The sequence below is a fragment of the Acutalibacter caecimuris genome (genome assembly GCF_034335085.1).
GTDB classification, from domain to species: Bacteria; Bacillota; Clostridia; order Oscillospirales; family Acutalibacteraceae; genus Acutalibacter; species Acutalibacter caecimuris.
Genome location: NZ_JAWXXJ010000005.1, coordinates 57,672 through 115,342 on the forward strand (window position 1 = coordinate 57,672; position 57,671 = coordinate 115,342).

Genomic DNA, 57,671 nt, shown 5'->3' on the forward strand with positions numbered 1-57,671 from the left:
CCGACGTGTTCTGGGGGCTGCTGAGCGACGCGCAGATTTTGCAGAACGAGGACCAGTTGGTTAAGCTGGAGGGGATGCTGGACACCTTTGCCCCCAACTGCATGAAAACCTACAGCGAACTGGGCATTGACTGGCGGACCATCGCCACCACCCCCAGCAACCACATCTACGGTATGCTGGGCCGGTATGAGTCTTTGTACGAGAACACCGGTGACGGCATCCAGATCATCAACAAGAAGTGGCTGGACGCGGTGGGCAAGGAAGTGCCCACCACCCTGGACGAGTACTATGAAGTGCTGAAGGCCTTTAAAGAGGGCGACCCCAACGGCAACGGCCAGGCGGATGAGATCCCCTACTGCTTTGCGGAGGATATGTGGTGCGCTTCCATCACCAATGACATTGGCATTTGGGGCATTGGCAACGGCTACGGCGACACCAACTCCAACTTCCATATCCGCGACGGCAAGGTGAGCCCCACGGTGAATACCCCCGAATACCGGGAGTACCTGGAGTTCTTCCACAAGCTGTATGCAGAGGGCCTGATTGACGCGGAAGGTTTCTCTCAGAACACCGAGGTGTTCTCCAACAAGATCAAGAACAACCAGGTAGGTACCTACTATAGCTGGACTGCTTTGGAGTACCTCTCCAGCGAGCAGGAGAAGGATTGGGTCGTGCTGCCCACCCTGTCTGCCAAAGAGGGCGTACAGCCGGTTGCCAACGGCGAAGTGGACCGGTCTACCATCCAGAAGAACAAGTGGGTTATTACCACCCAGTGCGAGCACCCCGAAGCCGCCCTGCGGCTGTGGGACTACCTGGCCCGCGACGCGGAGAGCAAGATGACCGTTGCCATAGGCGAGAAGGGCACCCTGTGGGACGAGTACGAGGATGGCAGCGGCTACTACTTTGTAGTGCCTGAGAACACCAGCCCCGAATACACCTTTGAGCACATGAAGTACACCCTGGGCACCGTAAATGACCCCCCGCTGATGACCAAGGCCGAGACCCCCAAGAACGACGGGGATATCTCCCCTGCTGCGGCGCTGCGCGACAAGATGGTTGCCGAGGTTGACAAGGACTTTGTGCCCAAGAGCGGCCAGTTGCCCCAGGCCTATGTGAGCCCTGATGCGATCGACGAGCGTTCCTTTATTGAAACAGATCTGAAAGCCTATATCAAGCAGTTCCGTTCGCAGGCCATTATGGACGGCTTTGATGACGCTACCTGGGATGCTTACTGCAAGCGTTTGGACGATTTGCAGTATGGCGCCTGGTTGCAGTGGTACCAGGACTTTATGGATGGCAAACTGTAAAGAATAAGGCTTTACAATCATAGCTATCAACCGCCGCCCGGAGGGTCAGGAACCTGCCCTTCGGGCGGCGTTCCTTGATAGCGTGGCATCGGCAAAAAATATACGCCGAGAAAGGAAAAGTACCTATGAAAACCCCTTTTAACCGCATTTTGTATGGCGGTGACTACAACCCCAACCAGTGGCCCAGGGAGGTTTGGGAGGAGGATATGCGGCTGTTTAAGCAGGCGGGTATCAACTCTGCTACGGTGAATGTGTTCTCCTGGGCGAAATTGCAGCCTGCTGAGGAGCGCTATGATTTCTCTGAGCTGGACGACATCATTGCCATGCTCAGCCGGGAGGATATAGACATTGTGCTGGCGACCTCTACCGGGGCTATGCCTGCCTGGCTGGTGAAAAAGCACCCGGAAGTTACCAGGGTGGACTTTGAGGGCCGGCGGCATAAGTTCGGCCAGCGGCACAACCACTGCCCCAACAGCCTGGTATACCAGAAGTTTGCCGGGCAGTTGGCCGGTGAACTGGCGAAACGCTACGGCAAAAACCCCCATGTGGTCTGCTGGCACATCAACAACGAATACAACACCGGGTGCTATTGCGAAAACTGCGAGAAGGCTTTCCGGGTGTGGCTGCGGAAAAAGTATGGCAGCCTGGACGCCTTGAACGCCGCCTGGAACACGGAATTTTGGGGGCACACCTTCTACGACTGGGAGGAGATTGTGGCGCCCAATAACCTGGCCGACGGCATGGGCTCTGGCTGGACCCGGAAAACGGCTTTTGCGGGCATCTCCATTGACTATGACCGGTTCCTCTCGGACAGCCTGCTGGAAAATTATAAGCTGGAGCGGGACGCTATACGGGCGTACGACCCGGACACGCCCATTACCACCAACCTGATGGGTACCTACAAGGGGCTGGACTACTTTAAGTGGGCCAAGGAGATGGATGTGGTTTCCTGGGACAATTACCCGGCCTACAATACCCCGTGGAGTTCTACCGCCATGCGCCACGACCTGATGCGCGGGTTGAAGAATCAGCCGTTTATGCTGATGGAGCAGACCCCCAGCCAGCAGAACTGGCAGCCGTATAACTCGCTGAAACGGCCCGGCCAGATGCGGGCCCAAAGCTACCAGACCATCGCCCACGGCGGGGATACCATCCAGTTTTTCCAGTTGCGGCGGTCAAAGGGCGCCTGCGAGAAGTTCCACGGGGCGGTGATCAGCCACGCGGGCAGCGGGGATACCAGGGTGTTTAAGGAGTGCGCCCAACTGGGCGCGGAATTGCAGGCCCTGGGCACCGAACTGCTGGGCGCGGACAGCCCGGCAGAGGTGGGCATCCTGTTTGACTGGGACAACTATTGGGCGCTGGAATATACCAGCGGACCCAATGTGGACCTGAAGTATGTGGACCAGATTCACCAGTATTACCGGTACTTCTACGAGCGGCATATACCGGTGGATATGGTGCCGGTGGACGGGGACTTCAGCAAGTATAAGGCCATTGTGGCCCCGGTACTATACATGGTGAAGGAGGGCATGGCCCAGGCCCTGGAGCAGTATGTGGAAAACGGCGGCACGCTGGTATCGGGCTTTATGAGCGGCATTGTGGACCAGAGCGACAATGTGCACCTGGGCGGGTACCCGGGGCCGCTGCGCAGGATGTGCGGGCTGTGGGCCGAGGAGATAGACGCCCTGGCCCCGGAACAGACCAATACCATGCTGTTCCCGGACGGCAGCCAGTGCAAGTGCAGCCTGGTGTGCGACTTGATCCGCCTGGAGGGCGCGGAGCCTTTGGCCAGCTATGGCGAGGACTTTTACGCCGGTATGCCTGCCGCTACAAAGAACCGGTTTGGCAAGGGGGCGGTATACTATGTGGGCACCCAGCCTGACGGGTCGGGGCTGGCAAAGCTGCTGAACGGTTTTGTGGCCGACGCGGGGGTATGCTCGATTATGGAGGAGAATACCAGCCTGGAGGTGACCCGCCGGGTGAAAGAGGGGAAGGAATTCTGGTTCCTGATGAACTTTACGGGGGAGGATCAGCCTTTGCCGGAGAGTTTCCAGGGGGAGAAGGATATCCTGACCGGGGAAGTGGCCCCGGCGGTACTGAAACCCTATGATACTTTGCTGATCAAGCGCTAAAAGAACAAAAAGAGGCTGGCTGCCATTTGGCAGCCAGCCTCTTTTATGCGGAAAAACGTGGGAAGTAAGGGGGATGGGGGCGCTAATAGCGGCAGTCGAAGTGGAGGAAACGGGCTTTGCTGCCGGCGGCACCCTGGGCGAATACCCCGAAGAAACACCCGGTAAAGGTGCCGGCCATGACCTCGGTGGAGAGGAGCTGGCTGCGGCCGTGGCCCAGCTCGATGGGCCCGCTGCCCTGGGGGCTGACAGAGAAGGTGTAACCCTGTTTGGTGCTGCTGATTTGCAGGCGCACGGCGCCGTCGCCGGGCAGGGTGACGGGCGGGGTTTCTGTGACCATGTCGCAGACGCGCTTGCGCAGCAGGACCTGCCGCTGCCCGTTTTGGGTGGTTATGAGCAGGTCGTAGTGCTGCTCGTTGGTGTGGAACACGGTAAGGCCGGACTGGGCGCCTTCCTGGGGGGAGGGCTCCAGCAGGGCGGTAACCTGGGCGTCAAACTGGCGCTGGCGTACCCCGGCAAAGGTGGGTGAGCCCAGGCTGTCCAGGTCATCGCTACAGGCGGCCAGCACCAGGCCCTGTTCAAACCGGTAGTTTTCCGGGCGGGGATTGCGCAGATGGGCCCAATCAGCCGGGAACCGGGACATTTGGGTGAAAGCGGCCGCCACGGAGAAGGGGTTTTGGGGGACAAAGCCGTCTGCGCCGGGGACAGCGCCGGGGGTATCTTGGGTGCACATTTGGGCGGTTATGGGCTTGCCGCCATTGACCACCGGCCAGCCGTCTACCCACTGGACCGGGGCCAGCATGGTTTCCCGGCCGATATGGTGTAGCTGGCCCTGGGTGGGCCGTACGGCGTGGAACAGCAGCCACCAGTTGCCCTGGCTGTCCTCTACCAGGTCGGCGTGGCCGGTGCCCTGGATGTCCACATAGCCGGGGCCGCACATCTCTTCGTAGCCGGGCATCAGGTTGCGGTGGGTGAGGATGGGGTTGTGGGGGCAGCTTTCGAAGGGGCCCCACACGTTATCGGACCGGGCGATGGTTTCCATATGGCCGTACTCGGTGCCGCCCTCGGCGATCATCAGGTAGTACAGGCCGTTGACCTTATACATATGGGGCCCCTCCGGGCACTTGCCACCGGTGCCGTACCAAATGGGCCGGGTTTCGCTCAGGCGCTTGCCGGTGTCGGGGTCCAGCTCAAACTGGCCGATGCACTGGCCGTCCGCGGCGTTGTGGGTGCCCACGTAGTAGCAGCGGCCGTCGTCATCCCAGAAGAGGGAGGGGTCGATACCCATCTGATCCAGCAGGATGGGGTCGCTCCAGGGGCCGTGGATATCGCCGGTATGGACGATGAAATTTTGGAGGGGCTGGCCTACGTTGGTGGTGATCATGTAAAAACGCCCGTTATGGTGCCGGATGGTTGGCGCGAATATCCCGCCGGAGGTGCGGCAGCCGGTAAGGGGTAGCTGGCCCTGCCGGGTGAGTACATGGCCGATTTGCTGCCAGTTGACCAGGTTGGCGCTGTGGTAGAGGGGAACCCCGGGGAAGAACTCGAAACTGCTGTTGACCAGGTAGTAGTCTGCCCCGACCCGGCAGACGCTGGGGTCCGGGTAAAAGCCGGGAATGACCGGGTTGTGATATTTCATAGCGGCGCCTCCTGTTGTGGGAGAGTTTTGTCAAATTATACCATATGGGTGGGGGGTTGTCAAGGGCGGGGCGGGGAGTGGGGATCAACCAATGGTTTAGTATTTGCAAAAACGGCGTGGTTGTATTCAACCGGCGTTTTTGGTATAATTCAACCATCAAGAGAAATGAGGTGGTGGAATGACCGGCTTATTGCAGGAAAATATTGCCGCCCTGCGCAGGGAACGGGGGCTTACCCAGGAACAACTGGGGCGGATGTTGGGGGTTTCTGCCCAGGCGGTGAGCAAGTGGGAGAAGGGCGGCGCGCCGGACGTGGAACTGCTGCCCCTGCTGGCCGAAAAGCTGGGCGTGACCATTGACGGGCTGTTTGGCCTGGATGGGGCCAAACAGCTGGACGCGGGGGAGGCGCTGGGCCGGTGGCTGCGGTCCCTGCCGGAGAGGGAGCGGATGGGGCGGCTTTGCCGCCTGGTGTGGGATCAGATAAGCTGCTTTTTGCCTAAGGGCCTGGACGTACCCAAAATGGAATACCCGAAAAGTTGCCGCACCACTGTGGAGGGCAAGGAGCAGATTATGTATACGGAGATACGCGGGGGCGGCGGGCTGCTGGTGGACGTGCACGCCGAGGATATGGCCTTTGTGACCTTGTGGCCGGAGCCGCCCCAGGGCTATGCGGCCTTCTTTGCGCCGATGGACAAGTATCGCAAGCTTTTTGCGGTGCTGGCAAAGCCCTGCTGCCTGGAACTGCTGGACAGCTTGTATTGGCGTAAATCCTATTATTTTGTCCCGCCGGTGATTGCCCGGCAGTCCGGGCTGCCGCTGGAAACAGTGACCGCGCTGCTGGAGGAACTGGAGGGGCTGGAGATTTTGTGGTCTATGAAACTGGAACTGGAAGAGGGCGAGGTAAAAGCCTATAAGCTGGCCGAGCCCCTGACTTTGGTGCCCTTTTTGCTCTCGGCCCAGGGGTTTATGGAAACCAGTTGCAACTATATGTACTTTTATGATGACGAGGACCCGTTGCTGCGGGGCGGGAAATGGAAGAAACAGGAGGATGGGGAACAATGAAAAAGCGGAGTAAAAAGAATACGGCCACTTTGACGTATTATCTTAGAAAATTCCATAGGCCGGTGATTTTGGCGGTTTTGCCGCTGCTGGCTATTTGCGGGGCACAGGCCGGGGCTTCGCTGGTGACGGCGCAGGTGTTCCAGCGGGTGTTTGAGGGGGATCTGGCCGGTATGGGCCGGTGGATGATGGTGCTGGCAGGGGTATGGCTTGGCGTAATGGGGTTTAGCGTTTTGTGGGAGTTGTTGCAGGCCCGGACGATCCGCCGGCTGAACAATGCCCTGCGGGAGGACATGGCCGCCACGCTGGCCGGTATGGGCCATCAGGCGTACCATAGCACAGCTACGGGGGAGTACCTCTCCCGGTTCACCAACGATGTGAACCAGATTGAGAACCTGGCTTGGAAACCCTTCTTTCAGTTGGTGGAGATGGGGGCTACGGCGCTGTTCAGCGTGCTGGTGTTGCTGGCCATCCACTGGTCGCTGGTACTGGCGGCACTGGTGACGACGGTGGTGATGCTGTTTGTGCCCCAGCTTTTCAACAAGCGGATGGAGCGCCTGGGGGAGGCGTGCGCCCAGGCCCAGGCCGCTGCCACTGGCAGCCTGAAAGACCTGCTTGCGGGCTGGGACGTGCTGCGTTCCTTTGGGCGGGAGAAACGCTTTTTTGACTGCGCCGGCCAGGCCAGTGAGCAGATTGAGAAACCGCGGTTCCGGCTGGCCTACAGGAAAGGGCTGGTTGGGGCCGGGGTGGGCTGCGTCAACGTGGTTTGCCAGCTACTGGTTACGGGGCTGGTGGGGCTGCTGGCCATTTGGGGCTATACCCAGGCGGGCTCTCTGGCGGCGGGTGGCAACCTTTGCGGGATGCTCTCGAATGCGCTGGGGAGTATTGCGGGGCTGCTGCTGTCCTTCTCCTCGGCCAGGCCGTTTTTTGAGAAGATCACCGTGGGCGGCAGTGGGGGCCGGGACGGGGAGGAAAGGGGCCTTGCGCCTATCAGCCAGGGGATTTCTGTAGAGGGGCTGGCTTTTCAGTATCAGGAAAGGCCGGTGCTGCGGGATGTTGACCTTGCTTTTCAAAAGGGCGGCAAGTATGCCCTGACCGGGCCCTCGGGCTGCGGAAAATCTACCCTGCTCAAGCTGCTGATGGGCTGGTTGCCGGGGTATACGGGGCGCATCTGCTGGGACGGCCGGGACATACGGGACTGCACCCCGGAACAGTTGCAGCGGCAGATGGGGTATATTGAGCAGAATGTATTCCTATTTAACGGGACGGTACGGGACAATATTACGCTGGGGGAGGCTTTTACGGAAGAGCAGCTACAAAAGGCCCTGCGGGACAGTGCCCTGGCGGGCGACCTTGCCGCCATGCCGGAGGGGCTGGATACGCCGGTGGGGGAGGAGGGGCAGAACCTTTCCGGCGGGCAGAGGCAGCGGGTGGCCATTGCCAGGGCGTTGATCCATGAGCGCTCCATCCTGCTGGTGGACGAGGGCACCAGCGCGCTGGATCAGGACAATGCGGACATGGTAGAAGAGAGCCTGCTGGCAAACCCGGACCTGACGCTGATTTTGGTAAGCCACCACCTGACGGACCGGCGGAAGGAGCAGTTTACCAGGGTGTATGAACTGCCCGGCCTGTAGGCGCCGGTCAGCGGCTAGGCGGGAACCGTACCGTGACAGTGGTGCCCGCCTCCGGGCTGCTGTGTAGGGTGATCTCCCCGTGGTGGATGATGACAGCGTGCTTGACGATGGAGAGCCCCAGGCCGGTGCCCCCGGCCTCTTTGGAACGGCTTTTATCGACCCGGTAGAAACGCTCAAAGATCCGCTCCTGCTGGTCCGGGGGGATGCCGATGCCTGTATCGCTGACCGTGAGGAGGGCGTTGCCCTCTTCGACGGCGGTGCGGACACGGACGCTGCCGCCGGGGTGGTTGTACTTAATGGCGTTATCGCAGAGGTTGTAGACGATGCTGTGCAGCAGTTGCGGGACGCCCCGCAGGGGGGCCGGCTGCCCTTCCAGGTGCAGGGAGATACCGGCGGCTTTGGCTGTGGGCTCCAGGCTGTGCAGGGCCTGGGCGGCGGTATCGTGGAGGTCCAGGGCCTCCCAGCGCATATCCTTGGCGCCTTCGTCCAGATGGGCTAGGTTGAGGACGTCCTCGACCAGGCGGACCATGCGCTGGGCCTCCCCGTAGATTTTACCGGCGAAGGGGGCGATGTCTGCCGGGCCGGCCATGCCGGTTTGCAGCAACTCGGCGTAGCCGGAAATGGCGTGCAGGGGCGTTTTTAACTCGTGGGAAACATTGGCGGTAAACTCCCGGCGAAGCTGCTCGGCTTTGTCCAACGCCGCCTGCTTTTGCTGCAAGGCGGCCGCCTGCCCTTTTAGCTGCTGCTGCTGGCTGCCAATGCGCCCCAGCAGGGGGGATAACTCCGGGTAGCCGCGGTTTTCGGTGGGGTGGTCCAGATCCAGCCGGTTTAGGGGGCTGACGATGCTTTTGGACAGGCGGTGGGCCAGGATGACGGACAGGGCCACGTCCACAACGCAGATGGCCGCCACCGGCTGGAGCATCCCAAGCATCAGCGTGAGCAGGGAACTTTGGGCGATGGAGAGGCGCAGGACTGTCCCGTCCGGCAGCAGCCGGGCGCTGTAAAGGTACCGCTGGGTCAGGGTGGCGGAGGTGCGGGTGCTGGCACCGTAGCCACCGGAGAGAGCGTCCATGACCTCTTGCCGGGCCAGATGGTTTTCCATCTCCCCGGGGCTGGTGACGCTGTCGTACAGCACGCTGCCGTCCGCGGCGATCCAGGTGATGCGGTATTGGCCGGCGGTGAGGCTTTCCAGGTACTGGCGGCCTCCGGCCTCTACGCCACGGGCGGCCAACTCGGTTTGGATTTTCAGTTGGTTCTGTTGCAGGGCGGAAAAGTAATCGTACAGCACAGAGAGGAAGAGCAGTGCGCTGGCCGTAAACACGCCCAAAGCCACCAAAAGGATGGTGCGGAAGATGCGTTTTGTCATAAGCGGCCTCCTATCCGGTAGCCCACGCCCCGTACGGTTTCGATCAGGTCGCCACAGGGGCCCAGCTTGGCCCGCAGGGTGCCGATGTGGACGTCGACCGTGCGGGTTTCGCCCACGTAACCGGCGCCCCATATTTGGGTAAGTAGCTGGCCGCGGGTGAAAACCTGGCCGGGGCTGGCCAAAAAGGTGTAAAGCAACTGGTATTCTTTCAGGGTGAGCTGTACCGGCAGACCCTCGGCTAGGACCGTGTGGGTACGGGGGTTGAGCTCGATGCTGCCGGCACACAGGGGGGCGGCCTCCCGCGGGGCTGCCCGGCGCAGCACGGCCCGGACCCGGGAAACCATCTCCATCATACCAAAGGGCTTGGCCAGGTAATCGTCCGCGCCCAGATCCAGGCCGATCACCTTGTCGTATTCCGTGCCCTTGGCGGTGGTCATAATGACCGGCAGGGACTGGGTGGCCGCGCCGGCCCGCAGCCGCTTTAAGATGGAAACGCCGTCTTCACCGGGGAGCATAATGTCCAAAAGGACCAGTTCCGGCGACTGTAGCCGGAGCGCGGCCCAAAAGGCCGGGGCATCCGGGAAACCAACGGCCTGGAAACCTGCCGCTTGCAGGGTATAGAGCATCAGGTCGCGGATGCTGCCGTCATCTTCTACACAATAGATCATTTGCCTGTATCCTCCTGATTTTGGCGGGCGGTTGGCCCGTAGGGTGGCTGGGAACCATTATACACGAAGGGGCGGGCCTGCGCTATACCGGTACGGCATATTTTTTCAGGTAGGCGGCATATTTTTCGCCAAAGGCCGGGCTGCTGTCCCGGAACTCCCGCAGGGAAGCGTGGAGGTTCATGGTTTGGGCGGACATATCCATGACGCAGCCGGCAATGTTGGAGCAGTGGCCGGCGGTGCGGCCCAGGTCGGTTAGGATATCGGACCACACAAAGCCCGCGCCGATGGAACAGGCGCCCTCCTGCATACGCAGGATATGGCTGGTGCGCAGTTCTTCTTGCAGGATATCAATAACCTGCTCCAGGGGCTCTACGCATACGGCGGCGTTTTGGTCGTTGGAAAGGAAGGCGGACAGGGTGTGGTCCAGGATTTCGCCAGTGGCGGCGGCGATGACTTCGAACTGGGCCTGGGCCTCCGGCGTGAAGGAGATGCCCTTGCCCCGGAGCTCTTCGGCGGAGAGCAGCAGGCCAACACTGTGGTCGGCGATGCGCTCGAAGTCGCCGATGATCTTCAAAAGCCTGGTGGCCTCCATGCTGTCGGCCGCGCTGATACGCTGGGCACTCAGGTGCACCAGATAGGTGCCGAGGATATCTTCATAGTGGTCGGTAAGGGCCTCCTTTTCCCGGACGGAATCTGCTAGGGCGGGGGAGTAGGCAGCAAAGGCGGACAGGCCCTCTTTGAGGGCGGAAACGGCGGCGCCGGCCAGCGCGGCGGCCACCTCACGGCCCTGCTCCAGCGCGATGGAGGGGGTGGCGAAAAGGCGCTCGTCCAACTCTGCTTTGCCCCCGGCATCCCTGCCGTCGGGGATCAGGCGGATGACCAGCCGCTCCAGCAGGCCGGAAAGGGGGAGCATCAGCAGGGTGCACAGCAGGTTGAAGATGGAGTGGGCCACGGCGATGCCAAACAGGGAGGCAGGGGCCTCCAGGAACGCGGGGGCCAGAAGGGCCCTGGCCAGGGAGAACACAGCCAGCCATACGGCCGTGCCGATGACATTGAAGGCCAGGTGTACCAGGGCCGCCCGCTTGGCGTTTTTATTGGCCCCCACGGAGGAGAGGATGGCTGTGACGCAGGTGCCGATGTTTTGCCCCATGATGATGGGGACAGCCGCCCCGTACGTGACCTGGCCGGTGGCGGCCAGCGCCTGTAAGATACCCACGGAAGCGGAACTGGACTGGATGATGGCCGTGAGAACCGCGCCGGCCAGCACCCCTAAGACCGGGTTTTCGAACAGGAGGAACAGGGACTGGAAACCGGGCGAGCGGCTGAGCCCGGAAACTGCGCCGGACATGGTTTCCATGCCGAACATCAGCGTGGCAAAGCCCAGCAGGATGGCGCCGGTGTCCTTTTTGCGGGGGCTTTTGCAGAACATATAGCACACAACGCCGATGAGGGCCAGGATGGGGGTGAAGGAGGAGGGCTTTAGCAGCCGCACCCAGAAGGCGTCGCTTTCGATACCGGCGAGGCTTAAGACCCAGGCGGTTACGGTGGTGCCAATGTTAGCCCCCATGATTACGTGGATGGCCTGCCGCAGGGCCATCAGCCCGGAGTTGACAAAGCCTACCACCATGACCGTGGTGGCCGAGGAACTTTGTATGACCGCCGTAACCCCCAGCCCTGTAAGCAGCCCGGCGGCCTTGCCTGTGGTAAGTTTGCCCAGGATATCCCGGAGCCGGTTGCCGGCCCGGCGTTCCAGCGCCTGTCCCATTACGCTCATGCCGAACAGGAACAGGGACAGCCCGCCCAGCATTTCCAAACCGTTAAATATGTCCATGATCTTGCTCCTTTCCATTGCTATGGTGCCCGCATAATGAAAGGATAACAATGGCAGTTCAAATCTGCTATCAAAATCATGTAAAATCTATGTAAAGTTGCGGCAGGGGCTGTGGATGGCCCCTTGCCAAAACAGGCGCGGGGCCTTTTGGCCCTGCGCCTGTTTGTTATATGGCGGTCAAGCGGCGGGGTCCATCTTTTTGGCTTTGTGGATCCATTTGCCGCTTTTCAGCCGGAATACCAGCCATACGGATTTGATGATAAAGTCGATGCGCAGGGCGATGAGCACCCAGGCCGCGGGCAGGTGCAGCACCAGCCCGGCCAGCGCCCCCAGCGGCACCGAGGCCACCCACTGGAAGATAATGTCCGCCACCATAAGGAACTTGGTGTCGCCGCCGCCCCGGAGAATGCCCTTGGACAGGGCGCTTTGTACGGCCTGGAAGAATACGATGACAGCGCTGGCCTCCATCATGCGGATGGTGATATCCACCGTGGAGGGGGCGATCTCATAGAGGCCGATGGACCATTCGCCCAGGACCAGCACCAAAATGCCGCCGAATATGCCGATGAATACCGAGAGGATCAGGAAAGTCCAACCCTCTTTCTGGGCCCGCTCAAATTCACCCTCGCCTACGGTTTGGCCGATAATGACCCCGGCGGCACTGGTGGCCCCCTGGATGGCTACGGTGGCCATCCGGTCCATGACCGTGACAATGGCGTAGGCGGAAACGATCTCTTTGCCCATGTGGCCCAGGATGATGGAGATCATGCTGGCGGCCAGGGCCAGGAGGGAGTCGGAGATAATGGCGGGCATACCCAGCCGCCGGAACTCGCCCAGCAGGGCTTTGCCGGGCAGGCGCAACAGGCCCCGCACCTGGTATTGGAGCACCTTTTCGTATTTCAGCAGGTAGATGGCGCAGAAGAGGAACTCTACCGCCCGGGCAATCAGCGTGCCCACAGCCGCGCCCATGACCCCTAAGGCGGGCGCGCCCAGCTTGCCGAAGATGAATATGTAGTTGGCGCCAATATTGACCACAAAGGACGCGATGGATACATACAGCCCCAGCTTGGCGTTGCCTATGGAGCGTAGCACATTGCTGAGCACCAGGCTGATGCCGTGGGGCAGGTAGATCAGCGCCGTGACCCGCAGGTACTGGGCACCCAGTTCGATGACGTCCTCTTCGGTGGTAAAGATGCCCATGATCTGGGTGGGCAGCAGGAACGTTACCAGCGCGAAAGCTGCGCCGCCGATGATAACGATTTGCAAAACCAGGTCAAATACCCGGCGGACGGTTTTTAGGTCTTTGGCCCCGAAATACTGGCTGGAAAGTACCAGTCCCGCCGCGCTGATGCCCATGCACAGGAACACGAAGATGTTGTAAAACTGGTTGGCCAGGCTGGAGGCGGAAATGGACGCCTCCCCCAGCTTGCCTACCATGATGGTGTCCATCATGTTTACGCCCTGGTTGATGATGGACTGGAACACGATGGGGATCAGGATAACGACCACTTTCCGGTAGAACCCTTTGTCCCGTACCCAGTATTTGTCCAGCCAGCTTGCCTGTGTGCCGCTCAAGAGCGCCATCCCCTTTTTTTCATAAACTTCCCTCCTGGATGTGATGTGCGCAGGGCGGAAGGCGTCCCGGAAAAACGCGAAACTGCCTTTCAGCCTACGTTGCATACCCCTATTATACACGCTTTTTTGTGAAAAGACAAGAAAGCCGGTGTTTTTTATCCCGCCAGGCGGGGAGTGGGAGATACAGGGGATAGGAAAGTGGCGGAAGTTTCTGCGTTTTGTAATGGATATGGATTGACAAAGAGCTAGAAATATATTACAATGTATATACTATATGAGGCAAAGAGGGGGTGTAAAGGGGGGAATGGGGGGCGCATAAAGTTTTTTCTGTTCCCTGTAACCGTTTCGGGGATCCCTGTATTCTTTCGTGTAGATGGAGATGGAAAAAGAGGAGGCTTAACTATGTGTGTACTACAGGCGGAAAACATTACCTATGTCTACCAGAGCAAATACCAGAAGGTGCAGGCCCTGACGGATGTAAGCTGTAGCTTTGAGGCGGGGAAGTTCTATGCCATTGTGGGCCAGTCCGGCAGCGGCAAGACCACCCTGCTTTCTATGCTGGCGGGGCTGGGGACACCCGATGAGGGCCGGGTAATGGCCCAGGGCCAGCCGGTGGGGGGGATTGGCAGCGAGCGCCACCGGCGGGAAAATGTGGCGGTGATCTACCAGGCTTTTAACCTGTTTCCCCACCTGACCATCCTGGAAAACGTGATGTACCCTATGCGTATTGCCCAACACCCGGCGGCCAAGGCGAAGGCCAGGGCCAGGGAACTGCTGGGCGCCGTAGGCCTGGAGGAGGTAGACCCCCGCAAGCTGCCGGCAATGCTTTCTGGGGGGCAGCAGCAGCGGGTAGCCATTGCCCGCGCTTTAGCCAGCGACGCGAAGGTGCTGCTGGCCGACGAGCCCACCGGCAACCTGGACTCGGAGAACGGCGGGCTGGTGATAGGCCTGCTCAAGCGGCTGGCAAGGGAGGAAAACCGCTGTGTCATTGTTGTGACCCACGATTTGGGCATCGCGGCCCAGGCGAATGTGGTGTACCGTATGCGGGATGGGCGTATAGAAAAGGAAAAGGAGGGCTGAGCGTGTTTACACTGCGGGACACGGCCTGGCAGCTATTGCGTAATAAGGGGCGCACGGTGATCTTGCTGCTGGCATCGGCCATGCTGGCGGGATGCATGGCCTTTTACCTGGGGAATATCCGGGCCAATGAGGAGGCCATTGACCGGCTGACCCAGGTGACAACCGTACGGGTGGATGTGACCAACAGCACCGGGGAGATGTCCGCGGGGCTGAACATTGCCACCATCCAGTTTGATAATTTTGTGGCCAGCGAGTACCTGGAGCATTTCCTGTACGGGGCCAGGGCGGCAGGGGCTTACAGTGGGAAAGCCCGCCGGGAGGAGCCCTTTACAGGGGGCGACGCGGACATTGCGGCTATCAACAGCCGGGACGCTATTTTTAGCGACGACTATGTGTTCACCTTTATGGAGGGCTACGACGAGGGGATCTTCACCGGCGACCAGCCCGTATGCCTGGTGGACGAACTCTTCGCCGAGGAAAACGGCATTGCGGTGGGGGATCAACTTACCTTTCCCATCTACCTACATATTTACGAGCAGGGCGGCGCGGTGCGCTATGACCCCTTGGGGGACATGACCCTGACGGTGGTTGGCACCAACCACAGCACGGCATACCCCAAAACCTTTTTGGTGCCGGTGGATTGGCTGCGGAAGGAGGCCGACGCCAGGGGCGTGAAGTTCTACTACAACACCCTGAGCGGCGACTTGAAGGACCCCCGCCGGCTGAACCACTTTAAGGCCGGGATTTATGATATGGCCTTTTTGGAGCCCAACCCGGAGGCACAGGACCAGTTTGGCGGGGCAACCATTGTGGTGGACGACGAGCCGTACATCACGGCTACCGAGCCCCTGGGGCAGAATATCTTGCTGTTCAGGCAGTTTTTGGTGCCCTTTTTTGTGCTGGTGATCGGGCTGGTGGTGTTGGCGATCTTCCTGATCATGCGGGGCGCCCGGCGGGATATGGCCATTGCCTGCTCTTTGGGCAGGCCCCGGCTGCTCAGCGCGCTGGCAAACTTCCTGGCGGCCTTTGCGGCCCAGTTGGCAGGCTGCCTGCTGGTGTTGCCGGCTATGGTGCTGGGGGCAGGGCTTTCCCTGGGAGGCGGGCTGCTGATTTGCGGGGCGTTTTTACTGTGCGCCTGCCTGGGCAACTGCCTGGCCCTGGCGCTGGTCCTGCGCTTTGACCCGCTGGCCCTGCTGACGGCATCGGAATAAGGAGGGAGCGTATGTTTACTTACAGCATCAAACAACTGTTGCGCCAGCCCGGCAAGGCTTTGCTGTTTTTCCTGCTGATGGCTGCCAGCACCGCCCTGGTGGTTACTGGCCTGGTGATGACTTTGGAGAATACCCGGCGCATCCAGACCGTAGAGGACAGCTATTCTACCGTGGGTTACATAGAGCAACTGCCTGTGTCGGTGGACGCGCGGGTTGTGCCTGACCCCTGCTATGGCACCAGCACCCGTACCACCGAGGACTATGGCGGGTATATTCTGCCGGAGGATTTGCTCTTCCCCGGTGCGGACTATGTTGTGGAGCCGGCGTACCGGCCCTATTATGTGTCCTATCTGCCGGAACTGAGCCCCACGAAAACGCACCGGTACCTGAAACGGCATATTGTAGAGTTTACCCCGCTGGCGGACAGCCTGGATGGGCATATAGTGGAGGTGGAGGTTACAAAGGTGCTGTTTAGCCAGATGGGCACCGCCAACCTGGGCATAGATGGCAGCAACGAGCAGGATATGAAGGTGGGGGATGTGTTCCCCTTTTGCCAGGAGTGCAGTGTGGAGAACCCCTGCCCCCTGAAGGCGGGGGAACGGTACGTGAGTACCGTCAGCTATTACCATAACGCCGGGGGCTGCCCGGCGCATGGGTTGGAGTACACGTCCTATGTTGCCCCCCATTCCGGGCAGTGCGACGTGCAGGGTAATGCTGCCAGCGACGGCTGGTTTACCCAGGGGCGGGTGACAGCCGAGGGGGAGGCATTGACCAACCGGGACTCCGTTACCCCTGTGACGGGCGGGGATTTTTATGAGAAGGGCCAGCCGGGCTACCGGTACATTCAGTGGGCGGAGCTGTACCAGAAGGAGGACCACACCTTTACCAGCCTGCCCACCGACAGCCTGGAGGTGCTGGCGGATTGGCATGAGGATACGGCCAAGATGAACGCGGGCAGGGAGATAACCCCGGAGGAGTTTGCCAGTGGCGCAGCGGTATGCATGGTGCCCCAGCAGTTGGCGGCCATTAACCAGTTGCAGGTGGGGGATAAGGTGGATTTGGCCTTCCTCTGCTCCTACTATGGGGACACCTCCTGGCTGGGGTACCAGGGCCAGTTGCCCTATGACTTCAGCCTGTTCAACGCCCAGGGGGAGTGGTACCAGCCCTTCTGGCAGCAGGAATACGAGATTGTGGGTATTTACAGCGACTACCTGCCGGGTATATGGGTGGACACCTTCATCATCCCTGCCAATTCGGTGGGGGCCGGCGATGGGGAGAACATCGCCCACTATGAGCAGATGAGCCGGTATGTGGCCTCTTTCCAGATACCGAACGGGACGATTACGGAATTTGACGCGGCCCTGAAAGCGGCGGTGCCCCGGTCGGATAACCTGAAGGTTACCTACGACGACCGGGGGTATATGGAGGTGATGAAAGCCCTGCGCAACAGCCGGAGCATGGCCCTGCTGCTGTTGATGGCCGGCGCGCTGGCGGCATTGGCCATTGTGGTGCTACTGCTGTATTTCTTTGTGGTAAAGGAGAAAAAGCGCACGGCCATTGAGCGCAGCTTGGGCGTGACAAAGGGCCAGTGCAGGGTTTCCCTGCTGGCAGGGCTGATGGTACTGACCCTAGTGGCGGCAGGAGTTGGAAGTTTGTGTGGGGTGTTGGCGCTGGATCTTGTGCAGGAGCAGGAGCGGCCTGTGGCCCAGGCGGAGGTGGAATCCGCCGAAGAATTGGACAGCCGCTTTGCCTATGACACCCGGTACAGCCCTTGGGCAGCGGGCAGAAAATTGGCAGGCCAGGTGGAGATAGAGGTGGAACGCCCGATGGCTGTGTGCGCGGCGGCACCTTTAGGGTTGAGCCTGTTGGTGCTGGTGCTGGCACTGGGGATCATGGCACGGGGTTTCCGCATAGACCCCATCTACCTGTTGAGCGCGAAGGGGAAGGAGTAGGGGGACGTTTTCGTCGGCAGAGGTATAGGCAGGGCCTGGGATGGAAACCTGGGCCCTGCCTTTTGTGGTGGTGGAGGGAGCAGGCGCAAGATTTGGGGGAAAGCAGGCATATTGCCTGCTTTTTCGCCTGGTATCCCCCCGACAACCGGTGTTGCGGGGTGCTGCCGGAAGGGGTGGGTTACAAAAGTATAAAAAAACATATGGATATTCCCTGTAGGTGGCTTGCTATTTGGGGTAATCTGTATTATAATACCAGTGTATACTTTCAAGCTTGAAAGGGGCCGTCCTGTATGGAAGGTAAGAAACGCAGACAGAAAATATTGATTGTGGACGATTCGGAGATGAACCGTTCCATTTTGGCAGATATGCTGGAAGGGGACTACGATATTATAGAGGCGAATGACGGCTTGAAGGCGGTTAATGAACTGCAAAAGCACGCCTCGGATATCGACCTGATCATGCTGGACATTGTGATGCCCGGCATGGACGGCATGGAAGTGCTGGCGGTTATGAACCAGCGGCGGTGGATTGAAACGATCCCGGTGATCATGATTTCGGCAGAGGGCAGCGCCGAACGGATTTCACAGGCGCTGAAACTGGGGGTCACGGATTTCATCAACCGGCCGTTTAACGGGGAAGTAGTCCAGCGGCGGGTTATGAATACCCTGCTGACCTCCGCCAAGCAGGTGGAACTGGAGGCCCTGGTGGCCGAGCAGATCTACGAAAAAGAGCAGAATAGCCTTTTGATGATCGATATCCTCAGCCATATTGTGGAGTTCCGCAACGGGGAAAGCGGCCTGCACGTGGTGCACGTGCGCCGGTTGACAGAAGTGTTGCTGGAACGGCTGGCAAAAAAAAGCAACCAGTACCATCTGACCCAGGCGGATATTGCGTTGATCAGCGAAGCCTCGGCTTTGCATGACATCGGCAAGATCGCCATTGACGAGAAAATATTGAATAAGCCGGGGCGGCTCACCAACGAGGAGTTCCAGGTGATGAGGACCCACTCCGAGATTGGTGCGCAAATGCTGGATGGGCTTTCGGTGCACCAGGAAGAGCCGCTGGTGAAGGTTGCCTACCAGATATGCCGCTGGCACCACGAACGGTGGGACGGCCGGGGCTATCCCGATGGGCTGAAGGGGGACGAGATACCCATAGCCGCCCAGGTGGTGGCTATGGCGGACGTGTACGACGCCCTTACCAGCGAGCGGGTGTATAAGGCGGCGTTTTCCCACGAGAAGGCTATCAGCATGATTACCGGCGGGGAGTGCGGCAGCTTTAACCCTCTGCTGCTGGAATGCCTGGGAGAGTCTGCGGATACCCTGCAGGAAATGCTGGGCGGCAAGGGGGAAACCCAGGAGAAACCCCAAGAGGATTTGGACAGCTACGTGGAGAAAATGAGCCAGCATACGGAACTTAGCGCCAGCAACCGTACCCTGCGCCTGCTGGAGCATGAAAGGATGAAGTACAGTTTCTTTGCGGCTATGAGCAAGGAGATACAGTTTGAGTACAGCTTATCGCCGGAAGTGGTTTCGCTGAACGCCTGGGGCGCCAGGAAACTGGGGCTGGAAGAGATTGTGGTAGAACCTCTTAAGGACCCCAGGGTGCAGGCGTTTTTCAGCCAGGGTATGGGCGAACGCCTCCACGAGGCCCTGGCCAGCACAACGCCGGAAGAGCCCACAGTCAGCCTGGAAGGGAAACTGGACTGCGGCGGCAAGCTGAAGTGGTACCGCTTTGTCATGCAGTCGTTGTGGACGGACGACGAGCCCGCCCAGTTGCGGGGGGCCATTGGCAAGGCGGTGGATATCCACAGTTCCCGGAGTTATTTGGAGAACCTGGAGCGGCGGGCCTCTATGGACCAGTTGACGGGCCTTTTAAACCTGACCAGCGCCCAAAAGCAGGCGGAGGCCCGGCTAAAAGAGAACCCGGACGCCAACTATGCCCTGGCTTTCTTTGACTGTGACTATTTTAAGGATGCAAACAACACCTATGGGCATTTGTTCGGCAATAACCTGCTGGTACATATTGCGGAGAGGCTGAAACAGGTTACACGTACCGGGGACATTGTATCACGGGCCGGCGGGGACGAATACATCATCTTTATCCAATACCATCAGGAGCTGGAGCCGATTATACAGCGTATTTATGGCGCCCTGCATGGGGAGGATTTTGGTGGGTTCACGATTTCCATCAGCATGGGCGTTGCCACCACCGAGCAGATGGGCGCAGACTTTACCGCGCTGATGGGCGCGGCGGATAAGGCCCTGTACGCGGTTAAACAGGCCGGAAAGGGCCAGTATAAATTCTATGACGGGAAAGAAACTTCCCTGACCGAGGCAAAGGGCGCCAGCGTGTATACCAACCAGTCGGAGATTATTGCCTATGGGGATGGAGAAGAAGAGGGGAAGGCAAAATAAGGACGGCCGGGAAAGGGCGCGGTGGGCGTTATGGTTATGGCGCTATAGGATGCAGTGCCCTGGTGTAGCGGTAAAAAGCCGCGGGAACGCGATTGCTAACACAAGTAAAGCCTAAGGAGGCAGTTATGATGACCTTACAGGAATGCTATGACAAACTAGGTGGCGACTACCGGGAGGTAAGTGGCCGGCTGCCCAGCGAAAAGTTTATCCAGAAGTTTGTGCTGAAGTTTTTGGACGATAAGACCTATGAACTGCTGACTTCTTCGTGGCAGGAGGAGAATTACGAAGAGGCTTTCCGGGCGGCGCATACCATTAAGGGGATGTGCCAGAACCTGAGTTTTACCGCGTTGCAGGATTCCAGCAGCAAGCTTACCGAAGCCCTGCGGGGCGGCCTGACCCCTGAGGCGGTCCCCCTATACAGCCAGGTGCAGGAGGACTATGCCCGTACTGCTGGCGCTATCCAGGAGTATAAAGCGGGGCTATAGCAGGCCCAGGGAGGAGGAAAGCGACCATGAAACAGCGAAACCCGATCCACTTTTTGGTGGGCAGCTTTGTTGTGCTGACGATCGTTACACTGGGGGGTTTTGTCTTTTTGGCCCAGTATATGGACAAGCTGAGTTTTACGACCATCACCCAGGTGGGCGATTCCTATATGCACGGCATGAGCGACCAGATCTCCATGCACTTTCAAACCACCATTGCCCTGCGGCTGGATCAGGTGGAGACTATGGTCAGCGATATCCGCCCTGCTTACGAGCGGGCTAACATGAGCCGGGAAGATGTACGGCGTGAGCTGGAAAGCACGGCCAGGGGCCGGCGTTTTGGCCAGTTGGCACTTTTGGGGCATGACGGCCAGTTCGAAATGATTTTTGGCGAAGAACTTACGATTACGGACCCGGAACCTTACCTTTCCTCGCTGCGGGCCGGGGAGCCGAAGGTGGCGGTAGGGACAGACAGCATGGGGAATAGCCTGATTTTGCTGGGCGTACCTTCAGACTACCTGATGAACAACGGCCAGGAGGCCTTGGCTTTGGTGGCCAGCATACCGGTCGATTACATCACCCAAACGTTGGCATTGCAGGAGAATGATAACAAGGTCTACTCGTTTATCATCCGGGAGGACGGCAGCTTTGTTATTCGGACCAGCGACGCAACACGGGAAAACTATTTTGAACGGGTTTATGCCCTTTACGACCCGTTGGATGGGCACACGGCCCAGGATTATGTTGATGAACTTTCCGCCGCCATGCTGGCGGGGGAGAATTATTCGAATGAGATATCTATCAGGGGGGAACGGCGGCACGTGTTTGGTACCAAACTTTCCTATTCTGAGTGGTACCTGCTGACCTGTATGCCCTATGATTCCCTTGACAGCAACCTGGACCGGATGAGCAGCCAAATGGTTAGCATCAGCCTGGTGGCCTGTGGGATCGTCTTTGTGGTGCTGGTGCTGATCTTTATCCGCTATTATCAGATCAACCAGCGGCAACTGGAGGAAATGGAAAACGCCCGTGAAGCTGCCGAAAACGCATTGAGCCTGGCTGTGGAGGCCCGCCGGGAGGCGGAAACGGCCCAGCAGGAGGCGGAGCGTGCCAATAAGGCAAAAAGCGAGTTCCTCTCGAACATGAGCCACGATATCCGCACGCCGATGAACGCCATTGTGGGGATGACGGCGATTGCCATAGCCAACCTGGACAACCGGCAGCAGGTTCAGAACTGCTTGGCCAAGATTACCAATTCCAGCCGGCACCTGTTGGGGCTTATTAACGACGTACTGGATATGTCCAAGATTGAAAGCGGAAAAATGACGTTGAGTTATGACCGTGTTTCCCTACGGGAAATGATGGAGAGCATGGTCAGTATCGTGCAGCCCCAGGTAAAGGCCAAACGCCAGAAATTTGGCGTATCTATCCTGGATATCACGGCGGAGAATGTGCTGACAGACAGCGTGCGGTTGAACCAGGTGATGTTGAACCTGCTTTCTAACGCCATTAAATTTACGCCGGAAGAGGGTACCATACAAGTTACCCTGAAGGAAGAGGAATCTCCGAAGGGGGCTGGCTACGTACGGGTGCAGCTACAGGTGCAGGATGATGGCATTGGCATGGCGCCGGAGTTTATGCGGCATCTCTTTGACTCCTTTGCCAGAGAGGACAATACCCGTGTCCACCGTACCGAGGGGACTGGGCTGGGCATGGCGATTACCAAATATATTGTGGACGCTATGGGCGGGACAATCCGGGTGAATTCTGTCCAGGGCGAGGGGTCGACCTTCTTCCTCACAATGGATATGGAGCGGGCTGACACCACTGAGAAAGAAATGATGCTGCCCAACTGGAATATGCTGGTAGTGGACGATGACAAGCAGTTGTGTGAGAGCGCGGTTGCCTCTTTGCGGGCTATTGGTATCAACGCGGAATGGACCCTCTCTGGGGAGAGTGCGATCCTTAAGGTGGAAGAACGGCACCGTATGCGCAATGATTACCACATTATTTTGCTTGACTGGAAACTCCCCGGTATGGACGGCATCAATACGGCCAAGGAATTGCGCAACCGCATGGGGGAGAACATCCCGATTCTGCTGATCTCGGCCTATGATTGGAGCGACATTGAAGAGGAGGCCAGGGCAGCGGGCATCAGTGGGTTTATTGCGAAACCACTGTTTAAGTCTACCCTGTTCTATGGCCTGCGCCAGTTTGTGCAGGAAGAAAGGGCTGGCGAAGAGGAAAAAGAGCGGCAGTTCGACTTTTCTGGTATGCGGGTACTGGTTGCGGAGGACAACGAGTTGAACTGGGAGATTGCCAGCGAATTACTAAGCGAATTCGGCATGGAACTGGATTGGGCCGAGAATGGGCAAATTTGTGTTTCGCGCCTGGAGCAGTCCTCTGCCGGGTACTACCAGGCAGTGCTGATGGATATCCGTATGCCTGTAATGACAGGTATCGAGGCGGCAAAGGCTATCCGGCAGTTGGATCACCCGGATGCGGATTTGCCTATTCTGGCAATGACGGCGGATGCTTTTTCTGAAGATGTGCAGAAGTGCCTGGCAGCGGGGATGAACGCCCACATTGCAAAGCCTATTGATGTGCGGGAGGTTGCCCGGCTGTTGGAGAAGTTCGTCAACGAGCGGGAGGCACGCCATCAGCGCCATCCAAATGAAACGTAACTGGGAATGGCATAGGTGATTTAGCTGGGTATATACCGGTGAGTAGGCAAACGGTGGCAAGAGCATACTTTTGCCCTTTGCAAGAGGGCAAAAAATTGGCCCGCTGGCAAAACCGGGCTCCGGCTGTGTCAGTGGGCGAGCAGCCGGAGCCCGGAACGGTCTATCGGGAAATCCCGGCCCTTTTGGGCGAACCGTCTGCCGGGCACGCAAACGCATCCGTGCCGCTTGATACTATTGTGGCCGGATGGTTGCGCCTTATGCACAAACCAAAAATTTTTTACAGGTTTTGTCCCTATCTGCGATTTGGGACTTGCAAACCAGTGTGAACTATGCTATACTTATACAAGATATTGGATGTGGAGGAAGATAAAATGACAGTATTAGAGATCATATTTGCCATAGCACTGTTGTTGTTTTCGGTAGCAATCATTTTGGTGGTGCTTTTGCAGGAGGGGAACCAGAAAAATATGGGCGTTGTGACCGGCGGGGCGGATACGTTCCTGTCTAAGAATAAAGCCCGTTCTGTGGATGCTTTCCTGTCTAAGTGGACAAAGGTCATTGCGATTGGTTTCTTTGTGCTGGTGCTGGTGGCTAATGCGGTGATGTATTTCGTAAAGTGATGGGCAGACTTTGCCTTATCTGGTAAAGAGGGAGGCCCCGCCGGGTGCGGGGCCTTTTTTGGCGCAATGAGGGGGAGATGGGATGCTCTGTTTTGTAGAGAGCCTGCCCCAGCAGGAGTTATTTTTTGCCACTTGCCGGGGGACAGCATTTGGCTGTAAGCTGGCTACTTTAGCTGGGGCATATGGATTTGCCCGGCCCTTTGCCCAGTTTTGGCAGGGGGAAGGGCTAGCCCTTGGTCTGATGGACGGTACGCTTTCCCTGGCGGGAACGCCCCAAAACCTGGAGGAGGTACGCTCTTTTGTGAAGATGCTGCGGCCGGACAGCGTGTTTTGCCCGGCCAGGCTGGCGCAGATGCTGGGGATATGCTGCCAGGCTGGTGGACCGGTGCTGGCAAAGCAGCTACCTGTGGGAGTGAAGGCAGCGGAGATAACCGCGCAGCCGGATAGCCGGACGCTGCGAGGAATGTGGGAATTGCTAGCTGATGGGGGGATGGCGTTGGAATGGGAAGGGTTTTATTTGGATATCTCCCACCGTTTGCGGCATGGCGGGGCTGTGGCTATTAGCCAACAGGCAGAGGGCAGGTTGGCCGGGTGTGCATTCGCTTTTTTGTGGGGACAAGAGGCCCTGCTTACCGCAGTGGCTGTGCGGAAGGATTGCCGGGGCCAGGGGATTGGGAGTGCGTTGGTAAGACAGATGGAACGCCTTTTGGGGGGACGGAGGATTTACCTACTGCGGGAGGCAGGTAAAAACCGGGCTTTCTACCGGCGGCTGGGCTATCGGCCGGTAGATAGGTGGCGAACGGGCGTTTTGAAACCGTGATACCTTGGGTTATGAAAATCGAAATGAAAGTATATAGGAAGGATGTTTATTTTGCAGAATTACCCTTACTTTGCAGTGAGCCCCAAACTGCTGGAATTGGCTCAGGTTGCCCGACAACGGGCAGGCGGGCAATTTGCCAGGACTGCGGAAGTACAACGGTGGAACCAGCAGAAAATGTTGGCGGCATTCCAAGAGGCGCGGGTCAGTGAGAGTAGCTTTTCCGGCAGTACAGGCTATGGCTATGACGATCGGGGCCGGGATATACTGGACCAGGTCTATGCGACGGCTTTTGGTGCGGAAGATGCGCTGGTACGGTATAATTTCGTCAGCGGTACACACGCCTTAACGGTTGCGTTGTTTGGGGTGTTGCGACCAGGGGATACCGTGCTATGCGCTACAGGTACCCCGTATGATACTATACAGGGTGTATTTGGGCTGCCGGGCCGGGAGGAACCGGGTTGCCTGAAGGATTTCGGCATTGTTTATGAGCAGGTAGACCTGCTGCCGGACGGTACGCCTGACTATGCGGAACTGGGTAGGGAGATTACCCCGGATTGCCGGATGCTTTACATCCAGCGCTCGCGGGGGTACAGCCTGCGGCCATCGCTGACAGTGGAGGAGATTGAACGTCTGGCAAAGCTGGCCAAACGGAAGGCACCTGGTTGTATTGTAATGGTGGACAACTGCTACGGTGAGTTCATTGAGCGGGAAGAGCCGGTGGCCCATGGGGCTGACCTGATGGCGGGCTCGCTGATAAAAAACCCGGGCGGGGGGATCGCACCAACCGGGGGGTATATTGCGGGAAGGAAGGACTTGGTGGAGCTATGTGCCTACCGCCTGACTACCCCCGGTACTGGCCGTGAGTTGGGCTGTACGCTGGGGCATAACCGGGAGCTTTTTATGGGGGCTTTCCACGCGCCTTTTGTGGCGGGCGAGGCCCTAAAAACGGCCGTGTTTGCGGCAGCGCTGTTCAGCGAATTAGGCTTTGCTGTTACGCCGGGTGTAGAGGAACTGCGCACGGACATCATCCAGGCCATTGAATTGCGTACCCGCGAGGGATTAATTGCTTTCTGCCGGGGGATCCAGCAGGCCTCGCCGGTGGATGCCTTTGTGACCCCGGAGCCCAGCCCCATGCCGGGGTATGACAGTGAGGTTATTATGGCGGCAGGCGCGTTTACTTTGGGGTCGTCTATTGAACTTTCGGCAGACGGGCCTTTGCGGGAGCCCTATGCGGTTTGGATGCAAGGTGGCTTGAATTTCCCCAGTGGGGAGTTAGGTGTGCTAATGGCGGCCAATGAAATGGTAAAGGCCGGGTTGGTTCATTTATAAGGGGACAGGAATGTGCCCTTGAAGGAAATAATCACACGAAAAGGGAGGCGCCATGAGGTACCTCCCTTTTTGATATGTGCGGTTGCCTGTCAAAATACCAGTGCCGCTATGTTGTAAACGATAAAGCTTACCACCCAGGCGGTGGCCACTTGGAATACTGCGGCAAAGGTAGTCCAGCGCCAACTATCTGTTTCTTTTTTGATGGTGGCCAGCGTGGCCGCGCAGGGGATATACAGCAGGGAAAAGGTCATCAGAGCCAAGGCGTTGGCCGGGCCAAAGCCCATGCCGGTCAATATGGTGGAGAGGCTGGCCATACCCGCCGCAGAGTTTACATTGCCGACGCTGAAGAGCACCGCACAACTGGAAACGACCACTTCTTTGGCAGATATCCCGGCAATCAGCGCGACTACGATCTGCCAGTACCCTAGCCCTAAAGGTGCGAAGAAGGGAACCAGCCAGCGCCCCAGCAGGGAGCCAAAGGTGTCTGTCATGTTGCCGGCCGTATAGCCTGCCGGGCCAAAGTTTAACAACCCCCACATGATAATGGAGGCTACAAAGATCACCGTACCGGCCCTGGTCAGGTAGTCCTTCACCTTCTCCCACACATAGATGAAGATAGTGTGGGCGCTGGGGGCCTTATACTCTGGCAGTTCGATCAGCAGGGTATTTCCGGTGGCTTTTTTGCGCTCCAGTAGGCGCATGACAAAGGCACACAGCACGGCTACGGCTACCCCTAACAGGTACATGGAGTAGGCAGCCAGCATGGCGTGGTTGGGAAAGAACATCTCAGAAAACAGCACATAGATGGGCAGGCGGGCGCTGCAGGACATAAACGGCGTGATGAGCATGGTCTTGTAGCGGTCATGCTTGTTCTCCAGGGCGCGGGAGGCCATAATGGCCGGTACGCTGCACCCAAAGCCTAATATCATGGGGATGAAGGCCCGGCCCGATAGCCCCAACCTGCCCATGATGCCATCCATTACATAGGCAACCCGGGACATATAGCCGCTGTCCTCCAGAAAGGCCAGGGCCAGAAACAGGATGATGATGTTGGGAAGGAAAGTCAAAATGCCGCCAACGCCGGTAATGATACCGTCTACGATCAGGGAAATCAACGGGGGGGCTACACCCAGGTTTTCCAGCCAGTTTAGGGTACCCAGCGAAAACCAGTCCAGGCCCATTTGGAAGTATTCCTTTAGCCAGTCGCCTACGGTGAAAGTTAGGAAAAATACCCCTGCCATAATCAGCAGGAAAATGGGCAGCCCCCAAAGGCGATGGGTCAACAGGCTGTCGGCCCGGTCGGTAAGGGCTGTACGCTCTTCCCGGTTGACGACTACCTCCTGGATGATCTCGTCAATGAAGTCATATTTCTCGTTGATGATATCCTGCTCATAGCTGCGGTCCAATATGTCAGGCCGGTGGATAGGATAGCGCTCCAGCAATTCCCGGTCCCCTTCCAGCAGCTTGATCGCGTGCCAGCGATAGTTTTGCAGGCGGGGCCAGCGGGCTTGCAGTTCTTCGGTCAGCAGGTCGATCTTGTCCTCAATGAGGTCGCTGTAAACCATGGCGTACTCGCTATGGTGCTGGTGCTTGTGCCGTTGCCCTGCAGGAGCCCGGGTGCTTTGGGTATGTCCCGCCTGCACGTTGCCGTGGTGATGGATCAACGGCACATCAGAGGGCGTGCCGGCATGGTGGGCGGCAGCGTGCATGAGGATATCCAGGCCGGTTTTACGCCGGGCTGAAACGGGGATGACCGGAATGCCCAGCATTTCTGGCAGGCGGTGGGTGTCGATCTCCATACCCCGCTTTTCTACAATGTCCATCATGTTCAGTGCCAAAATAACCGGCTTGCCCAGTTCGATGAGTTGTAGGGTCAGGTAGAGGTTGCGCTGTAAGGCCGAGGCATCGGCCACATCAATGATCACGTCTACTTCATCACTGAGTATGTATTGGCGCGTTACCTGCTCTTCCATTGTATAGCAGGTTAGGCTGTACGCACCGGGAAGATCTGTCAGCCGGTATTCGTTATCGTGATAACGGAAACGGCCCTCCTTTTTTTCCACCGTTACGCCCGGCCAGTTGGCTACCTTTAAATTGGCCCCGGTGTATGCATTAAATAGCGTGGTTTTGCCACAGTTAGGATTGCCTGCAAAGCCAATAGTGAGTTCCCCTGCCATGTCAACCCGCCTCCTTTATGGTAATGTGCCCGGCAATGCCCATCCCCACGGCGAAACGCGTTCCCCGCACGGTGATGATCATGGCGCCCCGGCGCTTTTTGCGCAGTACGGTTACACGGCTCCCTTTCATCAGGCCCAAGGCCCCTAGTCTTCGTGACAGTTCCAGTGGTAGGTCCACCTGCTCTACCAGATAACTTGCCGCCGGCTGTCCGCTTAGTAGTGTCATTTCCATTCCTCCTCCTTAAAATTTTACGCTTCCTTTGGCGGATTGTCAATGAAAAATCTTTGGCAATGTGTTATAATGGAGAAACAGTCTGAAAGAGGGGATGTAAAAATGAAGAGATACTTTCTGTTTGATCTGGATGGGACTTTATGCGACACAGGCGCGGGGGTCATGGGGAGTGTCAAGTATGCGTTAGGAAAGCTGGGTTGGCCGGAGCAGGAGGAAACATTCCTGCGGCAGTTTGTCGGGCCGCCCCTGATGGAGTCATTTACGGCATTTTGTGGGATGGATGAGGCCGCAGCCCAACAGGCTATTTCCATATATCGAGAAAAATACAATGCCTGGGGGGTATACCAGAGCCAACTTTATCCGGGAATGGACAGGCTGCTTACCCGGCTGGGAGAAGTAGCCGTACTGGGGGTGGCAACCTCCAAGCGGGAGCAGGGCGCCCGGAAAATACTGGCTATGCGCGGGGTGGAAGGTGCTTTCAGCGTAGTGGTGGGGGATGATGGTTCCCGGCCCAGCAAGGCGCTGGTGGTAACAGAGGCCTTGCGGATGCTGGGAGGGCCGGAGCTGGCGCAAGTGGTGATGATAGGTGACAGACGCTATGATGTGGAAGGCGCACTGGCTTGCGGTGTGGAAACCATTGGTGCGGAATATGGATATGCCCCGGCAGGCGAATTGGCCCAGGCCGGGGCAAAGTGGCTGGTCAGGAATGTGGGCGAACTACAGGAACTGTGCCTGTCGCTGGCCGGGGAGCGAATAGGAGAGTGAACCCGGAGAGGAGGCATAGGGGAGGGTCATTACCCTTCCAGCAGGCTTTTAACGGTCTGCTCCAGCACGGCCATATCGACGGGTTTGGCTACATGGGCATTCATCCCGGCATCCAGCGCGTCGCGGATATCCTCGGCAAAGGCATTGGCCGTCATGGCGATAATGGGGATACTCTTTGCCAGCGGGTGACTTAGGCCACGGATGGTTTGCGTGGCTTTATAGCCGTTCATAACGGGCATCTGTACATCCATAAGGATAAGCTGGTATTGCCCGGGCGCAGAGTTTGCAAAGGCATCCACAGCCAGTTGGCCGTTTTCGAAGAGGTCACAGGTTGCCCCGGCCATATCCAGCAATTCGCTAAGGATTTCTGCGTTGATCTCATTGTCTTCCGCTACAAGGATGTGTATACCTTGTAGGGTGCTGTGTTCTCCGGGGGGTTCTGCTGCCGGTGTGGTAACGTGGTTCAACAATGCGTTTACCCGATGCCGGAAACTGGTGAGGAAGAAAGGCTTGGGTAAGAACGCGTCTACCCCCATGCCGTCATTTGCCTCCCCCTCGGGCAGGTCATAGCTGGTTAGGATAAGCAAGGGGGTGTGGGTGGCAAGTTCTTGCCGGATGCGCCGGGCGGTTTCCATACCGTCCAGCCCGGGCATATTCCAATCCAACAGGATGATGTGATAGCCGTTGCCCTCTTTTTCCGCAGCTAAGGCCATATGGAGGGCAGTGGACCCGTCCAGGGCATATTCTACCGTAACGCCGGTTTCTTCCATGGCCATTTGGATATTCCGGCAGATATCCTCGTCATCGTCAACTGTTAAAAGCCGGGTGATCCCCTGCTTTTTCCAGAAATCATGGTCGATGGCATACTCACTGATGCACAGTTCCAGGTCCACCGTAAAGGTAGAACCCTTTCCTTTTTCGCTCTCTACCAAAATATCGCCGCCCATCAGATCGACCAGGTTTTTGGTGATAGCCATACCCAGCCCAGTGCCTTGTATCTTATTGGTAACACTGTCCTCCTCGCGGGTAAAAGCACCAAAAATTTTGCCGACGTATTCCGGGCTCATGCCGTAGCCGTTATCCGCCACTATAAAGCGGTAACGTGCCAGTTGCCCTGTGTGTTGGGGCAATTCCTGCACGGTTAGGGAAACATACCCACCCTCTGGCGTGTATTTGACGGCATTGGACAACAGGTTCAGCAGGATTTGGTTCAGCCGCAGCTTATCCATGGCTACGTGCTCGTGGCGGATGTCCCGGCTGTACACTTCAAAGCTATGCCCTTTTGCCTTCATCTGTGGGCGGATAATGGAATCGATATTTTCCACCAGATCAACCATGCTCTCATCCGAGAGGTTCAGCACGGTTTTCCCGGCTTCTATTTTGCTGATATCCAGGATGTCATTAATCAGCCCCAATAGATGCTGGCTGGAGGCAGTGATTTTTTTGGTGTATTCCCGCACTTTTTCGGGGTTTTCGGCATCCCGGGCCAAAAGGGAGGCAAAGCCTACCACGGCGTTCATGGGGGTGCGGATATCATGGCTCATATTGGAGAGAAAGGAACTTTTTGCCCGGTTGGCTTCTTCCGCGATTCGGAATGCCTGCTCGGCGGCCTCTTTTGACTGCGCCAGCATCGCGTTGGATTCCTCCAGACGCTGGTTCAGGTATTCCTGCCTGCGCCGGTTCTCCTGTTCCTGCTTGAACAGGCGGGCGCCGCTTTGTTGTTGGATAATGGCAGCCACTGCCAGGAACAGCAGTACAGTCAGCCCTACGGCCAGACTTAGCAGCGTACGGATGGTAGCTCCCACCATCTCTACCGTGCCCGACGCCACGAACTCCGCCGGGATCAGGAACATAAGTAGGGTGCCGTATTCTTCCAGTGACGCAAGGCAGTAGAAGTATTCCCGGCCCTGGTACATGAAGTTGGAACTGATGATATGCTCTTCCTGCAAAGCAGCCCGTATATCCGGGATGGATTGCCCTTCCATTTCTTCCAGCGCTTTTAGGACATTATAAGCCTGGATGGTACCGCCTGCCAAGTTTTCATCGTGCATACGGGTACCGTTGCTTTTCAAGATATACGTTTCATTTTGGCTGCCATAAGCGTCACTGTCATAGTACCCAGTAAGGGTATGTACGCCTTTTAAAAGCACTGCATGGGTAAAAACCGTGCTACCGTCCACGGTTTCCAAAGGCGCGTCCAACTTTTTTACAAAGGCCCAGTAGCCTCCTTGGTAAATATAACTATCGGTAATAAAGGTATACCGCTCATCCCCAGTAGAAATTAGGTCAATATCCGACCATACGCCATGTTTTCCTGCCGCATCGTGGCAATGGCCTTGGCTGTCCAGCAGCATAAGCGTAGAACCATAGCTTTGTGTGTCCAGCAACTGTTCCAATTCACCTAAAGTTTGGATAACGTCCCCAGGGGTATGCAATTTTTGAGAGGACAACAGGTTGACTGCGGCGGTAAGGTAGTTCCAGTGGGTGTCCAGCGCGGTATCCAGGTTGGCCCGTACCTGGGCGGTGATTTCCAAAAGCTGGGCGGTGCGTTCTTTAAAAATCTGTGCCTGCTGATACCGGGTGAAAAGGGTACCGCCTGCCAGCATAGACAGCAGCAGGCAGGCTGTCAGGGCAATCGCTAGGATAAGTTTTTTCTTTTGGCCATTGGAGCGCATACTCCCTCATCCTCTCTCTTAAAGTGCTTATAGCCAAGGGCCCCTGTACCCTCTTAATTCCAGGGGTTGCCGTCAGGGGAAACGGTTTTCTGTGCCTTCAGCCAGTCCAGCACAAAATCCCAAAGTGAGCCGCTTATAACCTGGGCATGATAGGTTTTGGCAGTTTCATCCGTGTAGCCCTGCATGGGGAATGCTACCTGGTAGCTTTTATCGTCCTCTGGTTCCCCGCCGCCCTTGACTACGGTTATATAGGGATAGGGAATACCATCCCCGGCGTCGAACCCTTTTTCTGTTAATGCCTTAAGTTGGGCCCCGGTCATGGTCATCAGGGCATATTCACCGATGGTAGAGGGGCAAATGGTATAGGCAATGTCCATGTCGATTTGCCCCTTGTAAAGCCTTGTAGAAATGCCGGTTGAAATGTTGGCCCCACCTACATGGTACGTGTCCGCTATAGGGATCACGGCAGCATCAGCGCCTGACGCGCTGCCCAATGCCTTGCCCACAAGGGTTGCGGTTTCTTCCAGCGTGAAATCAGCCGTGCTTTCGCAAAAGGCTAGTTGGCTGGTGTGGTTCAGGTAATCCTGCTGCAATTCGTCCATCCGGGCTATGCACTTTGAACCGTCCATACCGTTTTCGCCCCGGAACCATTCCTTAAAAGATTGGCCCAGGTCGGGCAGGATGCCCCAGGAGGAAAAGGTCAGGGGGAAAGCCTGGCCCTCCCGCATGGCCTGCTGGGCGTCACCAATCAAGGAACCTTCTGGGAGGGGAGCATTGTTGAGCGCACTGAGCACACAGGGGGTTTCCTCGGTGATAAAAGTAGCCTGTCCTTGTGGGGAGAAAAGCAGGGATAGCAAGCGGATGGCCTGTTCCAGCTTTTTTTCGTTCCCAGGCTCAGTAAGACGCCTGCTGATACCAATAAAACTGGTAGGGCTGTAGGCGTAGGCGTTTTTATCCCCATGCTCGCTGATAAAGGGCATAATTCCCAGTTTGTCCCCGGTATCCGGCAATTCGGTGATATTAACAGTCATTTGTGCCGTACAGAAAACGGCCTTCCGGTTTCCCAGGTAATCCAGCAGGACTTGGGGGTTATTGCGGTCTTTCGGGTCTGTAGTAAACATACCGGCATCTATATAGCGCTGGACATAATCCATGATTTCTTCCCAATGCCCGGCGGCAGTAGCGTTCCCGGCAAGGAAGTCCCGCTCCCAAACCACGCCTTCTGGGGTGGTAAGCCAGCCGGTTTTAGCCAGGTTAAATACGGCAGAAAAGGAGTTGCCGGTAAGCAGGGTGCCCAACACACCGGGGACCAATCCTTGCGCCTCGATTTCTTGGCACAGTTCCTCCAATTCGGCAAAATTGGTAGGCAGGGCCCAACCATGCTCCTCCATGAGCGTTTGGTTGTAGAAGATGCCGTACATAGCATAGTTGACGGGCAGCAGGTAAATGCCCCCGTCAATAGCCACCTGATCCAGCACAGAAGTGGAAAAGCTGTTGATGAAGTCATAGTCAGAGAGGTCAGCCAGGTGCTCTTGCGCCAGTTCCTGGTCCATAATCTGGGAAGTAATGAAGATGTCGGGGGTATCATCGGCACGCATACAGACCCAGCCATAGCCGGTGCGGTTTGCGCCCGCGTTGGGGATAAATTCCAGTTCGATATCCGGACAGGTTTCATCCAGCAGGGCCAGGAAATCATCATAACCGTTCCAGACCATCCAGGTCAGGGCAGCGCTTTCCCCGGAAGGATGGGTACCCGCCGGCGTGGAGGTGCAAGCGGACAGCAACAGGGCTAGTACCAGAACCAGCCCCAGCAAGGGACGCAGAATCTTTGTAGGCATATACACATTTCCTTTCCTCTCTCAAAAGGTGCTTTGAGGGTGTTTATTATGAGAAAAGTAATATAAATCATTATACACGGGATGAGGGGCCACGTCAAGGAAATTTGGTTGTATGAGGGAGGGGATTGGGAGGTTTTTGCACCCAGTAATAATTATTTTATGATACGGGGCGGCTTAAGGTGACAGCAGGCCGTTAGTGGCATGGGAATTACTGGGAAGGGGGAGGAAAAGACCAAAAAGCGAGGCACATGATAGGCGGACAAAACCACAGAGCCAGGCGTAAATTGGGTTGCCGGTACACGCCATATAACATTTGACTTATATGCTCTGCTTTGCTATAATAAACAAATAAGCAGGGAGAAAAAACCTGCCATAGGGAGGGGAAACCATGAAACTTGCCGCGATTGGCAGCAACTGCATTGACTATTACTGGAATGTGGAAAATGGGCTGGCCTGCCCAGGTGGAGGGCCGGTGAATATGGCTGTATATACCCTGCGGTTGGGCGGGGCTGCCTCCTACATTGGGCCGGTGGGTGACGACCGGTACGGCGAGGTCATACACCGGGCGATGGCCACAAAGGGAGTAGATGTGTCCCATCTACATATACTGCCTGGTAGTACGGCGGTATCACAGGTAGAACTGCGGAATGGCGAACGGATTTTTGGAGATTATGAGGAAGGGGTTCTGGCCGGGTACACACTTTCCCAAGATGACCTGGCTTTTATTGGGACCCACGATGTGGTGGTCTGCGACTTGTGGGGTAAAGTGGAGGGCTTTTTCCCTCAAATAAAGGCGATGGGTATCCCCACAGCTTTTGACTGCGCCACCAGGCCGGAGGACCCTGCCAGCCGCCGGGCTATCCCCTATACAGATTACCTGTTTTTCTCCGCAGAAGGGGGCGACTCCTCCGCCCTGCGGGAGCAGTTGCGCCATTACGCGGCGCAGGGCCCACGCCTGGTAACGGCCATGTTGGGGGAACAGGGCAGCCTTTGCTACGACGGACAGGATTTCCACAGCTTTGGCATCATCCCATGCCCCAAACTGGTAGACAGCATGGGGGCCGGGGACAGTTACATTGCCGGGTTCCTCAGCGGCATTGTAGATGGGGCCCCCATACAGGCAGCGATGGAAAAGGGGGCGGCCGCCGCCACGGAAACATTACAGTATTTTGGAGCATGGGAAATATAATCGTGCAAAATGGGAGGTAGCAACCATGCAATATGAACCGAAAGCCTGGGCAGAGAGCCAGGGGCCCTGCCTGCGCAACTTTGACGAGCAGGGGGATTTAGCCAGTGTCAATGGGGCATTGGCCCTGCGCCCGCAGATTGAGAAGATCATGGACACCCTTTGGGAAGAGGGGTTCGACCGGCTATTTTTTATGGGGATTGGCGGCACCTATGCCTCGGCTATGCAGGTAGAGGTCTATCTTAGGGGCCGCTCCGCCCTGGATGTGCGGGCGGAGAACGCAGCGGAGTACTTGACTACCGGTAACCGCCGGCTTACAGAGCGGTCGGTGGTGATATACTCCAGCTTTTCCGGTAATACGCCGGAAATGGTACAGCTTGTGAAAAAGGTAAAACAGGTGGGGGCCAGGGTGGTGGCCTTTATCGATACGCCTGGTTCTGTGTTGACACAGCCGGAATACTGGGATCACCTGGTGCTTTATCCCAAAAACGAGCAACTGAAATTCTATATGGTGGCGAATTACCTGATGGCAAAAAACGGGGAGTTCCCAGAATACCCGCAGTATAATCAGGAGATGGAGGCCCACTTGGCCAAGGGTTTGGCCAACATAGAGAAACTGGCCGATGCCTGGGCGTGGCAGTACGCAAAAGACAAGGCGGCATTCCTAAAGGCACACCCAGACCTGCCCCACTACTTTATCGGCGCTGGCAACCAGTGGGGGGCTACTTACTCCTACGCCATGTGTTATTGGGAGGAGCAGATGTGGATACGCACCCGGTCTATCACCTGCCCGGAGTTCTTTCACGGGATGCAGGAGGTCATCACGGCGGACACCCCGGTCACGCTCTTTATGGGAGAGGACGAGCAACGCCCCCTGGCAGAGCGGGTAGCCCGGTTCCTGCCAAAAGTTTGTGGCAACTATACGGTCATTGACACCAGGGAACTGCCCATGGCGGGGATATCCCCAGCGTTCCGGGGTTCCATCTCCCATCTAATGATGCACGCCGTCAACAACCGGGTGGATGCCTATCTGGAGTTGTTCTTGCGGCATCCTTTGTCCATCCGCCGGTATTACCGGCAGTTTGATTACTAACCACGCCAGCGTTCTGCATATAATTTGTGAAAATATAGGCAATTTCCCCGTTTGATCGCAGGAGAAACTGCCTATTATTACGCGCGTTTTTGATAAAGGGAGGTTAGTAGGAGGGCTGCCAGCAAGCAGATGGCGCAGATTCCAACAACCCAGTTGCCCTGCCCAATAGGCAGGGAGGTGTTTGCAGCCACTACGCCCTCTCCGGCTCCGCGTATTGTCCCGCTGGGTGGCTGCTCACCTCTTGGCTGTCTATCAAACGGGGAGGCGGCTGTATCCCCGTCCTCCGCCGATGAAGGTTTTCCGGCGCCAGCCCGGCTATTGTCCATACCGCCCATCGCGGATATATCTACGTTGGCAGCGTCAAGCAACGCCTCAGGCTGTTGTGCCTGCCCCTCGGAGATAGAGGGGATAGACCCTTCCAGTTGGCCGCTGATACTTTGGGCCCGCAGTAAGCAAAACTCTTTTAGGGTATCGACCCCTGCCTCAAACTGCCCATATGTGCAAAATTTTGTGGGGTCTTTTTCTACATAAGGCTGGATCAGTGTCCGTACCCGGTCAAGCTCTTCCGCAAAATAGCCGCATTCAAACACTTCGGCCAGAAATTGCTGGAAGTACTGGTGGTAAATCTGCATATAATTGTCGTCGGAGAATATCCAAGCCAGCATGGGCCGGGATTCTACCGTTCCCCCGGAAACAGGGGTGTCAATGGGGTAATTCACTAGGGCGCTGGCATCTTGTGCTCCCATAAAGCCTCCAAAAGCCAGGTTATAGTCCCAGGGGATCATCGCCAGTTGTCCGTTGTCCTCATACAGGTAGTAGTTATGGATCATGGAGCCGGTATAGCTGTCGAAATTGCATACAAAGTTGTGCACCACAAAATATCGTATTACCTGCTCTATATCCACTACATTTTCTATATTTTCGCCGTTGTTCAACTGCTTTAGGGCGGCAATGAGCCTGTCTTTATCCACATCCGTGGCGGCGGTTTTTGCATTGTCAAAGATATTCTGATAGCTGGCATACGAATCGTCCGTATAAATCAGAGATACATCGCTGCTGCCCATGCCGCCGAAGTTTTTCTGCATAAAGCCGCCAAACCCATCGACGGCATCCGGTTGATCTTCACGTGAAAAGGGACGATCGCCTGATGCGGGGAATGACTGTTCTGTGTTTTCGTCCAAGCCTTCCTCAGATGTCCCCTCTGGTGGGTATTGGTGGTCTAGGCCATCCTGCCTATCCGGTGGAAACTGCATATGGGGGGCCTCTCCATCTGCCCGACTGCCAGTTCCCTCAGAAGGGACGGGTATGTCCTGGGCATTGGCCGGATTTTGCATAGCAGGAGGCGTAGGCATATCTTCATTCTGCCAGTCTGCCATATCAAAGCCGCCGCCATTCCCTCTGCCGCCTCCAAAGTCTTGGCTGTCTGGTTTATAAAGCTGGCCGTAGTTGTTGCCGTAGTTTCGTTGCAAGAAACCCTCTTCCACGCCTTCCGCAGCCAGATACAGCCCCCAGTCCTCGCCGTTTACCGTTAGCCATACATAGCTGCACAGGGGGGCGGCTACGCCAAACTGTCCCATCAACTGGTAGCATAGATAGTCTTTCATGCAGGTGTTGTCCTGTATCAGGTTGTTTAGGCTCAGCTTATCCAGCCCGTAGTAGGTTTTGCCGGCGTCATAGCAGTCGAACTCTACCTTGAAACTGTACCGGTCGTTGCCGTAAGCGGCCACCTGGGTCAGCGAGGTATTGCCTTTAGCCCGCAGCCCTACGTTTTGGTAGGCCTCCCCGTCAATGACGAGGGAACAGAGGTTGTATTCTTCGTTTTCGCAGGTGCTGAGGAATGTTTCCCAATCCTTCATCACTATGTCGATGGTGTGTACAGTCGAAGTATCGAACAGCCTCTCCATATACCCCACGGTTTTTGCAACTTGTTGCAGCCCCAAGGCGTTTCCCTGCAAAAAGAGGATTGTCAGCAGAAGGGTTCCGGCCAGCACCCCACAGCATATGCGTTCGAAATGCTTATGTGTTGACATACCATGCTCCTTCCAGTTCAAACCATATAATCGCCATTATAGCTGACCAGCACCGCGTGGCTGACGCCGTCCATTCCGGCTAACAGGTTGACAAACTGGGTTTCGCTGCTCTTCATGCGTATTTCCAGGTTCAACTCAATGCCATCTTCCCGTACGGTTTTGCTTTTCACTACACATCTGCCTACCTGTTCCCGGATAAACTGCATGGCCCTGGTTTCGCTATCTGTATCCCGGCAGCTCGCGACTAGGATATAGGGGTTGAAGTGGGCTTTCCGGTTGGCGAATACAAGCAGCACCGCCCCAATGGCCACGCTGCCAAATACAGCCAGGGGGATGAGCCCTGCTGCCAGCACGATACCCGCCGCAATGGCCCAAAACAGGAAGGCAATGTCCAGTGGCTCCTTGATGGCTGCCCGGAAACGCACAATGGACAAGGCACCCACCATGCCCAGGGACAGTACGACGTTAGAGGTAACAGCCAAAATGACCAGGGTAGTGGTCATGGACATAGCTACCAACGTGATCCCGAAACCAGAGGAGTACATGACCCCTGCAAAGGTTTTCTTGTAGATAAGGCAGATGAACAGCCCGATGCCAAAAGACAGGATCAGTGCCAACGCCATGTTCAGTAGCGAAACACTGTCAGCCCTTTCCAGAAAACTGGATTTAAAAATGTCTTGAAAAGTCATATGGATTTGCTCCTTTGTTATTTTTTAAGATACCGCTATTACAAGTTAAGTATGCCGGCCTACCCGTAAATACGGCAGGCGGCATATTTGGAAAATGCACTGGTACGGACGCCAGGCGTCTGTACCAAATCCCGGATAAGGGATGGCAGAAAACCGTCCCATTTTACCTCTAGAATCGTGGGGGCCTCTACCGGTATGCAAAGGCAGTTCGGATCCAAAAAGCCATTGCAGTGAAGGGCAACGCGAAGGCCGTAGTCCAAAGTAACCCGTACATTGCCCGGTGGGTAGAGGAAAGCCTCTCTTGTATAATCTACAATGGCCTTTGGTCCCAGCCCCGCAGTGGCCATTTTCCGGCACAATTCCTGACACAGCGCATCTTGTACACAGGCAGTACGTTTTTCAAGCAGCGCCAGGGCTGTAGTGTGGCTGATGCGGGATTGTGCTTTCCCACATAAGCCGTTTTGCTTTACCTTTTTTTCCAGCAGGATAAACCCTGTATCACCGTTATAATACCGCAGCCGGAACTTTTCCCGCCTATTTACCCCGTTGATTTTCTCCCACAGGGCCCTATCGCCGGGGGTATCAAAATACAGGCTGCGGATAGCGTACCGCCCGTCCACGGCATGGGGGTCAGGCTGTAGCACAGCCGATAACCGGGCACGTAAAGCCGGTAAATCACCGGGGCCAAGGGTATGTTTCCATTCATGTCGCAGTTTCATTTAGGTATCACCTCACTTTTTGTTTCTTCCAGGCAAAGCATACCATGGCAACCTTAAATCAGCCTTAGAAGTAGCTTGTCTACTGACAAAAAAGGGTAAAGCAAAGATGCCCTCCCAAAAGGGAGGGCATCTTGTGCCAAGGAACTCATTGTAAGCGGAAACGCACGGAAAAAGCAATATATCCCTCCAGGTAGCAGGCGGAAATTTTGGCCCCGTTCGCCTGGGCAATAGACTTTGCCACAGCCAACCCGATTCCATACCCGCCGCTTTTTTGGCTCCGGGCGCTGTCGCCCCGGTAAAACCGTTCGAAGAGTTTATCCGGCGGCACAGGGGGTGGGGAGGCACAGGTGTTTTTTACCTGCAAATTGGCGCGGCTCTCTTTTCGGGCCAGGGAAACTACAAGTTCGCCGCCCCTATCCCCGTGCCGGATCCCATTATCCAACAGAATAGAGATAAGTTGCCGTATCTGCCCCCTGTCGGCCCGTATACGTATATCCCGGCTTACCTCACGGGCCAGTTGCAGGCCACTGGTTTCCAGGGGCTGGAGGAATCCGGCTAGCGTTTCCTCCAACAGTGCGTCCAGTGAAAATACTTCTGGTTGGGCAGTGGCAGCGCCTTCATCCATGCGGGCCAGCAGCAATAATTCCTTTACCAGCCCATCCAGCCGCCCGGTCTGGGCCCGTATATTCCGGCTCCACTTGTTAGGGCCGGTATAAAGTTCCATAGCCTCCGTGTTGGACTGTATGATTGCAAGCGGGTTTTTTAGCTCGTGGCCGGCATTGGTAACAAACTGCTTTTGCCGCTCTATGTTCTCAGCAATGGGCCGTATAGCCCGCTGGGACAGTAAAACGACCACGGCCAACATCAGCCCCCAACAGACGAGCCCGGCCCCACCGGAAAGCAACAGCACCCACAGGCAAGCCAGCCCTTCACTTGTGGTGTCCAAAAACAACACGGAAGTCCCAAGCGGTGGAACTTTTTTTACAAGGTAACGGAACTGCCCTCTGTCCCCGGTATCTTTATCCTGGCTGGTAACCTCTTCCGCCAGGGCCAAAGCCTGCTCCCGGCTAACCTGTGATGTGCGGCTTACATCCACAAACACCACCTTGCCTGCGCTGTCAAAACGCACCACAAAGTAGTTGGAGCCCATAAAGGTATCGTAGTCGTTGCGGTGCATCTCTGGCAGGCCGAACCCTTTTCCGGGTGTATTAGGCGCCTGTGGGGGCGGTAGCCTTCCCACATCGCCACCGGTGTCACCTAGCATCTGTAAAGTATGTTCCAGCCGGACATTGACCAGGTACAGGTTGGCCCCGTTTATTGCTCCCAGCAGCAGAAGGATGAGCGCGGTAATAGCTGCCATAGCGGTAAACACAAACCTGTGCTGCAAACTCCGTATCATCCCATCACCTCCAGTGTATACCCAAGGTTCCGTTTGGCGGCAATGCGTATATTGGCCCCCAGGGCAGCCAGACGCTTGCGCAGATAGGAAATATATACCCACACCGCGCCCAATTCCGTATCGGTATCATACCCCCATACCCGGCAGAGCAATTCCTCGGTAGAAAGATAAATGCCGTGGTTTAGCATAAGCAGTTCCATCAAAAGGTACTCCTGCCGGGGCAGTACAAACTGTTTCCCTCCGCCGGAGAGGGTATAGGTCTTTTGGTTTAGACTGATATTCCCGCACCGCAGGACATTGGGGGTGTACTCTTCCCGGCGGCGCAGCAGGGCACGTACCCTTGCCAGTAGCAGTTCCATGGAAAAGGGCTTAGGCAGGTAATCGTCTGCGCCCAAATCAAGCCCCCGGATCTGGTCTTCTACCTCCGCCCGGGCGGTCAGCAGCAAAACAGGTGTGCGGTTCCCGGCGTTGCGGATCCCTTGTAATACTTCCAATCCGTTTCGCCAAGGCATCATAATATCCAGGATAATGCCATCGTATTGCCCAGTCAAAGCGTAGTCCAGCGCGTCCTGTCCGTCATATACCGGATCCACCAGGTAGTGGTGGTAGGACAGTATATCCGTTACGGCCTCCGACATAGCGGGCTCGTCCTCCGCATAGAGCAATTTCATGGGGATACCTCCATCTGCAAAGCATTTTGGCTGTATAGGGCCGGCCCTACGCATAGGCTATAAAGTCGGCCTGCTCCCGGCTATTGTACCAAAAAGCGGCAGGCGAAGCAATACCTTCCCTATACTAAAAAATGAACCACCCTATGGGAATGGGCGCGCCCAAAGGGTGTGTTTGATATCTTCGACGGTCGCGGAGTTGGCATAGCCAACTCTTGGTGCTGCCAAGGCCGAACCGGCGGCTAGACGGCGAACAGGAATAAAACCATTGAAAAGCAGCGGCATACCGTGTATAATAAAAAAACACCGTTTTATAGGAGGAACTCATGTACCAGTTGATAAAAAAAGAGGGTGCTGCCCGGCGGGGCGCTTTCACCACCGTGCACGGCACGGTACAGACCCCTGGCTTTATGAACGTTGCCACGGCCGGGGCCATTAAAGGCGCTGTTTCGGCGTTTGATCTGAAGGAACTGGGCTGCCAGGTACAGCTATGCAACACTTACCACTTGCACTTGCGCCCCGGTGATGAAACCGTAAAATCCCTAGGCGGCATACGCAAGTTTACCGGCTGGGATGGCCCGGTACTTACGGACAGTGGCGGTTTCCAGGTGTTTTCCCTGGCAAAGCTGCGGAATATCCGGGAGGAAGGTGTGACCTTTGCCTCCCATATTGATGGGCGCAGGATCTTTATGGGCCCGGAGGAGAGTATGCGCATCCAGTCCAATTTGGGTTCGACCATTGCCATGGCCTTTGATGAGTGTGTGGAGAACCCTGCCCCTTATGAGTATGCCAAAAACTCCTGTGGCCGCACGGCCCGCTGGCTGGAACGCTGCAAAGTGGAGATGGCCAGGCTCAACGCCCAGGAGGGCGCCCTGAACCCCCACCAACTGCTGTTCGGCATCAACCAGGGCTGTACCTATACGGATTTGCGGATAGAGCATATGAAACGGATCGCGGATATGGGCCTGGACGGCTACGGTATTGGCGGCCTGGCGGTAGGGGAGCCTGCCCCGGAGATGTACGCGGTGATTGAGGCTATTGAGCCCTATATGCCTGTGGATAAGATCCGCTACCTGATGGGGGTAGGCACCCCGGTCAATATTTTAGAGGCGGTGTATCGGGGGGTGGACCTGTTCGACTGTGTAATGCCTACCCGCAATGCCCGCCATGGCCACGCCTTTACCAGTGAGGGGGTACGCAACCTCCTGAACGCCAAATATGTGCTGGACGAAACCCCGCTGGATCCCAGTTGTGGCTGCCCGGTCTGCCAAAAGTTCAGCCGTGCCTATATCCACCACCTGTTCAAGGCAGGGGAGATGCTGGCCATGCGCTTGACGGTGATGCACAACCTATACTTCTACAACCACCTAATGGAAAAGATACGGGATGCCCTGGACGAAGGGTGCTTTGCAAGCTTTTACCGGGAAAATGTGGAGGTGCTGGGCCGCCGGATTTAGCCGCCGGAAAAATCCTTCCAGAAAGCGCTTGCATATTGGGGGTTTTCCTGATATAATCAGTAGTAATCATTGGAAGGGATGTGTTCACACAAGATGTACAACCTAAAGCTATTGGACGCTGCCGCCGCAGGTGCAGGCGGAGGCATGAGCCTGATCGTGATGATTTTGGTCTACGGCCTGTTCTTCGTAGCGCTGTATTTCATCTTTTTCCGCCCCCAGAACAAAAAGAAGAAAAAAGAGGCAGAAATGCGCAAAAATGCTCAGGTGGGTGATGAGATCACCACCATTGGGGGTATTTGCGGGCGCATTGTGGCGGTAAAGGAGGAGTCCGATTCCGTCATTATCGAAACTGGCAGTGATAAGTCCAAGCTGAGGATCAAGCGCTGGGCTATTGGTAGCGTGGATACCGTGCACGAGGACGACGCCTAGTTATTTGGTATAAATGGGCCCCGGTAAGCCGGCAGGCCCTAAAGCAGGAATAAAAAGGCCCCACGGCTCATATGTATTTCCCATAACCGGTGAATTCTATGAGCTGTGAGGTCTTTTTGTTATGAAATGGGTCAAAGCCTTGATACTTTCGTCCGTCCTGACTGCGGCAGTTTCTATGCTACTGCTTTCTGTGGCTGCCTTTGTGGTATGCCGTAGCGGCAGCCTGCCCAGGGGCGCCCTGCCCCTTATCACAACCTTGATTGCCTGTGGGGCTGTGTTCCTGTCCGGCTTTTTTACCGCCCTATCCATGCGGGAAAAAGGCTTGCTGCTGGGGCTTGCAGCAGGGTTGGTCTTTTTGCTGTGCGCCGGCCTGGTGACGTTTTTGCTGTTTCAGGGCCAGCCCGGCCCGGCCAGTGCCGGTAAAGGCGCGGCTGTCCTGCTCAGCGGGGCTATCGGCGGTATTTTGGGTGCAAACCGTAAGCAAAAGGTCAAATTCTGAACGATCGCCCCATTCTATAACAATGCTGTAACCTTCGATTACAATTTGGCTGTTTTGCTTGAAAAAACCTTCACAACCTGCTATACTGTAAATAAAACTGCTGTTTGTGAAGGGAGAGGGGATCATGGGGAACAAACGGGGAACTTGGCTGGTTTGGGCACTGGCCCTGCTTATGGTGATAAGCTTTGCCGGGTGTGGCGGGAAGGGCAGCGCAGGTGCGGAAACCACCGGCAGCGTGTCAAGCGCAGCAGAAGGGCCATACAACGAAGACTATGCGGAACGGATGTCGGCTGCGGGAGCCAGTGCCAGTGAAGGGGATCTTTCTCCTTATGGGGAGGGGGACACGATAGAAGAAACCGGGACGTCCTCGGCCCGCTCCGGCCGCAAGTTGATTACCACCGTACATATGGAGGCCGAATCAGAGGACTATGACGGTTTTTTGGCCTGGCTGCACGGCCGTTTGGCTGAGGCCGGGGGCTATGTGGAAAATTCTGAGATCTATGCCGACCGGAACGAGCGGCGAAACTGCTACCTGGCACTACGGGTGCCCGCGGACAAGCTGGAAGATTTTCTCAGTGCGGTGGGAGAGAATTGCAATGTCCTTCAGCGCTCCACGAGCGAGGAGGACGTAACCCTTCAATATGTAGATACCCAAAGCCACCGGGACGCCCTGCGCGTAGAGCAGGAGCGCCTGTTAGAGCTTTTAGGGAAAGCCGAAAGCCTGGAGGATATCCTGGCATTGGAGGAAAGGCTGACTGCCGTACGGTATGAGTTGCAAAACTATGAGTCTGCCCTACGGGTGTTCGATGACCAGATCGATTACAGCACGGTAACCCTCAACCTACAGGAGGTAGTGGAACTTACCGAGCCGGAGCCTGAAACCTGGGGGAGCCGGGCGGTTTCAGGCATGAAGGACGATGCCCGTGGTATCCTGGTGTTTTTCCAGGAGTTGGGGTTGTTTATCGTAACCCACCTGCCTACTTTGGGGCTGCTGGGTGTTATAGCAGTTGTAGTCCTGCTGCTCACAGCCAAACGACGCCGCCAGATCCGCGAGAGCCGCAAGGAGCAAAAAGAAATCCTGCGCTCTATGCAGGAAAACGCCCAAAAAGAAAAAGCGGGGCGGCAATAATGGCATACTATGCTTTTGAGGCATAGTAAGGTATGCTTTCCAGACATTTGCTTTTTGAGGGAAAGTGGAGTATAATGGTATACAATCCAAAAGCTGCGGTGTACATCGGCGACCGCGGCCAATCCCCTGTAAAAAGGAGCATAAAGCATGGTCATTGAAAATAAAACCTTTGACGAAGAGCGCGCCTTGTACGGCAGCGTAGGTATTACAGTAAAAAACTGTTCCTTTGACGGTCCTGCTGACGGCGAGAGCGCCTTTAAGGAGTGCCGGGACGTAGCTGCGGAGCACTGCTTTTTTAACCTGCGCTACCCATTTTGGCATGACGACGGACTGGCTATCCGTAACAGCCAGATGACGGACCAATGCCGGGCGGCACTCTGGTACAGCCAGCATATTACGATTACAGATACAAAACTCCACGGCATCAAAGCCCTGCGGGAGTGCAGCGACATCCTTATGCAAAATTGCCATGTCATCTCCCCGGAATTTGGCTGGTTTAACCACCATGTGCGTATGGAGGACGTGTCTGTAGAGGGCGAGTACTTCATGATGCGTTCCGACGGCCTGCAATTTAATAATGTGCGTCTAAAGGGCAAGTACTCTTTCCAGTACATTGAGGGCTCTACCTTTGAAAACTGTGATTTTGATACCAAAGATGCCTTTTGGCACGCCAAAAACATAACCGTACGCAACAGTACTATCAAGGGAGAGTACCTGGCCTGGTACTGCGAGAACGTGACTTTTGAGAACTGCAAGATCATGGGAACCCAACCCCTGTGCTACTGTAAAGGCCTCAAGCTGGTCAACTGTGAGATGGTTGGCACGGATTTGAGTTTTGAGAAGTCGGAGGTGGAAGCCACCTTGACTGCCCCCATTGACAGCATTAAGAACCCCCTTTCCGGTAAAATTACCGTGCCCTGTGTGGGGGAGATTATCCGTGATGACCCAGAGTCCAAAGGGGAGATCGTGGTGGGTAAACAATACTGCTGCGCCTAAGTGCTTAGGGCTGAAACCGCTAGGTCCATAAGATAGCCAGCCGCTTTTTTGTAACACGGAACAGCATACACCATGCCGGTTAGGCCGGGGCTTTGCATATGGTAGCCCCGGCCATTTCTTGTACTGGTTTTTCATGCCATTCTCTACTTGACACCTCTTCCTTTGCTGTGGTATAGTTAACAGGAACTGCCGCAGCGAACCTACTGCGTTCTAAATCGAAACGGAAAGGAACGGTAACATATGAAAGCTTGCTATGTCAATATCACCATCAACAATGGGAGGATAGTTGGCTGCTAAAGTTCCTCCCTAACTACAAGGAGGAACTCAGTTTTGAGTAAAAAGCAATTTAAAGAATTGATCTCGTTTTATAAACCCTACCAGGGCCTGTTCGTTGCCGACCTGCTCTGTGCCCTGGCTACTGTCGGTATAGCGTTGCTGATCCCTTTGGGCGTGCGCGCCGTTGCGGACAGTTTGCTGGACAGCGGCCCGGAGGAGATACCCAGCGTGCTTTGGGCAGGGCTTGGGCTGGCGGCTCTTGTGTTGCTACAGACGCTATGTACCTATTTTTATGATTACCAGGGCCACTACCTGGGCGCAAAGATTGAGCGGGATATGCGTGCGCGGATGTTCTGCCACTGCCAGCGCCTGTCCTTTAGCTACTATGATGAACATACAGTGGGTGACCTGATGTCCCGCATCACCAACGATACCCTATCCCTAGCGGAATTCTTCCATCATGTGCCAGAGGATTTGCTGATCTTCACCATCAAATTCCTGGGTGCAACGGCGATTCTGCTCAGTGTCCACTGGCAGACCACGTTGATCATCCTGGCTTTCCTGCCGTTTATGCTGATTTTTACGCTGCGCTATAACCGGAAGATGGGTGCGGCAATGGAGCGCTCCCGCCAGAGTATGGCGCGGATCAATGCCCAGGCCGAGGACTCTCTCTCTGGCATTCGGGTGGTACAGTCCTTTGCGGGCGAGGCGGTGGAGGAAGAGAAATTCTCTCGCCATAACCGGCAGTTTTTGGAGGATCGCCGGGCCGGCTACCAAAGTGAGAGCAAACTCTATTGTGGTATGGATGCCTTCTCGGCCCTGCTGCCCATAGCGGTGGTGGTGTTTGGCGGGCTGGCCATTACCCGTGGGGCCATGACCCTGGCCGACCTGCTGCTGTTCCTGCTGTACCTTGGCTACTTTATGGGCCCGGTACAGGGCCTGGTGAACACCAGCCGGCTGTTACAAGAAGGCCGCACTGGGTTTCGCCGTTACCGGGAACTGCTGGACACCCAGCCTGAAATCAAAGACCAGCCGGTCTCTGCCGGGCCTGAAAAGATTCAGGGCAAGATCCAGTTCCAGCAGGCGGAATTCCGCTATGGCCAGGGGGAGCAGGTCTTTTCCGGGCTGGATTTGACCGTGGAGGCCGGGGAATATGTGGCGCTGGTAGGGGCCTCTGGGGTGGGGAAAACCACCCTCTGTGCCCTGATCCCCCGGTTCTACCAGCCCCAAAAGGGCCATGTGTTGCTGGACGGCGTGCCGGTAGAGGATATCCCCCTGCGTACCCTGCGGCAGAACGTGGGTGTGGTACAGCAGGATGTGTACCTGTTCACGGGTACGGCGGCAGAGAACATCGCCTATGGCCGCCCCGGCGCCACCCGTGATGAAATTATCCAGGCGGCCAAGCTGGCCGGGGCCCATGAGTTTATAAAAAAGCTCCCCGGCGGCTATGATGCGGAGATTGGTCCCCACGGGGTCAGGATCTCAGGGGGGGCAGCAGCAGCGGTTGTCTATTGCACGGGTGTTTTTGAAGGACCCTCCGGTGCTGATTTTTGACGAGGCTACCAGTTCCCTGGACAGCCACAGCGAAAAGCTGGTGCAGCAAAGTCTGGAACAGCTTGCAAGGGGCAGTGGTGGGCGGCCCCGCACTACGTTGGTGATCGCCCACCGGCTTTCCACTGTGCGGGAGGCCGGGCGCATTGCGGTCTTGGACGAAGAGGGCATCTGCGAACAGGGCACCCACCAGCAGTTGATGGATCAAAACGGCGTGTATGCTGGCCTGTACCGGGCCTCGGCCGCGCTGTAAGGGTATAAAAGGATAGAAAAAGGACGGATGGGCTGTGCCCACCTGTCCTTTTTTGTTGATTGGCGATCCCTTAGCCAGCCGGATATTCCTTTTCCAGCAGGGTCCAGGTAGAGGTCATCTCCTGTGATACAGCGAAAGACATATAGTCTGAGGAGGGGGCGGCTAAAACCAGCTCCTTCCCGTCAGCGGAGGTGGTGCGTTCTCCTCCTGTGCCGTCATATAGCCATTCATGCAGGATCCCGCCCTTTGCGGTAAATGGCTGATTGGGCTTGTAGAACAGCATATAGACCGTGTTTTCTGGGTCCGTAACTGCGCCGCGGTAAGAGGGGTAGCGGCACGCGGCAAAGTCCTCCCGCAGGGCTTTTTCCAGCCGCTCCTCGAACCCGGCGGGCAGTTCGGTAAGTGGCAGCGACTTCTCCTCGTAGGTTTCCTCGGGGTCATCCGTGGCGTAGTAATCCTGGGGCGACATAGGCGCGCCGTTTTCCTCATAATCCTCTAAGGTTCGCTTGTACACCCGGCAGACCGTATCAATGGCGAACACAGGGAACAGGCTGTCCACGTATTCCTCAGACCCCAGCAGCTCCCGCTGCAAGGCCCGGCACTCCGCCATCAAACTGTCCGCCTGGGCGTTACGCGGGGTGTTATAGCGGTAGTTTGTGTAGGCGGAGCCCTCGTCCTTCAGCCAATAGTGCAGGGAAAGCAGCATGGGGGGCTCATAAGCCCGCCGTCCGGGCAGGTAGGGGTACTGGGAGGCCCGTTCCAACTCCTGTAATTTCTGATGGAGCAGGCGGACCTTTTCGATTGCCCCCTCGCTGGACACACCTGTCTGGATCCACAGCTCCTCTTCCGCCCGGCCGGAAACCGTCCGCGCCATTCCGTGGGAAAAATATGCCCCCTGCTCTATGGGCAGGGATAGGTCGGCAAAGGCAATGTCCGCCGGGTCCGGCGGCGGGGTGTCCAGCCCCAGGCCGGTGGAGATCGCCGCCACCATCAGAACTGCCAGCCCGGTAGAAACCGCCAGCGTCCCCCAGTGGCGGGCCAGCCCCTTTAGGCTGGATTTCCAGCAAAACTCGGCGGCCAGCCAGGTAAGCACCAGGGCTAGGGCCATGCTCCCCAAAGTCAGGGGGATGCCCGCGTCGCCGGCCGTATAGTCAAACACCAGGGCGGTGAGCAGGTGCCCGGCTGTGATGCAGGCAGTCAGGCCCAGCAGCGTCCGCAGAAAGAGCTCCATGGGCTTGCAGCGGCGGCTTATGCCGGAATCCTCGCTCGCCCGCCGGTGGTACAGGTACCAGCTTGCCCCGGCCATAGGCAAAAGCAGCAGGGCGGTTGCCACCATCGGCCAGCCCAAGCCGCTCTGGTTGAAACCTACCATGATCACGTGCAGCGGCGGCGTAAAGACGTGGTAGACCTCTGTGCGGTTGATCCAGGAAGAGGTTTCATAGGGCACTGTCCGCAGGATCAGGAGAATGGTCTGCCAGCAGATCGCCGTGGGGCAGACCGTTAGCAGCACCGCGAGGATCCCGTACTCAAAGTAGGTGCCGCTGGCCACGGCGCATAGGGTGAACAGCAGCAGCGTGGCCGTGGCGAATATGCCCAGCATCATCAGGTCGCCCGGCAGATTGTGCCAGTTGTCGTGGGCAATCAGGGTGCGCAAGGTCATGCCGGGGATCAGCGGCAGCCACAGGCTCACCAGGGACGCCAGCAGCCGCCCCCAGAACCAATCGTTGCGGCTGACGGGCATGGCGTGGCACAGGTCCGCCTGGGCCCGCTTAAAGCAGTCGCCAAAGTGGAAGGCCGGCAGCACCAGGGCAAAGGCCACTGCGCAGAAACTCTGGATGAAAAACTCGTGTGAGGGCATATAGTGGGGCGATATCAGACAAACAGCCATAAAAATGCCAATATATGCAATGGTCAGGCCCAAGCCCTGCCGGGCCTGCCAGAGAAAGACCGTGCCGATACCGGTATGTTTTTTAGCCGAGGATATTGTTGATGTCATAACCTGACGCCTCCATTTCACTGATAAATACTTCCTCCAACGACAAGGGCACTGTTTCCCGGAAAGAAGGGGAGAAACTGTCTACTGCGGCCAAAACTTCTTCTTGGCTGCCCCTTGCCACAAAGGTCACCAAGGAGCCGCTGATCTCCCAACTGGTGATGCACAGCTTTTGCCGCAGGGCCGCCTGCTCCGGCATTTGTGGGAACACCACCTGCACCCGTTGCAGGCACAGCCGCATACTGTCCAAATCCTGCTCCAGCACTACGCCGCCCTTGTGCAACAGGGCCAATGTGTCGCAGAGATCTTCCATTTCCCGCAGGTTATGGGAGGCCAGGACGGTGGTCATCTCCCGGTCGGCGGATTCTTCTGCCAGCAGCTTTTTCACCAGCTTGCGCACCACGGGATCCAGCCCGTCGAACACTTCGTCCAGCAGCAGTACATCCGGGCGGGAGGCCAGGCTTAAAATAAGCCCGGCCTGGCGGCGGTTGCCCTTGCTCAGGGAGCCGTACCGGGCCTTTTCGTTAACTGGGAACACTTTGCACAGCCGCTGGAAGTACCCCATATCCCAGCCGGGGTAGAACCCGGCCATAGCTTTGCCCATCTGCAAGAGGGTGGAATGGGCAGGGAACCACAACTCGTCCGCCATCAACCGGATGCGGCTTTTTAGGGCGGTATTTTTCCACGACGATGTGCCATCCAGCAGGGCCTCGCCCTCTTCCGGGTGGTATACCCCCGCCAAGATACGCAGTAAAGTGGACTTGCCCGCACCGTTAGAGCCCACTAGCCCGAAAATACTGCCCTTAGGTATAGTCAGGCTGACCTGATCCAAGGCCGTAAGCCCGCCGAACCGTTTGCTGACACCTTTACACGCAATCATGTTGTTTCCTCCTTTTTCCGAGAATCCTCCAGGGCTGCCTGGAGTGCGCCGTACTCCACGCCGCACTCCAAGGCCTCCCGTACGGCCTCCTGTACCCGGGCCAGGGCCTCAGCCCGGCGTTTCTCCCACACGGCCTCTGGCTTTGCCAGAAAAGAACCCTTCCCCGGCACCGAGTAGATTACCCCGTCACGTTCCAGCATGGCGTAGGCTTTCTGCACGGTGTTGGGGTTTACACCCAGCCCCTTTGCCACGGCCCGCACAGAGGGCAACTGCCCTGTTTCACCAAAGGCCCCTGCGGCCCCCAGCTTGATGACGCTACGGTAGATCTGCTCAAAAATTGGCAGGCCGCTTTTGTAATCGACGGTAAACAAGCTCGACACCTCCATCTGTACTATTTCGATTAGTACAGTTAAAGCATACACCTATGCGTCGGCCTTGTCAAGGGGGAAAATTTAATTTTTCAAAGCTTTTTATAGAGGGCATCGTGCAGTTTTTCCACAATTAGGGCCCAGGCCCTTTGCAATTTACGCCGCAATCTGTTATAATAAAAATAAAGTACAGGCAAGCCGGCGGCCATGTGCCCCTGCGCAGCCCAAGAAAAAGGAGCGAGCACCATGAGCACACCCAATATCCCGACCCCCCACAACGCAGCCAAGCTGGGCCAGATTGCCCCCACAGTCCTGATGCCCGGCGACCCCCTGCGGGCTAAATTTATCGCGGAAACCTTTCTGACAGAGGCGGCCTGTGTGAACACTGTGCGCAATATGCTGGCCTATACCGGCAGCTACCAGGGTAAGCCCGTCACCGTGATGGGTGGCGGCATGGGTATGCCCTCAGTGGGGATTTACACGTACGAGCTGTTCCATTTTTACGGGGTAGAGCAGATCATCCGCGTCGGCTCGGCCGGTACCCTTAGTGAAAAGGCCGGGCTGCGGGATGTGGTCATCGGCGTAGGGGCCAGCACGGATTCCAACTATGCCGCCCAGTACCAGTTGCCCGGTACCTTTGCGCCTATTGCTGATTTCAGCCTGGCCCGGGCTGCCGCAGAGGCCGGTGAGCGGCTGGGTATCAAAACCGTGGCGGGCAATATCCTGTCCTCCGATGTGTTCTATTCAGACAACACCGGCGCGTTGCAGGCCTGGCAGAAGATGGGCGTACTGGCTGTGGAGATGGAGGCTGCCGCCCTTTACATGAATGCGGCCCGGGCAGGCAAGCGGGCCCTGTGCCTGCTGACGATCTCTGACAACCCTTCCACGAGGGAAGGGCTTTCGGCAGAAGAGCGGCAGGTGAGTTTCCGGGACATGATGCAGATTGCCCTGGAAATTGCCTAAAGAGGGTATAGCGATGAAACGGTATAAGCGGGTCTTTGTGATCGTAATCGACTCCTTAGGCATTGGGGCTATGCCGGATGCGGCCCGGTTTGGGGACGAGGGGGCGGACACCTTGGGCCACATAGCCGGGGCTGCTGGCCTGTGTATCCCCAACCTGTGCCGGCTGGGGATAGCAAACCTGCGCCCTGTGCCGGGATTGCCGCCGGTGGAGCATCCTTTGGGCTACCATATGGCCCTGGAAGAGGCCAGCAATGGCAAGGACACCATGACCGGCCACTGGGAGATGATGGGCCTTTCTGTTACCCAGCCCTTCCGCACATTTACCGATACGGGTTTCCCGCCGGAACTGATTGCAGAACTGTCCTGCCGGACGGGGCGGCAGATCATCGGCAATAAAAGTGCCAGCGGTACAGAAATACTGGACGAGTTGGGGGAGGAAGAAATTGAGAAGGGACATATGATTGTCTACACTTCAGCCGACTCAGTACTACAGATATGCGGCAACGAGGAAACGTTTGGGTTGCAGGAACTGTACCGCTGCTGCCAGATTGCCAGGGAATTGACCATGCGGGAGGAATGGCGGGTAGGCCGGGTGATCGCCCGGCCCTATGTGGGCAGAAAGCGGGGCGAGTTTAAGCGCACCAGCAACCGCCATGATTATGCCCTGAAACCCTACGGGAAAACCTGCCTGGACGCCTTGAAAGGGGCGGGGCTGGACGTGATCTCCGTGGGGAAGATTTACGATATTTTCGACGGGGAGGGGCTCACGGAGGCGAACCGTTCCCAAAGTTCTGTCCACGGCATGGAGCAGGTTTTAGCGCTGGCGGAGCGGGACTTTACGGGGCTCTGTTTCGTGAACCTGGTGGACTTTGACGCCCTATGGGGCCATCGCCGTGACCCCCAGGGATATGCTGCCGAACTGGAGCGCTTTGACAAAAAGCTGGGCGAGCTCCTTCGCCGTATGGGACAGGATGACCTGCTGATGGTCACAGCCGACCACGGAAACGACCCCATTTTCCGGGGTACCGACCATACGCGGGAGCGAACCCCCTTGCTGCTGTATGCCCCCGCGATGAGCGGGCACGGATCCTTGGGTACGGCGGATAGCTTTGCGGTTATCGGGGCGACCATTGCCGCTAATTTTGGCGTACCTATGCCGGAAGGGACCATCGGCTACTCCATTTTAGAGCAGCTATCATAATCTACAAAAAGGTGCCGCGGGAAGGATTCCGCGGCACTTTTACTGATGAATACGGTTGTTTTCAACCTCGAAATATGCGATCGTTTCAGCCGTTTATAGCTTACGGTAGATCAGGAACCACATGGTAAGGAAACAGGCCAGCCCACCAATGGCGTTGGAGATGGGCTCAGCCAGGAATACCCCTTCTACGCCAAAGCCAATGGCGGGCAGCAGGAGGGTCAGCGGCACCACGATAAAGGCTTTGCGGAACAGGGAGAAGAAAATGGCCTGTCTGGCCTTGCCTAAGGATTGAAAGGTGGTTTGCCCTACAAACTGGAAGGCCATGAAAAAGAACCCAAAGAAGTAGAGGTTCAGCATATGCGCGCCGGTGTGGACGATTTGGGCATCGTTGGAGAAAATGCCGATCATCTGGCGGGGAATGAGCATGACTACGCCCCAGGCCAGCAGGGTGTAGAGGATGCCAAGCACGGACGTGAAACGGATCCCCTCTTTGACACGATGGGGCTTTTTTGCGCCATAATTGAACCCTAAAACGGGCTGCGCCCCGTTACTGATGCCCATAACCGGCAAGGAGAGGATCTCCCGCACGGAGTTGAGCACGGTCATAATGCCTACGTACAGGTCGCCGCCAAAGGCTTGCAACTGGTTATTGCATACGATTTGTACCAGGCTGTTGGTACCTTGCATCACAAAGCCGGGCATACCGATGGCTACAATGGCTTTGGTGCGTTTTAGGCTGATTTTGACCCGGCTGGCACGGAGGCGCAACAGGGCTTTTTTGCCTGTAAGGAACCGCAGTACCCATCCGGCAGAGGCTGCCTGGCTGAGCACGGTGGCCAGCGCCGCCCCCCGCACGCCCATGCCAAAAACGAAGATAAACAGCGGGTCTAGGGCAATGTTAATGGCGGCACCCAAAATGGTGGTAAGCATACCGGTTTTGGGGAAACCCTGGGCGTTTATGTAGCCGTTCAGGCCGGTGGAGAGCATGGAGAAGGCCGTGCCGAACAGGTAGATTTGCAGGTACTGGTCGGCGTAGGGGACAGAGGCCTGGCTGGCCCCGAAAAGCAGCAAAACCGGCCGGCGTAGCGGGTAGCAGAGGGCGAAAAGGACCCCGGAAGAAAGCAGCAGGAGGGCGAAAACATTGCCCAGAATGCACGAGGCTTCCTCCTCATCACGGCGGCCGCGGGCGATGGAGAACAGCGCGGTTCCCCCGCTGCCGAAAAGGCTGGTAAAGGCGGCAACCAGCACAATGACGGGGAAGGTGACACCTAGGCCGGTGAGGGCAACATCACCCACAAGAGGTAGATGGCCGATATAGATCCTATCCACTACATTGTAGAGAAGCTGCACGACCTGCGCGACGGTCAGGGGGACGGCCTGGGCGATGATCTGCCGCTTGACGGAGCCGGTGGAGAAGTCCTGGCTGGCTGCCATATGTGTATCACTCCTGTTCAGAATTGCCGGTTTTGCGGCGGTTTTTTGCGGGGAAGGGCGGGGGGATTGGGGCTAAAAAACCCCGGTTTTACGGGCTTTTTTGGGGGTGGGGGCTACATTTTGGCAGCTCATTTCCAGCAGTTGGGAGAGGGCGGTTTCCGTTAGGGGGCCGTCCAATAGGGCGGAAACCCAGTGGAGTTTGTTCATGTGGTAGGCGGGCAAAAAGCCCGGCTCTGCCAGGAGGGAGCCGGTGAGCAGGGGGCTGCATTTTACGTTGAGGACGTCCACCTCGCCGGGGGTGGGGAGGCCCAGGGTGGGGCCGGAAACCCGCATAACTACGGCAAACCACTTGCCATTGGCGGGGTGCCGGAGGACGAAAGCCTCCGGGGTGCGGGGCCAGAGGTACTCGGCGGTGGCGCCAAGATTTTGGGCGGCGATTTCGATGATCAGCCGGCGTTGGGTGCCTATGTCCATATGGGCCTCCTGGGGGATTTTTGCGGGCATTGTGCACAAAAAATGCGCTTTGCGTTGAAAAACCGGGCGGATTTTGGGCGGAAAACGGGGGATTTGGGCTGTTTGGGGGAGATTATAAGGGGATATTACAGGGATAGTAAGGGGTTCTTGGCGGGGTATTAGGGGGTTCTTGCGGGGTTTTGGCATGGATTATTTGGGGATGATAGAATTAAAATAATTTTTATAGTTATGTCTTTGTTTTGATAGATTGAAAGTGAGAGTGTGTTTCGAGAGTGAAAGGGATTTTTGGGGAGAGAAAAGGGGAGGGGGCCTTGAGGGTGACTTGATTAAATATAATAGAAGTAAAATAAATTATATGCAATAATATTTTATGATAGCAATTTATCTATAAGATTATATTTTTAAATTAATACAGGGAGAATTGGCAATTAAATAAAATGATAGTAAAAATACTTGTGTATACTTGTTATTAATCATAACAATCAAAAGAAAATTATAAAATAATATATTGCGTTAATTAGCCAATACAGTTATTACATATTAATCTGAGAAAGCAAAGAAACGTACGCAACATAAAAGTTTTGGGAGATTCTTAAGAACCTTTTTCCAAAAAGGTTCTTAAGCCGCCGGAGGCAGAAAGGGGAGAGTTAATCAGGCGTAAGAGGGGCGGCTTTTTCCAGGGTGACGCTGTGCTTGCCGTAATACTCGGCCACGACGGGGGAGGTCATGTCGGAGCGGTAGAGGAGGTAGGGGGTGTAGGTGAGGGCTTCGAGGGTTACGTCTTGCAGGGTGGGGTCATTGAGGAGGGCCAGGCGGGCCTGGACCTGCCGGTGGTAGACCTGGGCCTCGCCGCGCTTGAGGGACAGGAGGGCGCTGACCGAGGTGGTGGTGGTGAGGGCGGGGCTGCCCAGCAACAGCACGCAGGCAAGGCCCAGGGTGGCCAGGTAGAACCCCAGCTTGACCTGGGAGAAACGCCCGGCCAGGCGCTCCCGATCTGGGGCGGCCAGGGGGAGCAGCCGGTGGGACACCCAGCCGCAGAGGTAGTAATCGCAGAAGGCCAGGAGCAGGATATAGGAATAAAATATAATGTTTTTCAGGCGCAGAGGCCCTGTGCCGCCCTGGGCATAGGCAGGCGGGGTAAGCTGTATGGCCAGGAGGATCAACGAGAGCAGGGGGGCCAGGGCGGGGAGGGGGAAGGTGAACTTCTTTTCCGCGGCCGCCTGGTACAGGAGGGGCGTGACGAACAGGAGCCCCAGGGGGACAAAGGGGTGCTGGGCCCACTCTACCGAAAACCGGCAGGCGCTACGCAGGGCGGAGAAGATGGCCCCCAAGGCGGAGGGCTGCTGGAAGTACGTTTGCCGGACGGCGTTGCCGGGGGCCAGGACATTGACCGCAAAACCCGCCAGGAACAGCAGGGTGGCACCGTACAGCCACAGGCGCAGGGGGAGGGGGTATTTTTTGCGGAACAGCGCCACGTAGAGGCTTAGGCAGGGCAAAAGCACCGCGCAGAGCAGCCCGGTGGTCAGGTTGGCGCCACCCAGTATGACGGCCAGCAGGGGGACGGAAACCAGGGAGAGCCAGCCTTTTTTGGGGGAGGGGGCAAAGAGCTGGCGGAGGACGCCGGAGAACATCAGCAGCATGAGGCCGAAAAAGAAGGTGTAGAACACGCTGCCGTTGTACCAGTAAAAAGCCTGTAGGGGCGAGGGGAGGCATTGGATGCACAGAAACAGCAGGGCACAGGTGAGGGTGGCCACGCTGCTGGGACGCATCTTTAGGCAGAGGCGGCAGAGGGTGTGCAGGAAAACGGCGCCGCCGGCGATCAGCGAGCCCAGCATGAGCAGGGTGGTGAGGGGGTAGAATGCCTCGCCGAACACGGCCGGTTGCAAGGCGAACAGGAAAACCGCCGCGTAGGTGCCCTGCCAGTTGTGGAAGGTTTCGGCCACGCTTTGGGCGGCTGCGGCCAGGACCGAAAAGAAGGAGCCCCCCTGGCGCAGCGCGTTGACCACGGGCATACCGTAGTTGAAGTCATCCATGCTGGGGTGGTTGTAGAGGCCGATGACCAGCAACGGTAAAAGGGACAGGGCAAAGGCCAGGACGGCCAGGATGGCCAACTGCCTTTGGGTAAGGGGAAAGGGGCGGACCGCCCGGATTTTCTGGGGTTTCATGTTTTGCTGCCTCCCTGTACAGGCTTACGGTATGCCTGTATCCTGTTTATTTTAGTCATATAGACGTATACATATTTAAGTATAGCATGGATGGAAGGCGGTGTCAAATGGGGCGGGATTTGAAAAATTTCTTTACTTTTGTGGGGAAAATGTGATATAATAAACCATTAAACGGCCAAGGGGTGAGGTACATATGAAGATTTACCGGCGGCTTTTGGCCTCTTACCTGTGCGTATGCCTGGTGCCGCTGCTGATTTCCATGTTTACGATCTTCAACCTGGAGCGGAACGTGCGGGACTCTATGGAGCAGGACATTAAGTTTGCCGTGCGC

Annotated in this window: 46 protein-coding genes (2 of these 46 cut by a window edge); 26 read left to right on the plus strand and 20 right to left on the minus strand. The window is 56.8% G+C overall.

What is annotated here, in order from left to right; translation table 11 throughout:
* Both U8U01_RS04470 and U8U01_RS04475 read left to right on the plus strand, forming a co-directional pair.
* Positions 1-1,307, plus strand: partial view of an extracellular solute-binding protein gene (locus U8U01_RS04470; RefSeq protein ID WP_322170935.1) — the 3' portion only. It extends 415 nt beyond the left edge of the window; 1,307 of the gene's 1,722 nt are visible here — the last part of the coding sequence; its start codon lies off the left edge, out of view; its stop codon occupies positions 1,305-1,307.
* 125 nt (positions 1,308-1,432) lie between these two features.
* Positions 1,433-3,439 (plus strand): beta-galactosidase, encoded by a 2,007-nt coding sequence (locus U8U01_RS04475; protein WP_322170938.1) that lies wholly within the window; start codon positions 1,433-1,435, stop codon positions 3,437-3,439.
* A gap of 82 nt (positions 3,440-3,521) precedes the next feature.
* Here the strand turns inward: U8U01_RS04475 and U8U01_RS04480 are convergent, their stop codons facing one another.
* Complete coding sequence (locus tag U8U01_RS04480) at positions 3,522-5,075, minus strand: glycoside hydrolase family 43 protein (RefSeq protein ID WP_322170941.1); 1,554 nt, start codon at positions 5,073-5,075, stop codon at positions 3,522-3,524.
* Between the two features lie 178 nt (positions 5,076-5,253).
* On the opposite strand from U8U01_RS04480, the gene U8U01_RS04485 reads away from it, so the two are divergent.
* Together U8U01_RS04485 and U8U01_RS04490 are read left to right on the plus strand one after the other, a co-directional pair.
* A complete protein-coding gene (locus U8U01_RS04485) occupies positions 5,254-6,135 on the plus strand; it encodes a helix-turn-helix transcriptional regulator (RefSeq protein WP_322170942.1) in 882 nt (293 codons plus the stop codon).
* Entirely contained in the window at positions 6,132-7,766 is a 1,635-nt protein-coding gene (locus U8U01_RS04490; RefSeq protein ID WP_322170944.1) for an ABC transporter ATP-binding protein, read from the plus strand. The genes U8U01_RS04485 and U8U01_RS04490 overlap by 4 nt, the downstream gene beginning before the upstream one ends.
* 7 nt (positions 7,767-7,773) lie before the next feature.
* Here U8U01_RS04490 and U8U01_RS04495 read toward each other — a convergent pair whose 3' ends face one another.
* From U8U01_RS04495 to U8U01_RS04510, 4 genes are all read right to left on the minus strand, one after another.
* Complete coding sequence (locus tag U8U01_RS04495) at positions 7,774-9,132, minus strand: sensor histidine kinase (RefSeq protein ID WP_322170947.1); 1,359 nt, start codon at positions 9,130-9,132, stop codon at positions 7,774-7,776.
* On the minus strand, positions 9,129-9,800 hold the full coding sequence (locus U8U01_RS04500; protein WP_322170950.1) for a winged helix-turn-helix domain-containing protein: 672 nt from the start codon (positions 9,798-9,800) through the stop codon (positions 9,129-9,131). The genes U8U01_RS04495 and U8U01_RS04500 overlap by 4 nt, the downstream gene beginning before the upstream one ends.
* Positions 9,801-9,882: 82 nt before the next feature.
* The gene (locus U8U01_RS04505; RefSeq protein WP_322170953.1) at positions 9,883-11,631 is read right to left on the minus strand and encodes a Na/Pi cotransporter family protein; all 1,749 of its coding nucleotides are present in this window, start codon (positions 11,629-11,631) and stop codon (positions 9,883-9,885) included.
* A gap of 177 nt (positions 11,632-11,808) precedes the next feature.
* Positions 11,809-13,206, minus strand: coding sequence for an MATE family efflux transporter (locus U8U01_RS04510; RefSeq protein ID WP_322170956.1), 1,398 nt, complete (start codon positions 13,204-13,206; stop codon positions 11,809-11,811).
* A 402-nt stretch (positions 13,207-13,608) separates the two neighbouring features.
* Between U8U01_RS04510 and U8U01_RS04515 the strand changes: the two genes are divergently transcribed.
* The 9 genes from U8U01_RS04515 (at position 13,609) to U8U01_RS04555 (ending at position 25,801) form a co-directional block, all read left to right on the plus strand.
* Complete coding sequence (locus U8U01_RS04515; protein WP_322170959.1) at positions 13,609-14,286, plus strand: ABC transporter ATP-binding protein; 678 nt, start codon at positions 13,609-13,611, stop codon at positions 14,284-14,286.
* Positions 14,287-14,288: 2 nt separating this feature from the next.
* Positions 14,289-15,497 (plus strand): hypothetical protein, encoded by a 1,209-nt coding sequence (locus tag U8U01_RS04520; protein ID WP_322170961.1) that lies wholly within the window; start codon positions 14,289-14,291, stop codon positions 15,495-15,497.
* 11 nt (positions 15,498-15,508) lie between these two features.
* Entirely contained in the window at positions 15,509-17,449 is a 1,941-nt protein-coding gene (locus tag U8U01_RS04525) for an FtsX-like permease family protein (RefSeq protein ID WP_322170964.1), read from the plus strand.
* Between the two features lie 290 nt (positions 17,450-17,739).
* Positions 17,740-19,866: a bifunctional diguanylate cyclase/phosphohydrolase gene (locus U8U01_RS04530; RefSeq protein WP_322170967.1), complete on the plus strand. Its 2,127-nt coding sequence runs from the start codon at positions 17,740-17,742 to the stop codon at positions 19,864-19,866.
* Positions 19,867-19,991: 125 nt separating this feature from the next.
* A complete protein-coding gene (locus tag U8U01_RS04535; protein WP_322170970.1) occupies positions 19,992-20,351 on the plus strand; it encodes an Hpt domain-containing protein in 360 nt (119 codons plus the stop codon).
* 26 nt (positions 20,352-20,377) lie between these two features.
* Complete coding sequence (locus tag U8U01_RS04540; RefSeq protein ID WP_322170973.1) at positions 20,378-23,032, plus strand: hybrid sensor histidine kinase/response regulator; 2,655 nt, start codon at positions 20,378-20,380, stop codon at positions 23,030-23,032.
* 371 nt (positions 23,033-23,403) lie between these two features.
* A complete protein-coding gene (gene secG, locus U8U01_RS04545) occupies positions 23,404-23,652 on the plus strand; it encodes a preprotein translocase subunit SecG (RefSeq protein ID WP_322170976.1) in 249 nt (82 codons plus the stop codon).
* Between the two features lie 82 nt (positions 23,653-23,734).
* Positions 23,735-24,472: a GNAT family N-acetyltransferase gene (locus U8U01_RS04550; RefSeq protein WP_322170978.1), complete on the plus strand. Its 738-nt coding sequence runs from the start codon at positions 23,735-23,737 to the stop codon at positions 24,470-24,472.
* 42 nt (positions 24,473-24,514) lie between these two features.
* Positions 24,515-25,801 (plus strand): methionine gamma-lyase family protein, encoded by a 1,287-nt coding sequence (locus U8U01_RS04555; RefSeq protein ID WP_322170981.1) that lies wholly within the window; start codon positions 24,515-24,517, stop codon positions 25,799-25,801.
* 89 nt (positions 25,802-25,890) lie between these two features.
* Here U8U01_RS04555 and feoB read toward each other — a convergent pair whose 3' ends face one another.
* Entirely contained in the window at positions 25,891-27,978 is a 2,088-nt protein-coding gene (feoB, locus tag U8U01_RS04560; protein WP_322170984.1) for a ferrous iron transport protein B, read from the minus strand.
* Position 27,979: 1 nt separating this feature from the next.
* A complete protein-coding gene (locus U8U01_RS04565) occupies positions 27,980-28,204 on the minus strand; it encodes a FeoA family protein (RefSeq protein WP_322170987.1) in 225 nt (74 codons plus the stop codon).
* Between the two features lie 108 nt (positions 28,205-28,312).
* Between U8U01_RS04565 and U8U01_RS04570 the strand changes: the two genes are divergently transcribed.
* Entirely contained in the window at positions 28,313-28,975 is a 663-nt protein-coding gene (locus U8U01_RS04570) for an HAD hydrolase-like protein (RefSeq protein ID WP_322170990.1), read from the plus strand.
* A gap of 29 nt (positions 28,976-29,004) precedes the next feature.
* Here U8U01_RS04570 and U8U01_RS04575 read toward each other — a convergent pair whose 3' ends face one another.
* Together U8U01_RS04575 and U8U01_RS04580 are read right to left on the minus strand one after the other, a co-directional pair.
* Positions 29,005-31,650: a response regulator gene (locus U8U01_RS04575; protein ID WP_322170992.1), complete on the minus strand. Its 2,646-nt coding sequence runs from the start codon at positions 31,648-31,650 to the stop codon at positions 29,005-29,007.
* A gap of 53 nt (positions 31,651-31,703) precedes the next feature.
* Positions 31,704-33,488, minus strand: coding sequence for an extracellular solute-binding protein (locus U8U01_RS04580; RefSeq protein ID WP_322170994.1), 1,785 nt, complete (start codon positions 33,486-33,488; stop codon positions 31,704-31,706).
* 388 nt (positions 33,489-33,876) lie between these two features.
* Between U8U01_RS04580 and frlD the strand changes: the two genes are divergently transcribed.
* Together frlD and U8U01_RS04590 are read left to right on the plus strand one after the other, a co-directional pair.
* A complete protein-coding gene (frlD, locus tag U8U01_RS04585; RefSeq protein WP_322170997.1) occupies positions 33,877-34,677 on the plus strand; it encodes a fructoselysine 6-kinase in 801 nt (266 codons plus the stop codon).
* Positions 34,678-34,702: 25 nt separating this feature from the next.
* On the plus strand, positions 34,703-35,767 hold the full coding sequence (locus U8U01_RS04590; RefSeq protein WP_367575597.1) for an SIS domain-containing protein: 1,065 nt from the start codon (positions 34,703-34,705) through the stop codon (positions 35,765-35,767).
* Between the two features lie 77 nt (positions 35,768-35,844).
* Here the strand turns inward: U8U01_RS04590 and U8U01_RS04595 are convergent, their stop codons facing one another.
* From U8U01_RS04595 to U8U01_RS04615, 5 genes are all read right to left on the minus strand, one after another.
* A complete protein-coding gene (locus tag U8U01_RS04595) occupies positions 35,845-37,797 on the minus strand; it encodes a CotH kinase family protein (RefSeq protein ID WP_322171000.1) in 1,953 nt (650 codons plus the stop codon).
* A gap of 17 nt (positions 37,798-37,814) precedes the next feature.
* A complete protein-coding gene (locus U8U01_RS04600) occupies positions 37,815-38,486 on the minus strand; it encodes a DUF4956 domain-containing protein (RefSeq protein WP_322171002.1) in 672 nt (223 codons plus the stop codon).
* Positions 38,487-38,545: 59 nt separating this feature from the next.
* A complete protein-coding gene (locus U8U01_RS04605) occupies positions 38,546-39,205 on the minus strand; it encodes a polyphosphate polymerase domain-containing protein (RefSeq protein ID WP_322171005.1) in 660 nt (219 codons plus the stop codon).
* A gap of 145 nt (positions 39,206-39,350) precedes the next feature.
* Entirely contained in the window at positions 39,351-40,604 is a 1,254-nt protein-coding gene (locus U8U01_RS04610; protein WP_322171007.1) for a sensor histidine kinase, read from the minus strand.
* Positions 40,601-41,275 (minus strand): response regulator transcription factor, encoded by a 675-nt coding sequence (locus U8U01_RS04615; protein ID WP_322171009.1) that lies wholly within the window; start codon positions 41,273-41,275, stop codon positions 40,601-40,603. The genes U8U01_RS04610 and U8U01_RS04615 overlap by 4 nt, the downstream gene beginning before the upstream one ends.
* 323 nt (positions 41,276-41,598) lie before the next feature.
* On the opposite strand from U8U01_RS04615, the gene tgt reads away from it, so the two are divergent.
* The 7 genes from tgt (at position 41,599) to U8U01_RS04650 (ending at position 47,862) form a co-directional block, all read left to right on the plus strand.
* Positions 41,599-42,729: a tRNA guanosine(34) transglycosylase Tgt gene (gene tgt, locus U8U01_RS04620; protein WP_322171012.1), complete on the plus strand. Its 1,131-nt coding sequence runs from the start codon at positions 41,599-41,601 to the stop codon at positions 42,727-42,729.
* 93 nt (positions 42,730-42,822) lie between these two features.
* Complete coding sequence (yajC, locus tag U8U01_RS04625) at positions 42,823-43,158, plus strand: preprotein translocase subunit YajC (protein WP_322171015.1); 336 nt, start codon at positions 42,823-42,825, stop codon at positions 43,156-43,158.
* Between the two features lie 121 nt (positions 43,159-43,279).
* Positions 43,280-43,657, plus strand: coding sequence for a TIGR04086 family membrane protein (locus tag U8U01_RS04630; RefSeq protein ID WP_322171018.1), 378 nt, complete (start codon positions 43,280-43,282; stop codon positions 43,655-43,657).
* A gap of 124 nt (positions 43,658-43,781) precedes the next feature.
* Positions 43,782-44,786 (plus strand): DUF4349 domain-containing protein, encoded by a 1,005-nt coding sequence (locus tag U8U01_RS04635; protein ID WP_322171021.1) that lies wholly within the window; start codon positions 43,782-43,784, stop codon positions 44,784-44,786.
* 147 nt (positions 44,787-44,933) lie between these two features.
* Positions 44,934-45,782 (plus strand): DUF3737 family protein, encoded by an 849-nt coding sequence (locus U8U01_RS04640; protein WP_322171024.1) that lies wholly within the window; start codon positions 44,934-44,936, stop codon positions 45,780-45,782.
* A 330-nt stretch (positions 45,783-46,112) separates the two neighbouring features.
* Positions 46,113-47,612, plus strand: a complete 1,500-nt coding sequence (locus U8U01_RS04645) for an ABC transporter ATP-binding protein (RefSeq protein ID WP_322171026.1) — start codon at positions 46,113-46,115, stop codon at positions 47,610-47,612.
* Positions 47,509-47,862 (plus strand): ATP-binding cassette domain-containing protein, encoded by a 354-nt coding sequence (locus tag U8U01_RS04650; protein ID WP_322171228.1) that lies wholly within the window; start codon positions 47,509-47,511, stop codon positions 47,860-47,862. Before U8U01_RS04645 ends, U8U01_RS04650 begins: the two co-directional genes overlap by 104 nt.
* A gap of 70 nt (positions 47,863-47,932) precedes the next feature.
* Here the strand turns inward: U8U01_RS04650 and U8U01_RS04655 are convergent, their stop codons facing one another.
* The 3 genes from U8U01_RS04655 to U8U01_RS04665 are packed head-to-tail and all read right to left on the minus strand — an operon-like array spanning position 47,933 to position 51,106.
* Entirely contained in the window at positions 47,933-49,858 is a 1,926-nt protein-coding gene (locus U8U01_RS04655; protein WP_322171028.1) for a hypothetical protein, read from the minus strand.
* Entirely contained in the window at positions 49,833-50,735 is a 903-nt protein-coding gene (locus U8U01_RS04660; RefSeq protein WP_322171031.1) for an ABC transporter ATP-binding protein, read from the minus strand. The genes U8U01_RS04655 and U8U01_RS04660 overlap by 26 nt, the downstream gene beginning before the upstream one ends.
* Positions 50,732-51,106 carry a GntR family transcriptional regulator gene (locus U8U01_RS04665; protein WP_322171033.1) on the minus strand — a complete coding sequence of 125 codons (375 nt, stop codon included), beginning with the start codon at positions 51,104-51,106 and terminating at the stop codon, positions 50,732-50,734. Before U8U01_RS04665 ends, U8U01_RS04660 begins: the two co-directional genes overlap by 4 nt.
* Positions 51,107-51,349: 243 nt before the next feature.
* Between U8U01_RS04665 and deoD the strand changes: the two genes are divergently transcribed.
* The gene (gene deoD, locus U8U01_RS04670; RefSeq protein WP_322171036.1) at positions 51,350-52,066 is read left to right on the plus strand and encodes a purine-nucleoside phosphorylase; all 717 of its coding nucleotides are present in this window, start codon (positions 51,350-51,352) and stop codon (positions 52,064-52,066) included.
* 13 nt (positions 52,067-52,079) lie between these two features.
* On the plus strand, positions 52,080-53,267 hold the full coding sequence (locus U8U01_RS04675) for a phosphopentomutase (RefSeq protein ID WP_322171039.1): 1,188 nt from the start codon (positions 52,080-52,082) through the stop codon (positions 53,265-53,267).
* 93 nt (positions 53,268-53,360) lie between these two features.
* Here the strand turns inward: U8U01_RS04675 and U8U01_RS04680 are convergent, their stop codons facing one another.
* The 3 genes from U8U01_RS04680 to U8U01_RS04690 form a co-directional block, all read right to left on the minus strand.
* Positions 53,361-54,701: an MATE family efflux transporter gene (locus tag U8U01_RS04680; RefSeq protein WP_322171041.1), complete on the minus strand. Its 1,341-nt coding sequence runs from the start codon at positions 54,699-54,701 to the stop codon at positions 53,361-53,363.
* A 72-nt stretch (positions 54,702-54,773) separates the two neighbouring features.
* Positions 54,774-55,205, minus strand: coding sequence for an MmcQ/YjbR family DNA-binding protein (locus U8U01_RS04685; protein WP_322171044.1), 432 nt, complete (start codon positions 55,203-55,205; stop codon positions 54,774-54,776).
* Between the two features lie 617 nt (positions 55,206-55,822).
* Positions 55,823-57,340, minus strand: a complete 1,518-nt coding sequence (locus U8U01_RS04690) for a DUF6056 family protein (RefSeq protein WP_322171046.1) — start codon at positions 57,338-57,340, stop codon at positions 55,823-55,825.
* Positions 57,341-57,533: 193 nt separating this feature from the next.
* Here U8U01_RS04690 and U8U01_RS04695 point away from each other — a divergent pair, with 193 nt between their 5' ends.
* On the plus strand, positions 57,534-57,671 hold the start of the coding sequence (locus U8U01_RS04695) for an AraC family transcriptional regulator (protein WP_322171048.1). It continues 2,064 nt past the right edge of the window; 138 of the gene's 2,202 nt are visible here — the first part of the coding sequence; the start codon lies at positions 57,534-57,536; the stop codon falls past the right edge of the window.

What these genes read in the sequence shown, in the direction of transcription:
- U8U01_RS04475 (WP_322170938.1), top strand. Translation starts at nt 1,433, where the DNA reads ATGAAAACCCCTTTTAACCGCATTTTGTATGGCGGTGACTACAACCCC.
- U8U01_RS04480 (WP_322170941.1), bottom strand. Translation starts at nt 5,075, where the DNA reads ATGAAATATCACAACCCGGTCATTCCCGGCTTTTACCCGGACCCCAGC.
- U8U01_RS04485 (WP_322170942.1), top strand. Translation starts at nt 5,254, where the DNA reads ATGACCGGCTTATTGCAGGAAAATATTGCCGCCCTGCGCAGGGAACGG.
- U8U01_RS04490 (WP_322170944.1), top strand. Translation starts at nt 6,132, where the DNA reads ATGAAAAAGCGGAGTAAAAAGAATACGGCCACTTTGACGTATTATCTT.
- U8U01_RS04495 (WP_322170947.1), bottom strand. Translation starts at nt 9,132, where the DNA reads ATGACAAAACGCATCTTCCGCACCATCCTTTTGGTGGCTTTGGGCGTG.
- U8U01_RS04500 (WP_322170950.1), bottom strand. Translation starts at nt 9,800, where the DNA reads ATGATCTATTGTGTAGAAGATGACGGCAGCATCCGCGACCTGATGCTC.
- U8U01_RS04505 (WP_322170953.1), bottom strand. Translation starts at nt 11,631, where the DNA reads ATGGACATATTTAACGGTTTGGAAATGCTGGGCGGGCTGTCCCTGTTC.
- U8U01_RS04515 (WP_322170959.1), top strand. Translation starts at nt 13,609, where the DNA reads ATGTGTGTACTACAGGCGGAAAACATTACCTATGTCTACCAGAGCAAA.
- U8U01_RS04525 (WP_322170964.1), top strand. Translation starts at nt 15,509, where the DNA reads ATGTTTACTTACAGCATCAAACAACTGTTGCGCCAGCCCGGCAAGGCT.
- U8U01_RS04530 (WP_322170967.1), top strand. Translation starts at nt 17,740, where the DNA reads ATGGAAGGTAAGAAACGCAGACAGAAAATATTGATTGTGGACGATTCG.
- U8U01_RS04535 (WP_322170970.1), top strand. Translation starts at nt 19,992, where the DNA reads ATGATGACCTTACAGGAATGCTATGACAAACTAGGTGGCGACTACCGG.
- U8U01_RS04540 (WP_322170973.1), top strand. Translation starts at nt 20,378, where the DNA reads ATGAAACAGCGAAACCCGATCCACTTTTTGGTGGGCAGCTTTGTTGTG.
- secG (WP_322170976.1), top strand. Translation starts at nt 23,404, where the DNA reads ATGACAGTATTAGAGATCATATTTGCCATAGCACTGTTGTTGTTTTCG.
- U8U01_RS04550 (WP_322170978.1), top strand. Translation starts at nt 23,735, where the DNA reads ATGCTCTGTTTTGTAGAGAGCCTGCCCCAGCAGGAGTTATTTTTTGCC.
- U8U01_RS04555 (WP_322170981.1), top strand. Translation starts at nt 24,515, where the DNA reads ATGTTTATTTTGCAGAATTACCCTTACTTTGCAGTGAGCCCCAAACTG.
- feoB (WP_322170984.1), bottom strand. Translation starts at nt 27,978, where the DNA reads ATGGCAGGGGAACTCACTATTGGCTTTGCAGGCAATCCTAACTGTGGC.
- U8U01_RS04565 (WP_322170987.1), bottom strand. Translation starts at nt 28,204, where the DNA reads ATGACACTACTAAGCGGACAGCCGGCGGCAAGTTATCTGGTAGAGCAG.
- U8U01_RS04570 (WP_322170990.1), top strand. Translation starts at nt 28,313, where the DNA reads ATGAAGAGATACTTTCTGTTTGATCTGGATGGGACTTTATGCGACACA.
- U8U01_RS04575 (WP_322170992.1), bottom strand. Translation starts at nt 31,650, where the DNA reads ATGCGCTCCAATGGCCAAAAGAAAAAACTTATCCTAGCGATTGCCCTG.
- U8U01_RS04580 (WP_322170994.1), bottom strand. Translation starts at nt 33,488, where the DNA reads ATGCCTACAAAGATTCTGCGTCCCTTGCTGGGGCTGGTTCTGGTACTA.
- frlD (WP_322170997.1), top strand. Translation starts at nt 33,877, where the DNA reads ATGAAACTTGCCGCGATTGGCAGCAACTGCATTGACTATTACTGGAAT.
- U8U01_RS04590 (WP_367575597.1), top strand. Translation starts at nt 34,703, where the DNA reads ATGCAATATGAACCGAAAGCCTGGGCAGAGAGCCAGGGGCCCTGCCTG.
- U8U01_RS04595 (WP_322171000.1), bottom strand. Translation starts at nt 37,797, where the DNA reads ATGTCAACACATAAGCATTTCGAACGCATATGCTGTGGGGTGCTGGCC.
- U8U01_RS04600 (WP_322171002.1), bottom strand. Translation starts at nt 38,486, where the DNA reads ATGACTTTTCAAGACATTTTTAAATCCAGTTTTCTGGAAAGGGCTGAC.
- U8U01_RS04605 (WP_322171005.1), bottom strand. Translation starts at nt 39,205, where the DNA reads ATGAAACTGCGACATGAATGGAAACATACCCTTGGCCCCGGTGATTTA.
- U8U01_RS04610 (WP_322171007.1), bottom strand. Translation starts at nt 40,604, where the DNA reads ATGATACGGAGTTTGCAGCACAGGTTTGTGTTTACCGCTATGGCAGCT.
- U8U01_RS04615 (WP_322171009.1), bottom strand. Translation starts at nt 41,275, where the DNA reads ATGAAATTGCTCTATGCGGAGGACGAGCCCGCTATGTCGGAGGCCGTA.
- tgt (WP_322171012.1), top strand. Translation starts at nt 41,599, where the DNA reads ATGTACCAGTTGATAAAAAAAGAGGGTGCTGCCCGGCGGGGCGCTTTC.
- yajC (WP_322171015.1), top strand. Translation starts at nt 42,823, where the DNA reads ATGTACAACCTAAAGCTATTGGACGCTGCCGCCGCAGGTGCAGGCGGA.
- U8U01_RS04630 (WP_322171018.1), top strand. Translation starts at nt 43,280, where the DNA reads ATGAAATGGGTCAAAGCCTTGATACTTTCGTCCGTCCTGACTGCGGCA.
- U8U01_RS04635 (WP_322171021.1), top strand. Translation starts at nt 43,782, where the DNA reads ATGGGGAACAAACGGGGAACTTGGCTGGTTTGGGCACTGGCCCTGCTT.
- U8U01_RS04640 (WP_322171024.1), top strand. Translation starts at nt 44,934, where the DNA reads ATGGTCATTGAAAATAAAACCTTTGACGAAGAGCGCGCCTTGTACGGC.
- U8U01_RS04650 (WP_322171228.1), top strand. Translation starts at nt 47,509, where the DNA reads ATGCGGAGATTGGTCCCCACGGGGTCAGGATCTCAGGGGGGGCAGCAG.
- U8U01_RS04655 (WP_322171028.1), bottom strand. Translation starts at nt 49,858, where the DNA reads ATGACATCAACAATATCCTCGGCTAAAAAACATACCGGTATCGGCACG.
- U8U01_RS04660 (WP_322171031.1), bottom strand. Translation starts at nt 50,735, where the DNA reads ATGATTGCGTGTAAAGGTGTCAGCAAACGGTTCGGCGGGCTTACGGCC.
- deoD (WP_322171036.1), top strand. Translation starts at nt 51,350, where the DNA reads ATGAGCACACCCAATATCCCGACCCCCCACAACGCAGCCAAGCTGGGC.
- U8U01_RS04675 (WP_322171039.1), top strand. Translation starts at nt 52,080, where the DNA reads ATGAAACGGTATAAGCGGGTCTTTGTGATCGTAATCGACTCCTTAGGC.
- U8U01_RS04680 (WP_322171041.1), bottom strand. Translation starts at nt 54,701, where the DNA reads ATGGCAGCCAGCCAGGACTTCTCCACCGGCTCCGTCAAGCGGCAGATC.
- U8U01_RS04685 (WP_322171044.1), bottom strand. Translation starts at nt 55,205, where the DNA reads ATGCCCGCAAAAATCCCCCAGGAGGCCCATATGGACATAGGCACCCAA.
- U8U01_RS04690 (WP_322171046.1), bottom strand. Translation starts at nt 57,340, where the DNA reads ATGAAACCCCAGAAAATCCGGGCGGTCCGCCCCTTTCCCCTTACCCAA.